The organism is Paenibacillus tritici (assembly GCF_013204885.1).
Taxonomy (GTDB): domain Bacteria; phylum Bacillota; class Bacilli; order Paenibacillales; family Paenibacillaceae; genus Paenibacillus_AQ; species Paenibacillus_AQ tritici.
The window spans coordinates 1-47,435 of the sequence record NZ_JABMKX010000032.1; the positions used below are offsets into that span (position 1 = coordinate 1).

The window sequence follows — 47,435 nt, forward strand, 5'->3', positions numbered from 1 at the left end:
CGACTAAGGCCAACTGTGAACGATGGGGTGAAGAGCCGTATGCGTAAATTGCGCACGTACGGATCTGTGAGGGGTAGGGGCGCAATCCACGATGGAGAGGCCCCGCCTACTCGACCAGTTATCCCGATAAAATAGGCTTTTCGCCAGCTTTTAGTTGTATGAAATACATTTAAATGTTGTTGCTGCTATAGCTCTGTTACTAGCTTCTTACACCCACGCTGGTTGCTCTCAAAGACCGGGAAGCGCGGAGGTGATACGGAGGTGGTCATTTACAAGATTAATCTATACTGTTCATTTCATTCCAAGATGGTTTCCGTTAGTAATTAAGCAAGATAATTCTTATAACAACGTAAATTTAACAAGTATTTAGGGGGAATAGGTTTGGAAACCGTGCAAATTATCGGAATTCTACTTGTATTCATTGTGTTTGTGGGTCTGATGATGACCCGCAAGCTGACCACGCTGCTGGCATTGCCGATGATGGCGATTCTGCTGGCGGCCATTGCGGGCATCCCGCTCTTGTCGGATAACCCGGACACCTTCACCATCACGAAGGGTGTGCTTGCAGGCGGAGCCATGAAGCTGTCTACCGCCATCGCCGGACTGATCTTCGGCGCCTGGTTCGGCCAGATCCTCAGCAAGGTCGGCATCACCAAGACCATTATCCGCAAGGCAGCGGAGCTGGCGGGTGATAAGCCGCTGGCGATTGCCATTATCTTTTTCCTCGCCGCCTCTGTAATCTTCTCGGCCGCGAACGGCCTGGGTATGGTTATTCTGGTCGGGACCATCGCTATCCCTATTATGCTGACAGCCGGGCTTAAGCCCTTTGTAAGCGGTCTGGTAGTACTACTGGCCAATGCAGTTGGCGTGGTGTTCAACGTCTCCACCTGGGCGATTTATACCGATGTGCTTAAGGTGCCGACGAGCACGATTGCTTCTTATTCGCTGGTCTGTGCGGTTCCGCTGATCGTGATTGCCCTGATTATGATCGTCTATTATACCCGCAAAGACGGCAAGGTCCGCCGCGCCTGGGCGATGCCGCTCAAGCCGGAATTCCAGGCTCAGGACAGCAAGAATGTAAGAGCGATTGCGCTCATCAGTCCGCTTGTTCCGGTGCTGCTCGTATTTTTCCTGAAGGTCGATATTGTCTCTGCGGTCTTCATGGGGGCGCTGGTCACCCTGCTGCTCGCCACCCCTAAGCGTCCATTCCATGTGTTGTCGAGTGCGCTGGTGGAAGGCATTCAGGATGTAGCCGGTGCGCTCGGTCTGATGATCGGAATCGGGATGCTGCTCAGTGCGGTAACTGCGCCCCAGGTGGCCTCATTAATCCAGCCGCTGATCGAGGTCATTATTCCGACCAGTCCGCTGATGTACATCCTCGTCTTCACCCTGCTGTCTCCGCTCGCAATCTACCGTGGACCGCTTAATGTATGGGGGCTCGGCAGCGGAATCGCGGCACTGATCGTGGCCGGAGGCATGGCCCCTGTAGCAGCGATGCTCGCCCTGCGTATCGTGAGCAATCTGCAGGCTGTCAGTGATCCGACCAACTCGCACAATGTCTGGATCGCCGATTACACGAAGACCGATATTATTGAAACGCTGCGCAAGACGCTGCCGTGGATGTTCGTTGCGGTGATGATCTCGATGATTATCGCGGGAATGATTGCCTTTTAGCCTGCGGCAAGTGAACCACAGACTGTAGAGACCTAAGCTTCATGGAGAGGAGAACCTGCTATGAATCATAAACAGATCAGAATCGGCATTGATGTCGGTGGAACCTTCACAGATGCCGTTGCCATAGACAATGAGACCTTTGAGGTGCTGTCCAAAGTCAAAATGCCCACCACGCACCACGACAAACGCGGGGTCGCCAGCGGGATTGTCCAGATCATTCAGCGGATTATGAGCGAGAACGGGATTCTTCCTGGTGATATCAAGTTCATCGCCCACGGGACTACGCAGGCGACCAACGCGCTGCTGGAAGGGGATGTTGCCCGTGTAGGCATCGTGGGGATGGGCACGGGGCTGGATGCCCGCAGTGCCCGCTCCGAGACCAATGTGGCGGATATCGAGCTGGCTGCGGGGAAATTCCTGACCACTTATCACAAATTCATTGACTCCAGGGAGCTTACGGCAGAAGCCATTGATGATGCGATTGATCAGCTGCTGTCCCGGGGTGCGGAGGTCATTGTAGCTTCAGAAGCCTACAGTGTCGATGATCCGGCCAATGAGCTGAGGGTGATGGAAGCGGCGCGCAGCCGGGGAGTGTACGCTACCGGCGGACATGAGATCTCCCAGCTCTACGGGCTGAAGACCCGGACCCGCACAGCGGTCGTCAACGCGAGCCTGATCCCCAAGATGATGGAGACGGCCAATATGACCGAGCAGGCGGTCAAAGAAGCGGGAATTACCTCCCAGCTCATGATCATGCGCTGTGACGGCGGGGTCATGAGCATCGACGAGGTGCGTAAGCGTCCGATCCTGACCATGCTGTCGGGGCTGGCGGCCGGAGTGGCCGGCGCCCTTATGTATGAGAAGATCTCGGACGGTATTTTCTTCGAGGTCGGAGGTACGAGTGTAGATATTTCCGTGATCAAGAACGGCAAGGTGATGATTGAGAATGCTCAGGTCGGCGGGCATAAGACCTATCTGCGCTCGCTGGATGTGCGGACGCTGGCCGTGGCCGGGGGGAGCATGATCCAGATCGGCGGGGGGAAGATCACGGATGTCGGACCGCGGAGCGCCCATATCGCCGGTCTGGAATACGAATGCTTCACCGGCAAGGAGAACCTGGAGCAGCCCGTGATCGGTCTTGTCAGCCCGCGCGAAGGAGACCCGGATTATGTCACGGTTCGTAGCAGGGGAGGACATGAATATGCGCTGACCCTGGCAGGAGCAGCGAATCTGCTGAACCATGTGCCGGAGACGGATTATGCCCGCGGGAATATGGAGAGCACGCGGATCGCCTGGCAGACGCTGGGTGCCCATCTGGGGATGTCTGCCGAGGAGGCCGCAAGGGCCGCGATGGATATTGCTATCCGCAAGGTCATGGCTGTGGTGAATCAGATGATCAGCGATTATGAGCTGGACACCGGATTCATTACGCTGGTCGGCGGCGGAGGCAGCGGAGCGGTTCTGGTTCCGGCCATGGCTGCCAAGGAAGGCTTCAAGCACCAGATTGCGAACAATGCGCCGTATATCTCCACGATTGGCGTCGGGATGGCGATGGTCCGCGAGCAGATTGAGAAGACTGTCGTTGGCGCGACGGAGCGGGATATCAAGCTGATCCGGGCAGAGATTATGGACAAAATCGTCCAGTCCGGGGCGAACGAATCCACGGTCGATGTCACGATCGAGATTGACTCCCAGCGCAATATTCTGCGGGCGATTGCCACCGGCTCCACCGAGCTGCGCTCGAAGGATCTGGCCAGCCGCGAGGTGCCGGTGAACGAGCTGATGCGGACGGCGGCGGATGCGCTGGGCCAGCCGGCGGAGCAGACGGAGCTGAAGGCAGCCTCCGGCAGATGGTATCTGTTCGAGTCCAGCGAGATTAAGAAGTCCATGTTCGGGCTGGTCAAGAAGAAGCTCAGCCATGTCGGCGTGCTGGATCGTGAGGGGGTGGTGCGCTTCAAGAAGACGAATGCGTATCATCTGGCTTTTTTGAAGAAAAATATGGCCGACCGGTTCGCCTCGTTCCTGGAAGAGAATACGATCTATTCGGACGCCAATGCCACGATCCCGAAGACCTTCATCTTCTATAAGGAAAAAATGCTCGATCTGACCGGGATGCAGACCAAGGAGCAGCTGTTCTCCATTCTTGAAGTGGAAACACAATTGCTTGAGGACAACAGCGAGATGCTCGCTGTCGTCTATCAGTAGGAGGTGCACCTAAGGATGAAGACCGCAGCGAACACCGTACCGGACGACCGCGTGCTGGGTTATGCCGAGCTGAAGAATGATCTGCTGTTCCACCGGATACCGCAGGGCAAACGGCGTTATTATGTGGAGCGTCCGCTGGCCATCGGGAAGGAGCAGGCTCTGGCGTTCAAAGCCCGCTATGGCACGGATGTCGGAGCCATCTGCAGGGACAGGGGCATCCGGGTGAATCTCAATGAACGGAAGGGCACCATCGGGCAGATCCGCTTCCGCGCCCAGATTGAGCTGTCGGCTAAGGAACGCATCATTACACTGTACCGGTCCTCCATGGAGGAGCTGCGGCAATGTGCCGGGGTGCTGCTTCCCGGCCGTTCCTTCAGCCTGAAGGAAGTCACCGACATTCATCTCGCCCATGAGCTGTTCCACGATCTGGAATTCACGGAGCTGGGATACACCAACAAGCGGCTGGATGATATCAGCAGCCTCTCTCTGGGGCCGCTGCGTATCCGGGCCAGCGTGACCCGGACCTCGGAGATTGCCGCCCATGCGTTCAGCCGTTATCTCCTGGACCTGCCCTGCCTGCCGAATCTGCTGGATTATGCTTATATGATTCACAGCGGCACCCTGACAGCCGCCGAATTCTGGAGGCAGACAGACGTTTGGGCGGAGGAGCTTGAGAACGGCTGAGCCGGATGCTCTGAGCGGCTGCCTCCTGCTGGTAAATACACCTGGCGAACGGCTCTGACTTCATCCTCAAATTATGCTATCTTGGTGTAAGGAATCAGAGTCCGGGAGGCTGCCTGACATGCCGTTCAGAAAAGGAACCAATAAAAAAACACTCTATGTGCCGCTGCGCACCAAATTTATCATATTATTCTGCCTGCTGATCACCATTCCGTTTGTGGTCATCGGCACCATCAGCTATAAGAAATATACCGCCGGAGTAGAACGCAGCACGGTGGAGCTGTCCGATCAGGTCGTAAGCCAGATCAGTATTAACCTGGAGCATTATATTAAGGAGCTGGACCGGCTTACCCTTGCGCCGCTCTACGATGAGGATATGATGCAGATTCTAAGGAAGCACAGGGGCGCGGGACCCGCCAGCACCTATCTGACCACAGATGAGACGCTGAAGATGAATCTGTTTATCTCTTCTCTGGCTTTTGACAGGGGCGAGATCGAGAGCATTCTGGTGTTCACCAATGACGGAGGAATCTTCAGCAACCTGGATCAGAGCGTAAGGAAGCGGTGGGACCGCAGCATGGCAGAATGGATGGAGACCATCGAGCAGGAGGACGGCGGCCTGGCCATTCTTCCTCCGCATACTGCCGCTTATTATACAGAACCGAAGCAGGGGGTGATCTCTGTAGCCAGAGTCATCCGTGAGCCATACACCCATGCCATGCTGGGGATTGTCAAGGTGGATCTGATGCCCCGGGGCTTCGGGTCTATTGTCTCGACGGTCCGCTCCAGCGGGAGCGGCCTGCTGCAGATTACAGGCAAGGACCAGGTGGTCCTGTACTCTGGGGCCGGCCGGCTTCCCGACTCACGCGAATCGTATATTACGGCCTCTGCGGAGTCTTCCTACACGGGACTGAAGGTCACCTCCCTGATTCCGCGTGCGCAGCTCCGGGAGGACGCCCGTGAGTTAACCAACTCTACGCTGGTGGTGTCGATCGTTGCCTTGATGGCGGCTTATGCGGCAGCCATTCTGCTGTCCAGCCGCCTGATTAAGCCGATTGCCCACCTGCAGTCGAAGATGAGACAGGTGAAGCGGGGGCTGTTCCTGGAACGCGCGACGGTCACTACCAGCGATGAGATCGGGCAGCTGACCGAGGGGTTCAATACGATGATCGGCGAGATCGACCGTCTGGTCAAAGAGGTCTATGAGACCCGGCTGAAGGAGCGGGAGGCAGAGCTGCTGGCGCTGCAGAGCCAGATTCATCCGCATTTTCTGTACAACACGCTGGAGATGGTGAACATGCTGGCCTTGCAGGGCAATACCCGCGAGCTCTCCGGTGTAGTGACCAGTCTGGGGAAGCTGCTGCGCTACACAGTAGGCCACCGGGAACAGATGGTGTATGTGCTGGATGAGGTGAGATTTGTGGAAGCCTATCTGCGCATTCAGGGCATGCGCCTCGGTGACAAGCTGCAAGCCGTCATTCACATTGATTCTTCCTTCGACTACTGTGTGGTGCCGAAGCTGATTCTCCAGCCGCTGATCGAGAATGTCATTGAACATGCGATGGGACAAGACAGGCTGCACCTTACCTTGACGGCTTCTGCCAGGGAAGAGGACCTGATTCTGTCGGTGAAGGATGATGGCCTGGGCATCACCGCCGGACGGATGCTGGAGCTTGAAGAACAGCTATATGGCCGTCAGCCCCGGGCCGTAGCCGATGCGGAGCAGGGAGGCTTCGGCCGGATACTCAAGGGGTTCGCACTGCGCAATGTCCATCAGCGGCTGCGGCTGCTCTATGGGGAGCCTTACGGCCTGACACTGGATAACACGGCAGGGCGCGGCGTAACGGTCTCGCTGCGGCTGCCGATGAACTGGGAAGCAATGAACAACACCGGCCCCGCCGGGGACAGACAGGAGGAGGCATAAGGATGCGGACAAGGCTGCTAGGTCTGATGGCTGCGGTGCTGTTGGCTGCAGGCTGCTCCTCAGGTGCAGGAAACGGAGCGCCTGAGGGGACATCAGGGGACAAAGAAGCAGGAACTAAGACGGCTGCGGAGCAGGAGCCTGTGAAGCTGAAGTTCAGCATCTGGGGCAATGATGCGCAGAAAGCAATGGTTGAGGGGCTGGTGGATGAATTCGAGCAGCTTCATTCCGGGATAGAGGTAGAGGTCATGACGATTCCTTTTGCCGACTACCAGCAAAAGCTGTCGATTATGCTGGCCTCCCGTACGGCCCCGGATGCCGGCTGGCTGGCGGAACGGATGATTCCGCAGCTCCTGGAATCGGGCCAGCTGGTGGATATTGCAGCAGAGGTGGAGGAAGACGCCGGGTACAATTACGCTGATATCTATCCGTCTACCCTCGATATCTTCAGGCGGGAGGACCGGCTGTACGGAATACCCTTCTCCACGCCCCCGGTACTTATCTATTACAATAAGGACCTGTTCCTTGCCAAAGGCTTGAAGACGCCAACGGAGCTGTACGAGGAAGGGAAATGGAACTATGAGGAGTTCCTTAAGGCGGCGCGAAGCATCACCGACCCGCAGCGCGGCATCTACGGTGTGAAGCTGGTCCGCGACTGGAACAACTGGTCGGATGCGCTGCTGCCGCTGCTCTGGTCGCACGGGGCAGAGCTGTTCGACAGCGGCGGAGCATCGTTTGCGCTGAATTCCCCCGCAGGGAAGGAAGCGCTGCAGCTCTATAGCGATATGATGTTCAAGAACAAGGTGCATCCGCTGCCCGGGGATGAGCTGACGTTCGACAGCGGCCGGATCGGTATGTATACGGACCGTTACAGCTATACCTCCAAAGCCCGGGCGGTCACCGATTTTGCCTGGGATATCGCCCCGATGCCGGCGGGCATTAAGGGGACAGGGACCTCCCTCGGTTATGCGGGAGTGTCCGTATTCGAGACGGCGCATCCGGCGGAAGCGGCGGAACTCCTCAAGTTCATCACCAGCGCCGGGTCCATGAGTATCTCTGCGCAGTATTTTGTCCCGTCACGTAAGTCTGTGCTGGAATCCGACGTCTTCCTGCGGGCAGCCTCCGAGCCTTCACCGGAGAGTATTCAGCGGGCGGTTCTCGACCAGATCGCCACTGCCCGCATCGCGCCGGGTCATAAGAATTGGCAGCAGATTGATACCAAGATCCAGCTGTTGCTGGACGGGCTCTACACACAAACTTCTACTGTAGAGAAGCTGCTCGCACAAATGGAGCAGGAGGTTAACCCGCTTATGAAATAGGCGGGTTGTTCTTCTGTGCGTGAGCGTGCATGCGTTGAGCCATGCGCTGAGGCACCCCCTGAGCCATCTGCTGAGCTATTCATTGAGCTATCCGCAGGCCATACGCTGAACCGTCCGTTGTGCCGTCCCCCTGCTGATTTGGGAGTAGAGGCGTTTGCACAATTACAATTCCTGCACATAATGCAACATTGCCTCTCCTTAAGGGGCCATAATCAGAAAATGTTGCACAAAAAGCAGGAATACTCCGCATTTAAGTAACTTTACGTTAAGCTTCCTGCATTTCCTGCAACAATTCTCCCGCACACCCCAGTATCTAGATAGCCAAGTTGCAATATCTGACGATTCTGCACATCATCGAAGGAGAAGTGGATAATCCTCCAGCCCAGTCCGTTCAGAAAAGTATCCCGGTTCAGTGAATAGCTGAACTTCTCCTGGTCCATATCCTTCACATGGCTCTGATACCCGTCACACTCCAGTCCGAATCTCCCGTAGGCCGGGAGAAATGCACAATCCAGAAACTGCGATTTACGGTTCCAGTCGTAGACTTCATACTCCGGATGCAGATCATCCAGATTGCCGAACAGCGGCCACCAGACATTCTGAAGCAGCAGCTTTTCCGCATACTGATGCCCCCGTGACAGCCGGCCTCTGCGCTCTCCGGTTCTGACCGACAAATGCCGCTCCAAGAACAGCTGATGCGCTTTGTCAAAATCCATATCCATTCCCTCCATCTCTGATTTGCACAAAAAAAGAACGCCCCTCTGCCAGTTGCAGCTTGGGACGTTCTTCGTCTGAGATAATTATACTCCTGCTTGTTCCATCAGCCGTTGAATGGTTGCCTGTAAAGCTACACCGGGATTCAAGAGGATATTTCCTCCCAGATCGTTTATACTGAGTTTAAATACATAACGTAATTTAGTATCTGCACACGCAAGTGCAGAGTTGGAGGTTGGATAAGTTTGGAGTTATTTGAAATGATTTTGCTGATGCTGGCGGCTATCTCGTTATCTAATCTGGTGAACCGGTTCATTCCCTCGGTCTCCGTGCCGATTATTCAAATTGCATTGGGCGTGGCTATGACCTTGCTTCCCCTGCATTATGAGCTGGAGTTGAACCCGGAGCTGTTCTTGTTATTGTTCATTGCGCCCTTACTGTTCAATGACGGCAGGCTTTCGGATAAAGTGGCCTTGTGGAAGCTGAAAAAGCCGATATTGCTGCTGGCGCTGGGACTGGTTTTTCTGACCGTGGGCATTCTGGGGTATTTTCTGCATTGGCTGCTGCCTATTCTTCCTTTGGCGGCTGCGTTTGCCCTGGCGGCGGCGCTTGCTCCCACCGATGCCATCGCCGTAGGCGCATTGGAGCAAAAGGTTAAAATTCCGCATCAGACGATGCAAATTCTCGAAGGAGAATCTTTAATTAACGACGCATCCGGTCTGGTGTCGTTTCAATTTGCTGTTGCCGCTATGGTCACCGGAGCATTCTCCTTCAAGACGGCCAGTCTGAGCTTTATTTCTATCTCACTCGGCGGTGTCGTGCTTGGCCTTGTACTCACGCTGATTAAATACGGTTTGGTCCGCTGGCTGCGCAGACTCGGGATGGAGAATGTCACCTTACATATGCTGATTGAAATTCTGACGCCGTTTGCTATTTTTATGGCCGCTGAGGAATTGGGGGTCAATGGCATACTGGCGGTTGTCAGTGCCGGGATTGCCCATTCCTTCGGATATAAACAGATGAATCCTGAGGTAGCCAAGCTGAATATTGTGTCCAAAAGCACCTGGTCCGTCATTATCTTTGTCCTGAACGGACTAGTCTTCCTGCTGCTGGGTACCCAACTGCCGGAGATCATACAAACGGTCTGGAACAACCCGGATATCGGGAATTTCCAGGTTATTATGTACACCCTGTTATTAACGGCTGCCGTTCTCGGCCTGCGGCTGATCTGGATGCTGATCATGGATATTCCCGAAGGGGAGGAGCCGCGGGGGCCCTGGAAGCTGGAGTTCAAAAAAGCTCTCATTCTCACACTGTCCGGGGTCCGGGGGACGATCACGCTTGCGAGTACGATGTCGCTGCCGTTTTTCCTCGATGACGGCTCGCGGTTCCCGGCCAGGGACCTGATTATTTTTCTCGCGGCGGGTGTGATTCTGTGGACACTGCTGGCCTCCAACTATCTGCTTCCCTTATTGCTCGGCACGGATGATGAAGCGGAGCATAATGCCGAAGAGGTGGAGGCTAGAATCGAAATCCTGCGCAGCGTAGTTGCCGGACTCAACGAACAGGCTACGGATCAATCCCGGATGGCCCTGAACCACTTGATCAGCACCTATAACGCTAGAATCCGTATGCTCAAAAAGAATGAAGATGCCGAGGAAATGGAACGGCTGCTTGGCATTGCTGCGCTTAAGTGGCAGAGAGAATATACCCTGCTTGCAGTGAAGCGGCGCGAGGTGAACCCTTACACGGCCTACCGTTATCTGATCAGGCTGAACAGGCAGCTATTCATGTATACCCGGGACCCGGAGTACAGGAATGATCTGGTCCCGATCCGAAGCTGGGAGGAGATTGTCGGGGTGATCCAGCAGGTACGCCTAAGCAGGCAGGAGCGGCGTGAGGAATGGAACCGGCTGCAGTCGGGCAATTTTAATTATGTTCTTGAGCAGCTTAGAGAGCTGCAGCATACAGGGGAGACTGAACCGGAAGTCATCAGTGCCCTGATCATGCGCTATGAGCGGGGGCGGTTGAGATTAACCCGTACAGAGTCCATCTCTGCCACGAAACGGGAGTTCGAAGAAGCGCTGCAGGAGCTGTCAAGAGCAGGCATCCAACTGGAGCGTGACAACATTCAGCTAATGTTCGAGAACGGGCGGATTTCCAGAGCTAGCATGAAGGAAATGAAACGTGATATCCTGTTTATGGAACACGAATTGAGGGAAGAAATAGGCTATTGAGCCCTCATTCTATAAGGAACATTACATTCCACAGGGAGATGAATATACGGAGTATGAGAAAACAAATCTTAATAGGTACATGCGCAGCCATTGCAGCGGTTGGAATCTTTTGGTATGCGGGAAACGAGGGTCGTAAGACGGCAGAAGAGGAAGTAACTACGGTCAGCAGCCAGCCGGTCAGCCAGTCCTTCAGCGGAGACATTAAGCAGATGGTGGCTGACTTCAGCTCACGCACCTTGACGGCAGAATCCGCCTCGATTACCTCGACCCAGCTTATCGTGGACAGCGGCGGTCCTAATGAAGCAACCTATGATCTGCCGGAGAAAGAATTTTTCCTGTCCGTGGCTCCCTATGTGCAGAAGACGCATCCCTGCGCAACGCACAGCCTGACCGGCTGCCAGGGAGAGCTGACGGACCAGGAATTTGACGTATACATCGAAGACGCCGAAGGCAAGGAAGTGATGAACAAGTCCGTGAAATCCCAGTCGAACGGCTTCATCGACCTCTGGCTCCCACGCGACCAGAACTACCGGATGACCATCTCACAGGACGGCAGAAAAGCCCAGTCCGAGATTTCCACCTTTGAGAGCGATGATACTTGCCTGACTACTATGCAGTTAACAGCCAATTAATGGGAGGAGATAATAGTAAACAAAACAAAAATCTTATGGGTTGTACTAATCCTATTCGTCATGATTATCTTGTTAAATAGTCTGAAAAGCAGTACTGCTGCAATTGTACAGATTGAAGAAATTGGCAAACACAATATTACTGTGACCATGAAGCTGGGAGAAAAAGTTGATCTAAAGGTGCCATCTGAATTTGATACGAGTGAATTCAATACAACCTTTAACTATTTAGTTATGTACTATTCAACTATTTTCCGGAAAAACATCTTAAATCAAATAGAGGAAATCAAATAAAAAAAGGAAATCCTCTTTCTCAGGGCTGTCGAGATCTTCTCGGCAGTCTTTTTTGTATAATAGTGATTTCTCTCGACTATTCTATGTGCAGAAGGTTTACGCTGTTAACGTTCCATTCACACTACTCTGATAATCTCTATAAGTGTCAGGCGGATGAAGCTTAAAATAGACAGATGATGCGGAGGGTAATCATGTTAAGATTAATGAAAAAAAAGCTGATCGCCGGTATGGCCATGCTGGCTGTGCTGGGGTTAGGCGCAGGCCTAATATTTCCCGGGAAACATGCCCAGGCGGAGACGGGGCAAGCCGCTTCTCCGGGGTCGCGGATTGAAGCACCTGCCAATCTTGAGGATACGGCAGGCCTGACTGCCTTTGTGGATGGGATGATGGAAGAATATATGAACCGGCTGCAAATTCCGGGAGCGGTGATCTCCATCGTGAAGGACGGCAAGATCATTTTGGGCAAAGGGTATGGCAGTTCCAATCTGGAGCAAGCGGCTCCGGTTGACCCTGCCACCAGCATGTTCCGAATCGCTTCAACGACCAAGCTGTTCACCTGGACAGCTGTGATGCAGCTGGTGGAACAGGGGAAGATTGATCTGGATACGGACATTAACACCTACCTGAAATCCGTGAAGATTCCTGCCACTTATCCTGAACCGATCACCATGCGTCATTTGATGACCCATACAGCAGGCTTTGAAGAGGGCGGAGTCGGTTATCAGATCGTCACTGATCCTGCCGGACTGCCCGGTTCCATCTCGGAGACACTCAATAAACATATGCTCGCCCGGATCAGACCGCCCGGTGAGATGAGTGCCTATTCTAACTATGGAGCCACGCTTGCCGGGATGATCGTGGAGGATGTCAGCGGTATTCCTTATAATGATTATATTCAGAAGAATATCTTCGATCCGCTGGACATGAAGCATTCGACGGTCGTGGAGCCATTGCCGGAGTCATTCATCCCTAACCAGGTGGTAGGGTATAACAGCGAGAACGGCAGCTTTATTCCAGGCACACCTACCTTCGAGGGCGGATTTCGTCCTGCCGGCTCGGGTACCGTATCTGCATTAGACATGGCCCATTTCATGATCGCGCATCTGCAGAACGGTGAATATGGCGACGGGCAGATTCTGAAGCCTGAGACTGCTGCACTCATGCATTCAACGGCATTCCAGCTCGATAAGCGCCTGCCGGGAGTCGCTCTCGGATTCGCAGAGAAACGGGTGAACGGGGTAAGGTTAATCTCTCATGGCGGCTCCGATCCCATGTTCAATACGGAATTATATCTCGCGCCAGCCAAGCAGCTGGGGATTTTCTTATCCTATAATGGAGGTCAAGGCAGCGAAGCTGCGACCCATCTGGTCCAGGCCTTGTTCAACCGGTATTATCCCGCTTCCGAAGTGAAGCAGCCGGAGTTCTCCGCTTCCGCAGAATCCGTGCAGAAATATGCCGGCTCCTATCAATTTACACGCCGCAACCTAAGTGATATTGACAAGTTCTTTAACTTTTTTGCCCAGCTGAATGTTACGGTTGTGGATAACAAAATATCCTTGGGAAGCGGCAGTGAACAACAGTTGTACAGAGCAATCGCCCCTAACCTGTTCCAGCTGGAGGAAGGGACCGATCAGATCGCTTTCCTTACGGATGAGTCCGGCACAGTGACACATATGCTCCTGGACATGGCCCCGGAGATGCCGCTGGAGCGTACGCCGCTTTTGGATCAGAGTAAGTTTTGGCTCATCCTGCTTGGAGTAGTGGGATTCATCTTCCTCACGGCATTGCCCGGACCTATCTTCTTCAGACGCAGGTTCAAGGCGATGACGCTCCCGGAAAAGCGGGCCATCCGGTTATCTGCGGGAACTTCCGTTTGGGCGCTGTTGTCTTTTATTACTCTGTTTATGATCATTATGTCTATGGACATTATGCAGAAGCTCAGCGGTATCAGTCCGTTGCTGTCTGTCAGTCTGGTTATGCCAATCATTATGGCGGGCTTGACCTTAGCAATGTTGGTCTCGGCTGTACTGGTTTGGAGGAATAAGTATTGGACCGCCTTGAAGCGGGTGCATTACACGTTAGTGACGCTTTCGGCTGTCGTACTGACGATCTTCTTCTACTATTGGAATCTGCTCGGCTGGCAGTTTGGATAACGCTTAAGAGAGAAGGATGCCCGTGGCTACAATACTTATCGCGGATGATGATGACAATATCCGGAAGCTGATGTCTCTATATCTGCGCAAAGAAGGGTTCCACCTCGAAGAAGCCGGGGACGGCACCAAGGCCTTGTACATCATAGAGAACTCACAGATTGATCTTGTTATTCTGGATATTATGATGCCGGGACTGAACGGCTGGGAGCTGTGTAGGGAAATCAGGCGTTCAGATGCCAATCTCCCTCTCCTCATGGTAACGGCCAAAGCGGAATCCGCCCACAAAATCAAAGGGTTTCAGCTCGGAACGGACGATTACCTGACCAAGCCGTTTGATCCGATGGAGCTGGTGATGCGGGTAAAAGCGCTGCTCAAACGCTCACTGGTAGTTACTTCCCAGTCCGTGCAGCTAGGCAATGTGGTGCTTAACCGCCGGACCTTTCAGGTTACACGCGGCGGGGCACCGGTCACGCTGCCCTTGAAGGAATTTGATCTTCTGTTTCTGCTGGTCAGCCACCCCAGGCAGATCTTCACCAGAGAACAACTGATTCAGCAAGTCTGGGGACTCCATTATGAAGGGGACGGGCGGACGGTAGATGTGCATATCAGCCGGCTTAGAGAGAAGTTCAGCGGCAATGGCGAGGGTTTTCAGATTGAAACCGCCCGCGGCCTGGGATACCGGCTGATCCCTGAGCCATGATCAAGACATTGTATGTCCGGATCATTCTCACGTTTCTTGGCATTATTGTCTTTAGTCTGATCTGTTCCTTTTTCATCGGCTTGTATGTATTTCAGAAGCAGATAAGCTATGAGGGACAGAATGAGATGATCACCGTGGGCAGGGAGATTATTCACCGCTATGATGACGCCAAGCCTACAGATATGGATGAGTTCCTGAATAGTATGGTTAAAATATCGGCGCATCCTATCCACATGTACCATCCCTCGGGGGAACATAGCTTTTACGGTCTCTCGGATAGTCCGGCTGTGACCATCACCCCCGGCGCTGTCCGGCAAGTGTTGCAGGGTAAGGTCTATCGTTCCTCCACGGAAGATAATGATACGTTCATCGGAATGCCCTTCTTGCTCAAGGGGGAGTGGCGTGCGATGTTCCTGCAGTATTCTGCCGAGAACGAACATCTTGTCAACCGGCTGGTACTCTTTGTGCTGCTGCTCGTGCTTGTGCTGGGAAGCGTATGTATTGTTGTGGCTGCCAGATATCTGGTGGAGCCGATCAAGGCTTTGACGAATGCCACCAGAAGATTGGCCAAGGGTGATTTCGAAGTGGATCTCAGAATGAACCGTGTGGACGAGATCGGGGAGCTGACCCAGAGCTATGTGGAGATGGCGGGGGAACTGAAGCAGCTGGAGCAGATGAGGCAGGATTTTGTCTCCAATGTCTCCCATGAAATCCAGACACCGCTTACCTCCATATCCGGTTTTGCCAGGGCGCTGCAGAGCAATGATCTGATTGCCGAAGAGGAACGTAAGGACTATCTGGATATCATCATTGCGGAGAGCGGACGTCTGTCCCGGCTAAGTGATAATCTGCTGAAGCTGGCTTCCCTGGATTCCGAGCATCACCCCTTCACGGCAGTCCCCTTCCGTCTGGACGAGCAGATCCGAACGATCGTGGTGACCTGTGAGCCGCAGTGGTCAGCCCGGAGCCTCATTATTGATCTGGAGCTGCCGGAAGCTGTTCATATCACAGGGGATGAAGATCAGCTGAAGCAGGTATGGATGAATCTGCTCAGCAACAGCATCAAGTTCACGCCGGAAGGCGGGAAGATCAGCATCCGTATAGACCACAGTGCAGCGGAAGTTGCCGTCACTATCAGCGATAATGGCATCGGGATCTCCCCGGAGGAGTGGGGTGCCGTGTTCCAAAGATTCTATACAGTAGACAAGTCGCGGAATGGAAGTAATAGCGGGAACGGTCTGGGACTGGCTATTGTTTCAAAAATCGTCTCCCTGCATCAGGGCAGTATTGACGTAGACGGTGCGGCAGGAGTAGGCACGACGATTATTGTCAGGTTGCCCGTACGCCAGACATAATGAAATCCTTGAATTGCCGGTCTGTTGCCCGGTCTTCTTCCGTAACTGAACCGCCCCGCTGGCGGGTAAGAATAACCGCTTTTTGTAAATACATGAAATACAGGTGGGTGGACTTCTGTAGAAGGTCCAGCCACTTTTTTTGATGCTCCGGAGCCACCGAGGCGCTCTCCAGGCTGATATACCGGGAATACCAGACTTCCATGGCCTTCTTGAAGTCAGGGAGTTCAGCCGGATTTTTGGAGAGAGTACTGTAGTAGACTCCAAAAAGGGCATCATAATAAATCAGTGACTCCTGATGCTCTCTCAGCTCCAGGTATTGATCCAGAATCTTCTCCAGAGACTGTACCGGCTGTGCAAAATCGAAATCAAACAGCAGCTGTCCAAACATCTGCTCCAGATTATCGACATAGAGTTGAGCGGCGAGTTCTTCCTTGTCCTTATAATGATGGTACAGCGTGCGCCGGGAGACACCGGCCTGTCCGGCAATCTGAGCCATATCCGTGCGCTCAATGCCCTGGGCACAGAACAGCTCCAGCGTAGTATCCTTAATAAGGCCCCTCGTTAATTGTTGCTGCTTCTCACGCAAATTCAATGATTTCCTCTCCTGTCCTTATGCTGTTATCCTGGTATTCCGCTGCTTCCCGGACTATTCCTGAGCTGGCTGCGGGGGCTTAAGGAACTTGCTGCCCACCGAATAGAGGTTCTGCTGATTGACCACATCCCCCAGCCACTTCACAAGCTTCACGCCATCCTGCTCCGCCTGATAGAAGGTCTCCCGGGTGGCGAAAGTATGCGGGGTCGTCCCCTTCGCTGCATTCAGCCCATAATCGGTCAGATAGTAATAGTAATTCGGTACAGCAGCAGCCACAGAGGATACAGACTGCCGCATTTCCTGTGACCATTCATTAATAATCCTCCGATCTCTTGGCCCCTTGTAATCGTTGATATTGTTCTGAAAGTGGATCAGAATCTCGTCGTATACCGAGTAGGATTGCAGGAGTACCGTACCCGGAGGCATTAGATGACCGTTCGCCCGAAAAGCAGCCCCGATGATATCCGCTTCCGGGGCGTATCCGAAATTCTTAACGAAGTCTGCGTGCCATTCCTGGTCTATTACATTCGGCCATTTGTCTGATTTCAGAAAGGAGCTGTCCGAATATTGGAAGATCTCCGAGTCTTTGTAGTGAGCCGCGATTTCAGGCGCCCAGAAGGCAGACCCGAACCCGCCCGCGCTTTCACCTGCAATCAGCAGCTTCTCCGGCTTATCGACATTCGCATAGATCCAATCGAGGCTGCTGCGCACATTATTACTCCCGTTATAACGCATCGTGAAGGGGGTGCCATCCTCTTTCCGGTATTCAGCGGTGCGGTTGCCGATATGGAAATCACCGGTCGAGTAGGGGAGATAGACGACATTCCAGCCATGAAAAGGATTCACCGGATTATCCGTATCCATCATTCCCCTTAGCAAGGTCAGCATATAGAAGGGGATGTCCGGGAAGTAGTTGCCGGTATCCCCGCCTTTGATGAAGTTCATAAGCTTAATGGGGTGTGCGGCACTTTGCGCATCCCAACTGGCCCCGCCCCCGGAGAAGAAAACGATCCAGTTGTCCGATTCCCCGGTTTTATTCCATATGAAATACGGCGATCCATCACTTGAAAGGACATTCCCGCCCAGCTTAACCTTGTTCCACTCGTAAGGCTTCACTTCCGCGATCACGGGGGTAATGGTCACCGGCCGCCGGATTACGAAGGCGTAGACCGCAACAATGGCAATGACAACAACGCTCAACAATCCAACACCCGTAAATATCGTAATTTTCTTCATTCTGCTCATCTCATCGCCCCCTACTAGAAGTATACGCCCGGATAACTGGTTGCACAAGGTGTATACTTAAATCTGGAGTGGCAAGCTGGAAATAATCCTTTGGCAGATTGTTAAATCTATGATTTTCAATATAAAAGCTTTAAATTCGATATTCCAAATAAAGTATTTTATGATAGTATTATCTACAGTTCTGTCGGCCGATGGATCAATACTCCAAGAGGGATTTGAAAAAAGTGAAAAAAATGAAATTGAAACCGCTGTCAATTCTGTTTAGTTCGATGATCTCGGCTTCTCTGTTTGCAGGCAGCGTATATGCTGCTTCTGGAGTTACTGTTCATGACGTAACTTCCCAAGTACAACAGGGCAGCTATCTGTGCTGGGCGGCTGTATCCAGCATGGCTGGACAATATCTGGGGAAATCCAGCGCCACCCAGCAAAATATAGTGAAGGCTGCAAAGGGCATATACATGGACACGGCCGGGACGGTCTACGATGCCCAGGCAGGACTTGCCGCCTATGGCGTAAGCTCATCTGCATCACTAAGTGTGCCGTCGTACAATAGTTTAGTCAGCAATATAGATAATTACTCCAATGTTCTTGCGTTTACGAGCAAGGCTGGCTCTAGTATTGGCCATGCCTTTGTAGTTAAAGGGTATTACTACAACACCACTAACAATATTCAGAACTTATATTTTATTGATCCGGCAGATGGTTCGAGCAACGTTCAAGGCTATTCTACGTTTAAGAGCAATTCCACTTATAAGTGGGTTAATACAGTAAACAATATTAATTGAAATTAATGACCTAATACAAACAACAATTGGAGGGCTTTTTTTGAAAATTCGTGCGTTGCTATTAACCGCTGTTATGGCTCTGTCACTGGCTGGAAATGCTGCATATGCCGATTCTGGTCTTGAGAAGGCTGGGGCAGAGATCAAAGGGGCCATTGAGCAGGAATATAAAGAGTATTATGCGGATAGCCTTGAAGCCCAGAAGGATAACTTTCACGGTACGGGCAAAACAAGCTTTCATGAGGCCACTCTGGGGGAAGGAATCCCCTATTACCAGTTGAATGTCCAGGACAACTCCATTTCACATGAAATGGCGGGTTATAAATTTCCTCTTTATCTGGAAGAGGCCCAGGTTGGAGTGATCGAGGCTACTCTGGAGTCAGGGGCATGGACGATCTATAACATCAGCAATCATAATGATTTTGACAACACCGTGAAGCGGCTGGAAGCAGAGTATGCCGGAAAGGGCACTGTAGAGCTGATTGACGACAAACGCTACGAGCTGGATTATCTCTATATAAACAATGAGGTTAACGAGACCTATATTGATTTAACGAATGAGCAGAATATCAGTCCTTCAGAGGTTAGGGAAGCGGTTAGCGAATCGGCAGATGCCTTGAATTCTATGAACCGCAATTCTAATGATGGGGCAATCCTGGTGGGTGGCGGCCATCATGCCGCTTCTTCTGACGGGGGGCATAACTCTTTAATTACAGCTATCGTCCTGTTCGGAATATCTCTTGTCTTTGCTGTCCCGGTTGTAATCTCCGCTGTCCAGAGAAGAAGAGCCTCAGACGTATTGCAATGAGCCTGGGACGAAACGAATGAACCGGCTCATCGGATTATTCCTACTGTTTAGCCTGGCATTGTTGGCTGTAATGGGATGCAGTAATAAGGGAGGCACCGCCGAAGGTGAGACTGACGAGCAAATCGCCGCCGGGTATGTGGAGACTCTTGGTTACAAGATCGTTGACCCTGCAGGAGAAGTTGCCCAATATACATTGGATCAGAGCATGCTTGAGAATCTGGATTACATGCAGCTCTGGTCGGTACAGAAGCAAGAACCTGATGCCTATTTCGGCAAAAAAATCATAACTTACCGATTCATCGTGGAGAATCATCCCCTGGAACAGCAATATCCCCCGGACGAGTACAGGATTGCCGTAAATGTCATGCTAGCAGATCATGAGGTCATAGGCGGAACCTCGGGTCCGCTAAGCATAATCAAGAATCTCGTCGTGGCCGGCGGAGAGTACTCCATCCAAGGGAAGACGCTGAAGGAGATCAAAGGGCTGGATTATTCGCAGTGGCTGGAGCATTGGAAGGAGAGGTATGGGGCTGAGGTGAAGTGAAGAAGTAAAAAGGATGATAGGAGTGTGCGTACACTCTTAGCATCCTTTTTAAGTTAATGGTTATAAATCTTAAAACAGCGAATCCTGTGTCTCCGGTAATAGAAATGTATCCAGATTCATCACACGAATTTGGCCAAATGGATCAATAAAATCCTTAAGATTATAAGTTACAATGATGTCGGCGTTATGTATAATGGCTGCAGCCATTACCGGATAATCATCCATGTCCTTCAGCGGCTTTTTACGTCCCCGTTCCTGCTTTGCTTCCTCCTGTAACATGGCAATTGTCTTCCCTAGATATTGTTCAATCACATCCTGGCCTTTATGTCTCCAGCCATACTCCTCTTGCATAATTTCTTCCACAATTAATTTATAATCGTCTGAAAATTCAGGCCAGTTTATTTGCCCCAATGAATCCAGAAATTCCACATTAAAAATCCCCTTGAACATTTCGAAGAGTGGCATAAGTTTGTCATGTTCGAAAGCAACGGGTCTCATCAGCCCATCCTTTTCTGTACGGATAGCTATGCCTCCCGAGCGCAATAAACCATAGAATTCTGCCTGAACCGCTTTGGGCAGGCAGAACTCTACAAGGCCGTTGATGTGCAAATCATATAACCGGTCGAATTCCTTGCGAACCCTGTGGTTTCGGTAAATAAACCGATCAGCAAGTATGCAGCCATCCCAGATGACAATTTTAGTCTTCATCACGGTATAGATCCTTACGGTTAACGAGTTCCATCTCAGCAGCATTATTAAAAATGGATTTTTCGAGGGTTGAAACTTCCGCTTCTGCGGGAGGATTTTTAAATTGCTTCTTGGGTATTCGAATATCCCTGCTATGCTGGCTGGTACGTTCCCATTCAATTTTATTTTGTTTAATCCATTTATATACTGCTTTATCCGACACATTAAAGCGCTCAGCAACCTCTTGAACGGTATAGAAATCATTTGATTGAAAAGCTTTACTTAAGGACGGAGTGAATTTAATGCGGCGGTTTTTATGACTTCCCTGTCTTCCCTTACGTAGCACACCTTTTGAAGAAATAATTACAGAAGACTCTAAAAGAGTCTGTGCATTGTAAATATCTTGAGCAGTAACATTGCCTGACTCCACTTTCTCCAAAAATTGAAGCAAATTTTCTTTTACCGTTGACACAAGTACCACCTCCTTCGTTCAGTATATCACAATAGAACGTAATTCAACCACAATTCAACTTACTCATTAATTTTTGGTTCCGCATAAATTACGATATAATCATCCCTAAGATTACCAGTGGAATGATAAGAACTTGGAGGGATTGTATGACACTATCCAAATGCCTCAAGCTTTCAATGATATTGTTATTTGTCTTGATCTTATGCACAGCCTGCCAAAGTAATAAGGAGCAAGGAACGAGCGGTTATATTTCGTTAAATGAATTAGAGAGCTTAGCTGACAAGGGGGCCGCACTGAATTGGAGCGATTTTGACAAGTATCCTTATGAGGATATCGGTTCAGGAGTGTATATAAGAAGGTACCCTATCGAAGGGGAGCAACAGCTGTTAGTTAGAGGCCGAAGCCTGGAAAAACCGCCTGAGCAAATTTCTATTGTGGATCAAAAGGGTGAGGAGCAGGACATTCTGCTATGTGTTAATCTAACGTGCAGGTAAGTCGAAACGCCAACGTCAATCTAACGTATGAACCGTATTCAACTTTATCCGATATGGCTCATACGGAGGTGAACTTTGCTGGAGCATTTTTATGACTTGGTTCAATTGGCGTTCTCGATCGCTCTTATCTATTCCTTAGTATCATTTCCATTAGCCCATTTTTCTGTACGAGAGATTCACTGGGATCATGACATTGCTGCAGCGGGTTCCACTTGGTATGTGGCTGTCAGACTGTCGCAACCGAGCAGCATTCAGCGTTGGATCGTACGTACTGCCAGGCGAAGAGAGGCACCGGATGAAGAGGACAATGTCCTTCCCCACATTGATATTCATACTTTCAATTAGGGAGGACAACGATGAAAAAGTTCATGCGGCTTCAACCATGGGCCAAGCCCATTCTCGTATTGTTGACGGCAGTTATTTCGGTTATTGTGCTTAGCGGGTGTTCAACAGCAGCCCAAGCACACTCGATTACTGCCGATTCAACAGGGATATTCAACCACTTTTTTATATATCCGTTATCGTTTCTGATCAAATTCTTCGCCAATGCTTTTCACGGAAACTACGGATTATCTATCGTGCTGATGACGTTCATCATTAGACTTGCGATCATGCCGCTCATGATGAATCAAACCAAGAAACAAATGGACATGAAAGAGAAGATGACCGTGCTTCAGCCGGAGTTAACTGCACTTCAGGAAAAGTACAAGAACGACGTTAGTACGGATGCCAAAAAGCAACAGCAAGCCGAGATGATGCAACTCTACCAAAAGCATCAATTCAACCCCTTAAGTATGGGCTGTTTACCGATGCTTCTCCAGTGGCCGATCACACTTGCCTTTTACTATGCCATTCGCCGTACCCCGGAGATTGCCGCTCACGATTTTCTGTGGTTTAGCTTGGGGCAGACCGATATGATTTTGCCGTTTATTGCTGCTGCGGTGTATTTCGTTCAGTTCCGCTTGTCGCAATCCGCTTCCGCACAGAATCAGCCAAACCCAAATAACCAAGTGGCTTTCATCGGATTGTTGTCACCGGTTATGATGGGTGTATTTTCTTTTGGGATGCCTGCTGCGCTACCCTTATATTGGGTGGTGGGCGGTATATTCATTATCGTGCAGACGATCCTACTAAATAAAATGTATACGAAGCCACATGCAACAGTTAAAAACCTGCCTACAGGTGTAGAAGAATAATAAAATTTGATAAATCAACGGCAGTTTGGGGCTTTAAGTTCAAGACTGCCGTTGGTTTTTATATTGCAGTCAGGAGGGGTTGGAGAAATATGAAGAAGGAAAACTGGATTTTAGTGATTTTAGTAGTCTCTTTATTCGGAAATGCTGCATTATTTATGGATCGTATACGAGTCAATAGAAATGAAGATTTGAAATATGAATTATTGAATGCTTACATTCAACGAGATCTAGTTCAACTTGAAGAAACTATACAGTATCAACAAGATAATCAATGGGAAAATGAAACGCTTGTCACACAGAAGCTAGATGATACTATTGATTCAATTATCTTACACAGTGGAATGGAAACAGATAGGGATAAAGAAGATATTCTTATGAAATTGTACGATTACATGAATGAGTACAAGGTTAGTGACGGTACTTTTGATGTTAGCCTAAACGATAAGCAACGTGCTGATTACATCCAGTTATCTCAAAAGCTGCGTTCTAACGGATGGAATTCTAGTGTTGGATATGATAAAAGCTGGGATTCTTTTGCATCAAAAGTAAATGAGTTCGTAGGAGAGTCTTAGAAGTCATTACATGTATCACTCTTCTCAAGTTGGGGTGTTTTGGAGGGATTACAACATTTCAAAAATCTAGAACACGTAGATCATAACTTTACTTTGGATAAATGCTGCATTTGGCCTTGAATGATTTGATACATTAAAGAAGGGGGATAGAATTCTGCCCTCTTTAGGAGAATGGGCAGAATTCTATATTTGTTAAGACTTAGCTTTTATGTCAATTCGCACTGAGTATCCATGTTCTTTAAAAAGATGCATCAAATTTGATCCGTCTAATAATGTGATGGGTTTATCCTTCACAAATTCTCTGGAATCACTACCAAAATGGCTGGTAGTTACAAGGATACCTTTTACTGCACCTTCGTTAATCATGGTCCCATAAAGATCGCGGACAGCAGATACCCCAACTACATTATTATAGCGCTTGGCCTGGATTACATATTTCCCTCCACGAATAGGATCAGGATCAAAGGCAATAGCATCTACACCGCCATCGCGGCTGGCCCTCGTAACATTTACCTCTCCACCATCTTTTGAGAAGAATTTGGAGAATAGTTCCCTAACTAAATGCTCAAAATCTTCCCAGGGCATTTCAGCCAGATTATCTGTGGAGTTTAAATCAGCTAATACTGTCTTAGATTCAACAAATCGGGTATCTTGCTTATTGATTTGCATTATTGGTTTCACTGGAGCCATCTGAGCTAAGCTTCCAGCAGTCAGTCCTTTTAATTTGCGTACACATTCTTTGGGGGAGACGCGAGATAATGTAAGGTCAGCGAATTCTGCGTGATTTGTCTGTAAGGATATAATGCAGGACGTAAAGTCATTCCCTGTAGACTTGTCTATACCATTTACCCATCCATTAAAAATGATAGATTGGAATTCCTCAATATAAACATTCGTGAAGATTTCGTAGATGCTCCTTAATGCTAATTGATAAATAGTAACTTCGTAAAATTGGTTAAGCTCTTTAACCTTCATATCAATAGGACTGATTACTTTTCGAGTAGCAATATATTTGTATTCGATAACTTTTGGGATTTCATCAATATTCGGTAAGAAATAGTCAATAACTGCTGTACCTGAATGCTGATCATATTGGACTTCAAAAGTTTTGATTAACTCACTTGGTAAGTTTGAATTATCCAAAATAATGCCAAGATATTGAGATACTGCATCAGGCAAATTATTTTCGAAATCCCTTTTGAAGGTATCAATATTTCGGTTATGCTCAATTTTATCTTTTTCGAATTCCTCCTTTTTGAGCAGATAATTACTGTAAGCTTTGTTCTTGCTTGAATTAAAGGAATGCAATGCATTCTCGAAATTTTGTATTGATTTTTGAATGTTGTCTTCATGTTCTTGTAAATCTAAATCAAAGGCGTCTCTGGCAATCTGGTGTTGCTTAATTAACTTATTCTTATAATACGGAAAAAGTTTATGTTTCAGACTTTCTTTAGGTACAGAATACTTTATTAAATAGAATTGAAATTCCGGAGCAGGTTCTTTGAAGCTGTATTTTTCGAGATTCGGTTCGGCATTAGGAAAAGAAAATTCAACGAAATCATCCGTATTATACATTAAGTCCCAGTTAAAAAGAGGCCCTTTTTCAAGAGCAGAATTTAATAGGGACCGAAAACTCTCTATTACTGTAATCGCCTCTGACGTTAGAATCTCCGCTTTCAGTTTCAAGTTCGCCTGACGTTCTCTTGACCGGGCTTTTTTCTCCTGTTCTTTCCATCTACTAAGCTGATTTTCTACTTTAATTCTTACATCAAAAGGACTGCTTCCTTTAATTTCCTTACTGTATCCCAAATAAGAATTCTCTATGTATTTTGAATAATTATAACGAGTCAATTGTCTTCACCTAATCTAGATTCTCCATCGGATGGAGTAGTTGCTGTATAACTTGTGTAAAGAACTTTAGTCCTTATTTGATTAACCATTCTCATTTTAACACATTCCCTCAATCGCCTGAACAGCCAGCCTCAACGCTTTAATCCTCCGCTCCAAAAGTGTTCTTTGTGGACTGCCCGCCTTTGACTTGGCATAACTGTTCTCCACTGAAGGGGTTAAACCAGTGAGGACTTTGCCGGCCTCTGCTAAATCTTCAGGTGTATATGGATGAGGCTTTTGATTCCAGACATTTTCCAGAACCGCTAAGCCGATGGATACAGCATGGAGCCGTTTGGTTACCAGGGTAGTATTGGCGCCACTTTGAGTCATTTGGGACAAAGCGCTCTCAAGTTTTTTGACTGTAGATTGCATAGAGGTTATGGATTCCAATTGATCTGCATTAGTTATATTTTCCATGTACACTGTCCTTTCTTTGCTTCTGAATTTATACTTTCATGCCAGTTTTATTTCATAAGCTCAACAGGATACTCCGGATCAGGAGTATTTTGAAGCTCCGTCTCTGTTCCGACAAAAAACTCTTGTACCGTAGGTCCCTCTATTTTACCGGAACTATTAACAGACTCGCCGTCGCCTATATGGTGACCGTGGATCATTTGATCGACATCTATTTTTTGTTGTGTGTTTTTCTTCCCATTAACCTGCTTGATAGGGTCAAATCCCTCTTGATTATAGATAATCTGCACCCAGCCGACATAATTTTCTGGAATAAGGTAAGTGTTTAGATTGCTTTTATTAGAGCTGCAGGCGACGAGGATCAGCAACCAGGGAATGAATACTGAAAGTACTTTTCTCAAGGCTTAACCTCCGTGAGAGATCATTGTATATGTAGTTAATTATAGCGGAAGGAGCAGTTTCTTGCAGTAGATACGTTGTCGCCGCCGGTGTGAATAGCTTTGCCTGAATCTAATCGTGAATCGAAAGAAAGGCTCTGCTCTTCATTATCATCTCAAATTCCGATAATTACATAAAAAGGGGGCCGAAGATGAAATCATTGAAGGCAGCACTCCAAGCCATTCTTTATGTACTTGTGGTACTTGGACTACATCTGCTCCTGATTTATTTACTAAAAATAAAAATTGAGGGATGGGGAACAGAAGTATCAATAACCTCATTAAAGGTGTATTTTATACCGCTTTTATTCTGTTTGATTAATTCTTTTTTGTTAATAAGGACACAACGGATAAAGTACCATATCATCTGGTTTTTAGTAACTATTGTACCAAGTTTTTTGTCTGTTTTATTTTTCAAAGCAATACAAACGAGTGGAGATTATGAGCAGGCATTCGTTACTATTAATTTCTTTCCGAAATATCAAGCTGAAATGCTCTTTCTGCTTCCTTGGGGTATTTCTATTACTCAATTTATTTTGAGCGTATATTACGTAATCAAATTAAGAAAAGATGTTAAGCTTTTGAAAGCATAGATAGGAAAAAGAAAGGCGTGGGGTAAAGATAAAATGAGCAACAGATTTCTTACTAGGATAAGGGCAATTGCACAAGTTTTTTTCATAGTAGTTTTACATATAGGTGTAATTTATTTTCTGAAATTGAGAGGAGGGAATTGGGACAAAGAGGCTGTACAACAAGCCGTTATCATTTATTCAGTTCTAATAGTTTTATTGTACTTAACTTGTGTGATGTCTTTAGTGACACAAAAAATAAGATATAACTTATTGTGGTTTTTGATAAGCACTATTCCTAGTATTAGCTTCTTGTTTCTTCTAAATAAAAATAAGGGAAATGAGGCTCCTGAATATGGTTTTGTAGATTTAAAATTCGACAGTGATTTTTTTGGATTGGCTCTTATATTTCCTTTAGTTTACTTTGTAATTCAATTAACTCTAATTGTTGCGCTATGGATATTAAAATTTCCGAAAGAATGATTATATACCTATGAATTCTTGCGAGGTGTGAAGATTTGCTTGGGAAATTGGATATCAAGTTGAAAGTTTTAATCCAAGTTGGATTAGTTATATTGTTTCATATGATAATTATTTATTACTCAAATATCAGAATAGAAGGGCCGATAGAAGCTGGAAAAATATTGATTTATTATTGTAGCCCCCTTATTTTATTATGTACAACTTGTATGATGTCGTTAAAAGCAAGAACGTACAAGTATAAGCTTATATGGATCATATGTAGTACTTTTCCGAGTATTGGTATATTGAGTTATTTTAAAAAATTGGATGGAAATAACACTGTCGCAGGTGTGGTTGATATCACTTATCTAAACTTAGATAATAACCGGATTCTAGTTTTATTCTATTTCCCTTTAGTATTTTCGATCATACAAATAATATTAATGTTTGGTTTATGGATAATACAAATTGCCAAAGAAAACGGGAAGAGGTGAATGATTTATAAGTGAGGATAAAATATGGATGTCTAACATGCGATTTGAAGTCTGGTAACAAGCGCCTCTCCAATATAACGGAGAGGCGCTTCTCGTTTACAGAGCACTACTACCCTACTCCTCAACCACCTTCGACGAGCTAGGCGTATTCTTATTCTTATACACCCACATCGCGTACTCCAGCGGGCGCACCAGGTCCTTGCGGTAGGTGGCTGTCGCCGGAGCGGGCGGAAACTTCGCGGGCGGGCTTGGGGTTGACCTCCAGCACGTAGATCTTGCCCTCGCGGTCGATGGCAAGATCCAGGGCCAGCTCGCAGAGGGCACCGAAGCTGTCTTCGAGGTAAGCGGCAGCATCGAGGCCCAGCTTCTCGGCTGCGCGCATGGCTTTGTCTGCCCGTTCTTCGCTCCCGAGCCACTGCTTCAGCAGCGTCTCTGCCTTCATTGCATGTCCGCCGCCATGGAGGTTCGAGGTGACGCTGCGGGCAGCGCCTACCCGGCCGGCCATGCCGGTGAACTCCCAGTCCCCTTTGCCGTTCTTCTGCACAAGCATCCGGTAATCGTGGAACCGGCCGCTGGGCAACCGCAGGGGAATGCCCTGCTGGACGAGGAACTTGCCGCTGATGCACCACTGGCGGACTATGGCCTCCAGGCGGTTCAGCGATACCTTCCGGGGCGCGATAATCTGGCGGGTCTGGCGGCGTCCCTGGATATCGAAGAGGGACTTGCCTTCCCGCTGCCGCTCAATCCGCAGGATGCCGCGTCCGCCAGTGCCGTTGATCGGCTTCACGTAGACAACCGGGCTGGATTTCAGCATCCGGTGCAGGTCGGCGGAGGACTGGTAGAGGAGCGTCTCCGGCATATGGGGCCGGAAGCGGCTCCGCTGGGAGAAGGTCTGGTGCACCGTCCATTTATTGCGCAGCGGACGGTTGAGGAAGGTCACAGGTTGTGAACGAATTATGTTTAACGCTTTTCTATGGATAGATCTAAGTGGTGCTGCCTGGCGCGATCTACCGGAAGAACGCTATGGTCCATGGAAAACGGTCTACAGTCGCTTCTACAAGTAGCGAAATAACGGACTGCTTGAAACGATCTCCAAGCTCTTCAAGTGTAACCTGACTTTGAAAACTTGAGTATTGATTCTACACGAACAATGCACATGAACATAGCGTTGGTGCTAAAAAACGTTGAAGGACACGAAGTGAAGCACATTAACATCAGACGTGGCGGAAAAACAATCAAACTTCAGATTAGGTAATCCGCTCGCTTTTCTTGTGTGGGGTGTTCAAGTCTACGATTCCATTTCAGTAATCGATTTACTTCAGAAGCTGAATATTACAGGGAGTCATATTCTTAGCGACAAAGCCTATGGCTCCGAAGCTATTCGGAATTGGATTACAACTCTATCAAGAACGACACTTAAATGAAGAGTTTTCAGACACGATCTAATGGAATCCTGACAGCCTATAAATATTTCATGGTTCGCAATGTGATGAAATTATGTAAGAAATTTAAAAAAATACTAAAAAATTACCTGGGATTATTCTCATATTATGGTACTGATGGTAGAATGGTGGTGACTGAGAGCGGTAATTGGAGAAAATTTTAATTAAGAAGAAAGGAGGTTTTACTTTCAGTTAGGTAAACTAAACTAAAAAAGAGATTAGGAGCTTGATAAAAAATGACGAAATATCTAAAGAGAGTTACCTTTGTACTAATGTGTCTTGTAATGGTATTACCTACACTTGCTTCAGCAAGCCCCAATAATGAAAATGTTATTGTAAACGCTTTAGAACAGAGTTCATTCTATGATGCAGCAGGTAATCTAACTGAGGTAGTAGGAGAACCAGATGGTACAATTGTAGTCTATGTTAATGGCGTATTGAACCATAGTGCAAAAACAGACTTAACTACGGGTACAGTTGAGTCGACGGAATATATCGATCCCACTGGGGAAAAAGACAAGCAAAGCACGGAAGCCTATGGCAAGATAGAGAAGAATATTAATAAAGATAAACTAGGCATGCAAGAAAAAAAGACTATTTATATACTAGATGATCTTATTGAAGAAAATGTTGTCCTTGATACAAAAGAAGCAGAGAAATTAGAAACTTCAAATTTATTCTCGCCAGCAACCTATGACCCAGTCTCCACCCCTCCAACATGGCCCTATGCCTCGGGATATAACTATAGAAATTCTTATAATAATACTAATATGCAAGTGTTAGCCCATGGTTATTATAAGAATGATACACCGACCTACTCTAGTGCCCAAAGAGTAAGTTTTTTAAGAAGTACTACAATCGGAGTTGGGGTTTCAATAATTGTCGCTTTATTTGGCGGTCCGGTAACCATTTCTATAGTTACAGGTGCACTTGTTGCTTGCGTAGGTGCTTGGATAATAGATGGAGTTTTCACCAAGAATGTAGATGTTAATGTGTATATACAAACAGAGTGGGAGAATTGGTTAGCTATTGTTAATGCGAAAACCTCTTATACAAAACAAGGTACCGAATATCTTAGAGTATTGAATGCGTCCGGTCCAGGAGAATCACTTAAACCACTCAATAATGGGAAGGTGGGCTTTACATTTGATTTTTTTGAGTTCTTAAGACTAGCTTCATGGGGACAAATTTAACCACATGAAATCGAAAGGTAGAACCTACAATTTTGTAATTTAGCCGATGCTAACTCAGGGGTTTGTACCTGTTCATGCGTTTAGATTATGGACAATTATTTGCGAATGAGTTATTTGGCATTAAATCAGAATACACTAGCAATTATAATAATCGAAAAGAGGCATGCTGTCGTAGTCTAAAGACCCGGACAAGCATGCCTCTTTTTCTTTAAATTAGCAATGGTTGTTGCAGCAGTTACGTGCGTGTGCTTGTATTAAACAAGGAATTCCACTAAATTTATGTGCTTCTCAGCAATATAACATTCAGTGTTCACCTTATTCCGTGGGATCGTGAGGTTAGTAGTGGTCACGAAGTAAAGTTCTTTAAGAAATCTGAAGGTGTTTGATCCTTGTTAGCGCCGTGATCAAGTTGGTTAGAAATCGTCGGTCCATAAAAACTAGTATTCGACTGACATAAATAAAATGAAACAGCGTCAGCCCCGGTCTGAAAAACAATGTAGACTACAGCCGTTATATTGAACTAACGTTTCCTTTTTCTGAATAATCCTAACGTTCATATCTAAAGAAATCTTCTTTAAGTTGAAATGAGTGCTTATCAATAGGACTTACTACATAAAATAATTTTTCTCCTGACACTTCAACTTCATAATGATAATAATAATCATCAATAAACCAGGACTTACGAGGAGTAGTGGGAATTAGTTTGTAGTTCGTAGAAATAAAAGCAACCTCATCATTACTTATCTCATTTTGGACAAAAGCCTTCCCACCTTCGTAAGTAGTAGATGGTAAAATAAAAATAAATAAAAATATAATTAAAATATTTAACACAATTAAACCTATAAATTTAACTTTTCCAAACTCTTTTATAAACGAAAAACAAAGCAATAGAAGAATAATTGCAATATCAAAAAACCACGTTTTTATCACTCCAGAGTATAACAAATTGTCAATTAAGTGAAGTGCTAACAACTCAACGAAAAAAATAACAGGTATTAGTTTTACTAATTTTATATTTCTCATTAATTCCCCCCCATTTAAAAAGCCTTTCATAAAGTGTTACTAAAGTGTTATCAATTACCCGCTAGCAGTAGAGTTGATTTTATCTATACTCTATATACCATAAATATGCTGTAAAATCCAAAAAATCACATTATTTTTTAGCTATCCTGCTCTTTAAATGAAAAAGTAGGCGATCGTATTGTGCTTCCTTTAATCCCCATCCAGGCGCCTTTGTAGCAACGGTCTGCCTGGTGAGTCGGCGAAGACGTGAGCAAGGAACTGGATGAAGCGGGCTTTAAGCTACTCTCCCAGTCGGATTCGAAGTTAACTAAACTCTTCTACAAAGGGCTACTGGAGCAGCTCAACTGTAAGTCGGAATTTTACCGGGGTGACAATAAACAGCAGTTTCGCCAGGAGAGTTGAACTCATGCGTGGGTATTCGCCGATTGCAGCCGGTGGTCGTGGTCGATGAGGCACATCTATTGGACCGGGAGATGCTGGAGGAACTGCGTTTTCTATTAAATCTGAGAATGGATTCACAGAACCCGCTGGCCCTCATTTTTTTGTGGCGTAAAGCGAATTATTGTGAGACCGGTTAGGCTGTAAGCGTACGTAGCGATTCGCCAGCGAATTGCTATGCATTGTTATCTTCCGCTATTGACCAGCGGATCCCCTTGGCTGGTGAACAAATTATGCACCCACGCTTTGATCTACAGAGCGCAGAACAAGACCGGATTGTGGATGACCACAACAACAAGCGCCTCTCCAATATAACGGAGAGGCGCTTCTCGTTTACAGAGCACTACTACCCTACTCCTCAACCACCTTCGACGAGCTAGGCGTATTCTTGTTCTTATACACCCACATGGCATATTCCAGCGGGCGGACCAGCGCTTTGCGGTAGGTGCCGCTGTCGCCGGAGCGGGCGAAAACTTCGCGGGCGGGCTTGGGGTTGACCTCCAGCACGTAGATCTTGCCCTCGCGGTCGATGGCAAGATCCAGGGCCAGCTCGCAGAGGGCACCGAAGCTGTCTTCGAGGTAAGCGGCAGCATCGAGGCCCAGCTTCTCGGCTGCGCGCATGGCTTTGTCTGCCCGTTCTTCGCTCCCGAGCCACTGTTTCAGCAGCGTCTCTGCCTTCATTGCATGTCCGCCGCCATGGAGGTTCGAGGTGACGCTGCGGGCAGCGCCTACCCGGCCGGCCATGCCGGTGAACTCCCAGTCCCCTTTGCCGTTCTTCTGCACAAGCATCCGGTAATCGTGGAACCGGCCGCTGGGCAGCCGCAGGGGAATGCCCTGCTGGACGAGGAACTTGCCGCTGATGCACCACTGGCGGACTATGGTCTCCAGGCGGTTCAGCGATACCTTCCGGGGCGCGATAATCTGGCGGGTCTGGCGGCGTCCCTGGATATCGAAGAGGGACTTGCCTTCCCGCTGCCGCTCAATCCGCAGGATGCCGCGTCCGCCAGTGCCGTTGATCGGCTTCACATAGACAACCGGGCTGGATTTCAGCATCCGGTGCAGGTCGGCGGAGGACTGGTAGAGGAGCGTCTCCGGCATATGGGGCCGGAAGCGGCTCCGCTGGGAGAAGGTCTGGTGCACCGTCCATTTATTGCGCAGCGGACGGTTAAGGAAGGTCAGATGGTCATACCGCGCGCGGAAGCGCAGCAGCTGCTGGAAGCGCTGGCTGCGCTGAATCCGGCAGCGGTCATAGATCATATTCGGGAAGGAGCGCCATCTGCGCGACCATATTCCGCTTTTGACATCATAGACCATCGCATGGATCTGGTCCTTGCTGACATGTACATCTGCTGGGGTAAATACAAAGACATCCAGGCCAATCCGGTTGCCTTCAATAATCATCCTCCGGTATACGCTCTTCTCTTCAAGCTGTTTGGCGTCGTTCAGATACAGCGTGAGGATGCCTAAGACGGGCTCTGGCACAGGAGTTCACCTTCTTGTGGAAGAATTGGGGGAGCTGCTGAAGCCGCGTGGGACCGCAGCAGCAGGGTGGGCTTGCCGGTAGGACCGGTGAGCAGGTCGACGGCGGCAAGCCCGCTGTTGAAGCACATTTTCAGGCTGGCTGTATTGTCGCAGGCGACCTGGCATTCCAGATGCCCCAGCTGCTCCAGCTGCGCGGTAAGCAGGACTGTGCCGGTATGCCTGTTCCGGTACAAGGGATGGACGGCGACGATACACGCCTCCTTCCCGAAGCCGGATACGAAGCTGACACCTGCAAGCTGGCGGCCGTTCTCACCCCGAACGGTGGCAACGAGGAGAGAGGCTCCCGGCAGTGCGAGCTGATCCGGTGTCAACCGGGCCAGCTGTCTGCATCCGCGAAGAGTGATCCGCTGTTCCCCATAGTCCCTCAGGAACTCAAGCAGTCCGGCGAGCCTCGATTTCCACTGTACGGGATCGCTGTCATAGAGCGAGGATATCTGCATGGTGTCACTTCCTTTGACGGGTTTGTGGATCATTTGGTCAGCCGGGACAGATGAGTGCCATATTGGAATATCCGTTCCAGGGACAGCTTGCGGATCGCCGGCTCATCGAATTTCATCGGGCGGGAATTGGCTTCAAAAAACCACAGTCCGCCCTCTTCATCGACGCCGAGGTCCATGGACATCTCGCCCAGCATCATGCTGGAAGCCCGTTCAATCTGCCGGGCGATCAGCAGCGCGGTAGTGGGCACATTCTTCAGGATGAGCGCGCCCTGCTCTGCACCGAAGGTTCCCTCCAGCATGCTGGAGGGGTCTTCAATGCTGCCGCCGCGCGGCACATGGGTCGTAATACTGCGGGCTCCGGCCAGGCGGGCGCCAATGCCGGTTACTGCCCAGGCTCCCCGGCCGTTCTTCTGCAGCAGGACACGGAGGTCGAAGGGCCGCCCGCGGTGTGTGGCAAGTACGATCGCCTGCTGCACGATATAACGGGAGGTTCCTTTTTCCCGGCCGATTCTGGCCCACAGACGATCAACAGACGCGGCTTTATATGTGGTGTTTTTCTTGCCGCCCTGGATCTGCAGCCGGTAGGGGAGCAGGGTGTCCGGCCGGTATCTCAGCCGCATAATACCTTTGCCCGCTTTGCCTTTCTCCGGTTTGAGATAGAGGCTGTCATGATTCTTCAGCATAGCTGTAAGGGTGGCTGCACTGCGCAGGCGCCGGGTTTTGGGCACATGCCTGGAGGTGGCCTTGGATTCCTTGAGCCATTCAAACAGATTCCATTTATTGAAGAAACTCGGGTTGTACAGCTGAATTTCCGGGTGCGCCAGACACTCCGCAATTTTGCGGATGACTGGCGCTTTTTCCTCCTCCTCACGGTTGGGAATCCGGTTGTAAATGACCTGCGGCAGCGGAACGGGAATGGCATACCAGAGCTTGCCGCTGGCTGAAGGCACGTAGCCGGTCACGACTCGTTCCTCGAGCTTCAAGTCGCGGACCGTGACGACATATACGAGATAACCCAATTCTTTGCCGGTACGGATAATGTCACGGAAGTTCGTGCGGTTGCCGCGGAACTGCTGCAGCCGGTCACTGGTCGTCAGGATAGCGATAACTGGCTTGCTGGGGTCTGGAATCCGGCTGTTCACAAGTCATCCCTCCTGCGGAATTTGCTGAGATACAGACAATGCTCCAGGATGTGCTCAATGGAAGCTTTGCCCTCAGCGCGCAGGGAGGGGTGGCGGAAGATAGAGCGTCCCGGTTTGGCATTGGCCTCGAACATCCAGATATCCTCATCCTGGTCAATGCCAAGATCGAATCCGATCTCACCAAGCAGATGGCGGTGCTGGATCTCCAGGGATTCCGCAAGCTTGACGGCTGTAGTCTTGGCGCGCTGCAGCACTTCATCCGATCTTGCGCCAAAGACGCGGCCGAGCGCCTGCTGTGGAGTCAGCAAGGCACCGCCGTTCTTCAGGTGGGTGGTCACGCTGCCCCGTCCGGCTTTTTTGGCTCCGATGCCGACGACAATCCATTGGTTGCTGCCGTTCTTATGCATATGGAAGCGGAAGTCGATCGGGCAGCCGTCGATCTCAATGAGCCGGATGCCCTGCTGCACCACATAGTTCTGCATGCTCTGCCCATGACGGCCCCGCAGCATGCGCATCAGGCTGTCGAAGCTGGTGAAGCGCAGCAGCACGTTCTTACCATTTCTCCGGTAACGGGCGAAGTATCCTTTCTTCGGCAGATAGGTCAGACGGTAGATTCCATGTCCGAGGCTGCCGGCGGAGGGTTTGTAATAGACGAAGTGGTGACGGTCCAGCATTTCCCGCATTTGTTCGGAGCTGGGATTGCTGTGCGTTTCGGGTACGAAGCGGTTCGCCGCACCGTCGTTCTCCAGCAGCCGGTAAATATCCGATTTATTGAAGAAACTCCAGTTGAAATAAGGGATCTTCTTGCGTCCGAAGCGTTCGCGCAGCTGGTTGATATAAGGTGAGGTCTCAGCTCTGCGGCTGGGCAGACGATTGTAGACTACATCCGGCAAAGGCACCAGCTTGCGCTCGAACCTGCCGGTTGCCGTCAGGAAGTAGCCGTTGATCTGCTCCTGCTGCCAGTCGATATCGCGCGGCATGAAGGCGAAGATGTAGCATTTGTTGCTGCCTTCGCGCAGCAGCTGCTTGATGAAGCCGGTACGGGCGCCGAAGGGCTGGGCCACAGAAGCGGGGCCGTCTGATAATACACCGACCAGCGGGCCTAGCTGGACTTCATCATTCTGCAGATTACGCAGGTAGATGCCGCCTGTCTTCGGAACCTTGATGGCACTTTTGACTCCCGAAGCCAGGAATAGATGTTTGCCGGCACGGTTGATCGGCTTGATCGTGGCCGGGATAGCATCTCTTCCGAGGCGCAGGCGGATGTTTTTCTTACCGGATAATTTCAGGCTTTTCATCAGTTCACCCGAGACATATACGACTCGATCAGGCTGCTTGGTGAAATGTACATTGCAAAAAGTGAGACCCATTTATGAATCCTCCTTTGGAACCATAGATATCGTTCTCCCGTGTGAACGGAGCTGCCCTCGAGGCAGCTTGTGATGGCTGCTTGATGTAAGCAGCAGATGGCGCGCATAGCGCAGCGGGTTCTCGGCAGCGAGTGTAGCAGCCCGGCGGTCGCCCGTCAGCCGGAACACCGTGCGCCCTGGTTTGGAATTGGCTTCCAGCAGATAGATTCTTCCTCCGGCATCAATACCGTAATCAAGGCCGAGTTCGCCGAGTCTGCCGCAGGATTCTTCCAGGAGCGGGGGCAGGAGAGCCGACGCTGAGGTCAGCTCCTCCAGCAGCACCTGCCCTGCCCCGCCGTATTCGTGCAGCAGGAAGGGCAGGGCAGGAACCGCGGTTCCCCCGCCGTGCAGATTGGAGGTCAGTGATCCCCGGTTGCCCAGACGGACGGCCATGCCGGTCAGGGTCCAGGCGCCGGTGCCGTTCTTCTGCATCAGCACACGTACATCGAACGGCTGTCCTCCGCTGCCGGTGAGATGCAGATAAGGCTGTATGATATAGCGGTGCTGGCCGATGAAGCGGTCAATCCAGTCAAGACTTTCGTCCAGCGTACCGAAAACATAATGAAAAGGTTCGTTCTTCCGGTCTCTTCCCCGCACCTTCACGCCGCCGCCTTCACGTTGGCCCAGCAGAACAGCGTGCAGGGTGCGTTTGCCGTGGGAGCCGGTTCGGGGCTTCAAAAAAACGCCGAATTCCCTCCCGGCAAGCATATTGCCGAGCGCTTCACGCCCGCTGTACAACACGGTTTCCGGCAGCAGTCCAGCCGCAGTACGGCTGCGCCGCAGAATCTCGTAGACCCCCCACTTATCTGGAAGTCCGCGTGACCAGGGAAGACAGCGGGTTAATACAGAGAGGGCCGATGCCGCTGCTCTTTTCTCTTCCGGTGTCCGGTAGAAGCAGCGGTTGTAGAGAATGTCGGGCGGGGGAGCCTGGATAGGCTCCCATTGTCCGTTCTGCCATTGGTAGCCCTTGACATAGGAGCCGTCTGCCGCCACACCTTCCGGATGAAACACAAGGACCTTCAGATCATACAGCGGGGCCGCCCGGCATAGCTGACTGCAGAACTCCGGTTCTGCGATGGGAGGAATCCCGTGGCGACGGCCTGTCATAATGCCAAGGAACCCCATTGCTGTTGTGGTCATGATGTCCTCCTTATAACCCGGCCAGATAACGGCAGTATAGAATCATTTGTTTGACTGAGGGTCTGATTTTCTGGTCATTCAGTGGTGTATTGTCATTCTTGGACGGCTTGGAGTTAACCTCCAGCAGCCAGATTCTGCCGGACTGGTCTAGCGCGAGGTCGATGCCCAGTTCCCCGAAATGAGCGGGAATGTAGGTCTCAACCCCTCTGGCGATGGCCAGCGCCGCCCTGGGAAGCTGAATCTGGGTGCTTTCCTTGACGCCGGCCGGGAGACTGCTCTTGGCGATGGCTTCACGGACGGTACTGAGAGTGCCGCCGCGGGCGAGATTGGAGACGAAATGATTGCTTCCGGCGGTCCGGGCCACTATGGAGGTGACGCCCCATTTGCCGGTGCCGTTCTTCTGCACAAGGGCCCGGAAATCGACCGGCCGCCGGCCCAGCTCCATCAGGGACAGACCCTGCTGAATCTGGAAGCGTGTAGTCTTCATCTTGGGACCAATGGAGCTAAAAAGCTTTGCCAGAGTGGGATAGCTTTGCTTGCGTGTACCCATCGGAGTCGTGGACAGCAGCCGGTAGCTGCCGCCCTCTTCCCTGGAGATGCGCAGAATACCTTTGCCGAGGCTTCCGCGTACCGGCTTCAGGAACACGCTGGGGTAACTGCTGCACATCCTTTTCAATATGGCAAAGCCATTCAGGGCATGGGATTCAGGCAAATACCGCTGCAGGGCGGGGTCTTGGGCCAGTGCTTCGAATACCTCTGTCTTGTCTAGGAACTTTTCGTTGAAGAAGTGGGTTCCGTAGCGGGATTTTACATCCGCCAAAAAATGCTGTACGCTAGGTTTATTCTCTACCTTTCGCGTGGTCAGCCGATTGTTGATCACATCGGCAACAGGAAGGCTCAGCTTCCGCCAGCCCTCATCATATACCCAGCCCTGGATTGTAGTGCTGCGCGATTCCAGCGCTTCCGGGGTGAAGAAATAGACATAGGCGCCTTGTGCGTGGCAGGCATTGGTCAGCTCCCGGCAGAACATTGTGATCTGGCCGAAGACCCGCTCCGGCTGCTCGGGATGGTCCCGGCTGACCAGGACGCCGATGATCGGCCCCAGCCGCAGGATGCGGCTGCCGGAGCTATAGGAGACGTTAAGCATCAGGCGTTGCCTTAAGCCAAGCCGCCGTCCCAGTGCCTCACTTACGCGCAGGCTGTCGGATTTGGGGACCGGAATAACGGTAACCTCCTGCCGGAAAGAACCGAAGGTTAGCTGAATTGTTCCGTTCGCCGGTATTTTGAGCCTCTTCATGGATTTGTCGCCTAGCATTACAGCATTTTCCTGCAGGATGCCCGAGTGAACCGTTTGGACTGGGATCTTAAGCTTAGACATCGTGGATCTCCTTCCGGTAGGCAAGCATGATGCCGGCAATATGAATCTTGAGGGTTACATATCATTCATCATATGGAGACATCTGACCCTTGGTGATTGACCTATTCCTGAAAAAGCCGTGCCGGGCGGATTAAATATCGCTCGCGGCAGCGAAGCAGGCGGGTGTCCCCAGTCCCAGGGCGTGAGCACAGAAGGAAGCAGGCGTGCCTGAGAGGAATTGCGCGGCTCCGAAATTTGGGCGCGGATTGCCCCGGAGACGGCCGGGTGGCCGGGCATAGGCCCGGCTGAATGGGGTTGGAGCTTCCGAAATGGAACAGAGACGAACATCACTTGGAGGAGGAAATAGAATGAACGTTATTGATAAAGCGCATGAATTGGCGAGGGCCATTAAGGACAGCAGTGAGGTATCGGATATTACCAGCGCGATGAAGGTTATCGAAGCAGACCCGGAGAGCAAGGCTATGCTCGACAACTTCCGTCAGAGCCAGATAGAGCTGCAGCAGCGGATGATGAGCGGAGATATGCCTCCGCAGGACGAAATGGAGAAGATGGAGAAGCTGTTTGAGGTGCTTAACCTCAATCTGGGCATCCGCCGTCTGTTCGACGCCGAGCGCCGGCTCAGTGTTGTCATTGAAGATGTGAACAAAATCATCACGGACAGCCTGTCCCAAATGTACGGCGGACAATAGGAAGCGGGAGACGGGATGCTCTCGGACACGGCAAAAGGGTGATTTCAAGGCCAATTGGCTCTGAAATCACCCTTTTCTGTGCGCTTTTGTGAATGATACCTATGAAGTGTGCTAATCCTGCTTCCCTTCAATCACACAGAGCAGAACGGCAGCGGCAATTCCCATGCGCCGGTCCAGCACACCCTGGCGGTCCTCGGAGAAGTCGGCGATGATCTTGGTGACGAACGGGTTGAAGTTCTGGCGGTAGGCCGGAATCACGAGGTTGCCAATCTCCACATTATATTGCTGCGGAATCAGCGTGATAAAGCGCCGCAGCAGGGCCGAGAATAAGCTGCCCTCCTTAATGAATCCGAGCTCGTTATCCCGCTTGTCGAGAATGGCCCATTCATCCTTGACGATGGATTTCAGGCCCTTGCGGCGGAGTGCGCCCAGAGATTCCCCGGTCTCTGAATCGTATACATCATAGGTAGCGCTGAAGTCGATCATATTGCGGGCTTTGATGCGCAGCAGCTCCTTGTCCATCGTCTCGTCGGTATATAGCGCGATGTCCTCTTTCAGCTTGAAGGCCTTCATTTGCGAGAACAGCAGCAGCTCCTCCGAGTTGTTATAGATGTGTACTTTGGCTCCCACCACAGAGAATACTTTTTTACGGATTATGTATTCGGATTGGTTCCAAATGCTATTCAAGGTAAATCCCTCCTCTTTCTGCCTCTATCATCTCACACCCTTGGCCTACAGGCTAGACCATAAACGGACTTGGACGAAGGCGCAATCAGTCTGCCGGAAAAATTACTGTGCTTGTCTCATAATTCAGGCCGCAGGTTCATAGAGTAGAGATATAGATTCAATCCCATCATCTTTTAGAGCGAAGGAGCGGTCCTGCAATGAGAAAAAAAAGTAAATTCAAACACTCCGTGTATCTGCTGGCAGCCCTGGCCATGCTGTTATACGCGCTGCCGAAGCTGTCTTTTCAGAATGGCCCCGGCTGGGTGCTGGGCTTCGGCGTTGTCTGGTGTATCTTCGCGTTCATGGTGATTGCCTCTCATCTGCATTTCATTATCGGAGTGGATGAAGAGAAGCAGAAGCGCCTGGATGCCGTCCGCAAGGCTAAGCTTGCGCAGTGGCAGGGCAAATGGAATGAAGAGGGCCGGGTGTCTCAGAGATCATAGAATTTGTATACTGTCATCCATTCTACAAGCACCCCCTGTCTGGCCATTGAGCCGGACCGGGGGTTAGCTGCGTGGACCGCTGTAAGTCAGGAATAAGCTGATGTGTGTTATATATATTCCCGGCTGTATTCATTGATGCATTTCCCGGGCAGGTTCATTCGGATGGCGTTCATCCGGCGTGTGGATAATGGCTTGTCATAGAGCTGTCATATCTTTGAAAAGATACAGATGAACCTGCTGTACTCCGGTGTTGCCAGCATGTATAATGGGTACAGAATAGTACAGATCGGGGTATGGGGGTGTAACAGTTGGAAGGTCAGGGCGATAACATCACAAAGCACGAACAACTGCTGCAGCACATTGAAAGCCTGAAGGTTGGAACCAAGATATCCGTCCGCAAGCTGGCCAAGGAAATGGGCGTCAGCGAAGGTACGGCTTACCGAGCAGTGAAGGAAGCGGAGAACCTCGGGATCGTCATCACCAAGGAGCGGATCGGTACGGTCCGCGTGGAGAAGAAGCCGCGCAATATTTCCGATCAGCTTACCTTCGGGGATGTCGTGGATATCGTTGAGGGGCATGTGCTCGGCGGAGCCGAAGGCCTGAACAAGCATCTTCACAAATATGTGATCGGCGCGATGAAGGTCGATGCCATGATCCGTTATATCGACGCGGACAGCCTGCTGATCGTGGGTAACCGCGATGATGTGCACTCGCTTGCGCTGGAGCAGGGGGCAGGGGTGCTGGTGACGGGGGGCTTCGGCACAAGCCGGGAGGTTAAGGCGCTGGCGGACGAGCTGGACCTGCCGGTCATCTCCTCCAGGCATGATACGTTTACTGTGGCTTCGATGATTAACCGGGCGATATTTGACCGGCTGATTAAGAAGAAGATTATGCTGGTCGAGGATATCGTTGAGGGCAAGCCGCGGCTGAATACACTCAAGATCTCCAGCACAGCCGGAGAACTGCGTGAATTATCGCTGGCAAGCGGCGAGCAGCGCTTCCCGGTAACAGATGAGTGGAACCGGGTCATCGGAATCGTGGGCCGGCGCGATGTGGAGGAGCTTAGCGAAGGCCAGAGCATCGAGAAAGCGATGGTCCGCAGTCCGGTCACCGCGGCACTCCAGACCTCGCTGGCTTCGGCGGCGCAGATTATGATGTGGGAAGGGATTGACTTTCTGCCGATCGTGGACCGGAACCGCAAGCTGGTGGGGTCAGTAACCCGGAGAGAGGTGCTGCAGAGCCTGCGCGATGCCAGCAATCAGCCGCAGCTTGGAGAGACCTTTGACCATTTGATCTGGAACGGCTTCGCAGATGAACGGGATGAGGAGGGCAGGCTGTTCTTCCACGGCTTCATTACCCCGCAGATGGCAACGGACCTTGGGACGATCTCGGAAGGGATATTGTCCACACTGATGACCCTGGCCGCCTTCAAAGCGGCCAAGGATATTACCGGGAACGACTATGTGCTGGACAACATGTCCACCTATTTCATCCGTCCGGTGCAGATTGAGCATTCCATCATCGTCATGCCGAAGCTGCTGGAGATCAGCCGCCGTACCTGTAAGCTGGAGATTGAGATCAGCTATATGGACACCATTGTGGCGAAGGCCGTGCTGATGCTCCAGTCCATTGACCACGGGTAGCTCGGGAGTCTGCGCACGGTAAGTGACAAGTGCCAACTCCTATCTCCTATCTCCTATCTATAACTGATTATCGTTGAACGGAAATTGAAGAGTTTCAGCCAAAAATAGACCAGACTCTCCTGGAGACCGGGAGGAGTAACTGGTCTGTTTGCGTCTATTTGCGTCTATTTTCGTTCGGCGGCAGGCTGCAGGTCTAAGGGCCAGGGGCCAGCGCTGCTGTGGAACCCCCTAGTTGGCTTAAGTACTAAGTGAACAAAACAGCAAGTGGAAAAAGAGCATTTGTTGGTTCTGAATTCACCGGTTTTGGAACAGCAAGTGGAAAAAGGACATCTAATTCGCCTCCATCTGCCCCAGGCCGGTGAAATGGACGCAAGTAAATGCCTTTTTTCCAACTACTTCCTTGAAATGAACGGTTGGGCCGAATTTAAGTGTACAATTTCCACTTCTCATTGAGGCTATCAGAGAGCGGGGCAGGGAAATCTTCAGCTTCCGCTCCGAATCCGGCTGTAGTAGCTGTAGCTGCGCAGTCCCGAGAAGATATTGAAGATACCCAGCAGCAGAAAAGCTGCTTCAATCACAACATTAAGCGTTGAGCCGCGGAAAATGAACATCGACATCAGGGAGAGCGTGACCAGCATTCCCCCCAGCAGCATATTCATGACCGAGCGCTTACTTCCTTTTACAAGCGGGTCGGCGGCCCGGCGCGAAGCGATGCTGTAGACGGCGGCGCACACCATGAAGATCACGAGCAGAGCAAACAGCAGATACTTAATGAGCATAATCATGAACAGCAGCCCCTTTGCGGAAGACCGGCCAGCGGTGATTCAGCCGATATTCTGTATTCTGTGATTTGTCCACTATTGTATCATGATTCCTGGCTCAGCTGCGCTTATACGGGCTGATTTCCACCCAAATCTGCAGCACTCCCTCCATTACCAGCATCGTGCGGATTTTGACGGTGTATTCCTTCTCGCGGACCAGATAGATTTTGCTGTCCAGCAGCAGGCGCGCCAGCTTCCCGTCGGAGTCGATATCGAACATGCTGCGTCCGCGCATCGGCTCCAGATCGCCCGCCAGCTTGCTGAGGACTTCCTTGGCGGTTACAGGGTCCAGTGCAGCCGTGCCCTCCTTAACCTTGCTGTCCTCGCTGCGCACCTTAATCTCCCGGATGACGGTGGAGGTCTTATTGTATTTTTTGAGCGTGAGAATGTCATTCCGGTACTGTTCAATTTCCAGCCGCAGATCCTGATTGTTGACCCAGAGCATGTTGTAGCCCATGTGATAAATCGCGTTATACAAGGCGGCTCCCACAATCATCCCGAGGACAAATACAGCAGCAATCTGCGAGAAACGGCGGTAGCGGTCAAACGGAGGAAGTCGCATTTATCTGTTCACCCCTTGAATTATAGGCAGTATGGAATGGCTGGTGTAACGGTTCTACTTGCCGCATACCCACTTGACCAGCTCGCTGCCCATATGAGCGCCCAGGAAGGCGAACACCAGATAGAGAATCTGCTTGATCGCCGGGGAGAGATTGCCTCCCAGCATGTTGCTCTCAATGACGCGCATCGGATCGATCGTTCCGCCTACGGCGGCGGCCAGCGCCCAGATTTTGATCCGGTCGGCAATTTCCAGCATGGTGTCTGTCGGAGGCTGCAGAGAGACTGCCGCACCGATTCCGCCCAGCATCGCTCCGCCCAATACAATCCCGAAGGCGATGAAGAAATCGAGGACGGCTTTGCTTAAGAAAATATTCATGACAAGCTCCTTCCTTGGATCAGGCGATAGCGTGTCGCTGCCTGTCCAGATGCTCTTAATCCATTCTATGGGCGGCTCCCCCTCTAATATGATAAAATAGTTTCATCTTATGTTTTGATTTGGAGCTGAAGGGAAGTGGGGAATATGAGCCCATTCGTGCATTTGCATGTGCACAGCGAATACAGTTTACTGGACGGGGCGGCGCGCATTACGGATCTCGTGCGCCGGGCCGGCGAATACGGCATGAAATCGCTGGCGCTGACGGATCATGGTGTGATGTACGGGGCCATCCCTTTCTATAAAGCCTGCCGGGAGCAGGGCATCAAGCCGATTATCGGCTGTGAAGCCTATTTGACCGCAGGCTCCCGCCGTGAGCGGGGAAGCCGCAAGGATCAGCCGATCTACCATCTGATTCTGCTGGTGAAGAATATGACCGGCTACAGGAACCTGATGAAGCTGATCTCCATCGGCCATCTGGAAGGCCAGCATTACAAGCCGCGGATCGACATGGAGGCGCTGGCAGCACACGCTGAAGGCATTATCTGCCTCAGCGCCTGTCTGGGCGGAGAGGTGCCGCAGCATCTGCTGCACGGGCGGGAGGACGAAGCGCGCAAGGCGGCGCTGCGGTATAAGGAGATTTTTGGCGGAGACTTCTATCTGGAGCTGCAGGATCACGGGATGCCGGAGCAGAGGCGGGTGAATCCGAAGCTGATCGCGCTGGCTGCCGAGTGCGGGATTCCGCTGGTGGCGACCAATGATGTCCACTATATGGACAAGGAGGATGCCGAGGTTCAGGATGTGCTGATCTGCATCGGCACAGGCAAATCTGTAGACGATGAGGACCGTCTGAAGATTGGCACGGATCAGCTGTTCTTCAAAAGCGGCGAGCAGATGGCTTCGCTGTTTCCGCATGTGCCGCAGGCGATAGAGAACACGCAGCGGATCGCCGAAGCGTGTAATCTGGAGCTGACCTTCGGCCAGCATATTCTCCCGGAATATTCGCCGCTGCCGGAAGGGCTGGATGCCGCCGCTTATTTGCGTGAGCTGTGCCGCAGCGGGCTGGAGCAGCGCTACGCGGACACGCCGCTCTGGGAGTCACCGGAGCAGAAGGAGACCGCTGAGAAGCGGCTTGACTATGAGCTGGGGGTCATCGAGAGCATGGGGTTCAGCGATTACTTCCTGATAGTCTGGGATTTCATCGCTTTTTGCCACCGGAATGGCATTGTTACCGGTCCGGGCCGTGGTTCCTCGGCAGGGAGTCTTACCGCTTACACGCTGAAGATTACCGATGTAGACCCGCTGAAATATAACCTGCTGTTCGAGCGTTTCCTTAATCCCGAGCGGATTACGATGCCCGATATTGATATTGACTTCAGCGACGAACGCCGCGATGAGGTCATTGCTTATGTGGTTGACAAGTACGGCAAGGAGCATGTGGCCCAGATCATCACCTTCGGTACGATGGCGGCAAGAGCTGCTGTCCGGGATGTGGGCCGGGCGCTGAATCTGCCCTATAACGAGGTGGACAAAGCTGCGAAGCTGATTCCGGGCCAGCTCGGCATCAGTATTACCCGGGCGCTGGAGAGTACACCTGAGCTGAAGGCGCTGTATGAGAGTAATCCGAAGACCAGAGGCCTGCTTGACATGGCGATGAAGGTGGAGGGGATGCCGCGCCATGCCTCTACACATGCTGCCGGTGTGATCATCTCCAAGGGCCCGCTGACCGATGCCGTTCCGCTTCAGGCGGGCAATGAGAGCACGGCACTGACCCAGTATTCCATGGAGCATCTGGAGAGCGTCGGGCTGCTTAAGATGGACTTCCTGGGACTGCGGACTTTGTCGATTATTGAACGCTGCATGAACTGGGTGAAGGAGATGACCGGCAGTGTTCCGGACTTCCGCTTCATCCCGGATCATGATCCGCTGACGTATGAAATGCTGGGGGCGGGTGAGACCACCGGCGTGTTCCAGCTGGAATCAGCGGGTGTCCGGCGGGTGCTGAAGGATCTGAAGCCAAGCGGATTCGAGGATATTGTCTCGGTGGTCGCTCTGTACCGTCCGGGCCCGATGGAATTCATTCCGAAGTTCATCGGGGGCAAGCACGGGGAATTCGAGGTGGTCTATCCTCACGCGGATCTGAAGCCGATTCTGGCGGATACGTACGGGATTATCGTCTATCAGGAGCAGATCATGCAGATTGCTTCCCTGATGGCCGGATTCTCGCTGGGCGAAGCGGACCTGCTGCGCCGTGCGGTATCCAAGAAGAAACGGGAGACGCTCGATCAGGAGCGCAGCCATTTCGTGGAGGGCAGTCTGAAGCAGGGCTATCAGGAGACAGATGCCCATGCGGTCTATGACATGATTGTACGGTTCGCCAACTACGGCTTCCCGCGCGCTCACGCTGCCGCCTATGGGGTCCTCGCTTTCCAGACCGCGTATCTTAAGGCGCATTATCCGGTGCAGTTCATGGCTGCTATGCTTACCGCCGTGATGGGTAACCACCGGAAGGTGGCGGAGTACGTACTGGAATGCCGCCGCTCCGGGATTGGCGTGCTGCCGCCTGATGTCAACGAGAGCGGTGTGCTGTTCACGCCGGTGCCGGGCCAGGGGAGCGGGCATATCCGCTTCGGGCTGGGAGCGGTCAAGAATGTGGGGACGCAGGCTGTAGAGAATATTATAACCATCCGCAAGGAGCGGCCGTTCGACAGCCTGCTCGATTTCTGCCGCCGGGTCGACTTACGCGTCTGCAACAAGCGCGTGATCGAATCACTGCTGCAGGCCGGGGCTTTCGACGGGCTGCCCGGACACCGGGCCCAGCTGCTGGCCATGCTGGATGAGACCGTGGATGCTGCGGTGAAATGGCGCAAGGAGCGCGATGAGCTGCAGATCCAGCTGTTCGATGATTTGATTGAGACGCCGAACTGGGAGATCCGTTACCCGGATATCCCGAAGTTCAGCGGGACTCAGCAGCTTGAATTGGAGCGCGAGCTGCTGGGCCTCTATCTCTCCGGCCATCCGCTGGATGACAGTGCGGCGCTGCTCGAGGAGCCGGGGATGCAGAAGCTGATGGATCTTGGCGAAGCGGCGGACGAGAGTATGACGGTGACCGCCGGTATGGTCGTATCGCTGAAGGAGATTACGACAAAAGCCGGCAAGGCGATGGCCTTTGTCGAATGGGAAGATCAGATCGAGCGCTGCGAGGTTGTCCTCTTCCCGGAGGTGTGGAAACGCAGCCGCGCCCTGATCGAGAAGGGCGCGCTGCTGGCCCTGCGCGCCAAGGTGCAGCAGGAGGATGAGGGCTTCAAGCTGCTGGCCGAGGAGGTGGCGCCGCTCACCTCGGACAGCGTGCGCGCGCTGCTGCAGCGCCGCAGCGCCGCGGGCCGGCCCGCCTACGGCGCGGGCCGCAGTTCCCCCGCAGGAGCGCCTGCGGCCGCTCCTGCAGCCCGTGCGGGCGCCGGTGGCCCCGGCGCCCGGCCCGGCGGTGCAGCT

The 47,435-nt window shown here is 50.9% G+C and carries 43 protein-coding genes and 2 pseudogenes; 25 read left to right on the top strand and 20 right to left on the bottom strand.

The features are described 5' to 3' along the window. Positions 1 to 390: 390 nt before the first annotated feature. The 5 genes from HQN87_RS31260 to HQN87_RS31280 all read left to right on the top strand — a co-directional run bounded on the left by HQN87_RS31260 (position 391) and on the right by HQN87_RS31280 (position 7,800). Entirely contained in the window at positions 391 to 1,674 is a 1,284-nt protein-coding gene (locus HQN87_RS31260; RefSeq protein WP_367272849.1) for a citrate transporter, read from the top strand. A gap of 60 nt (positions 1,675 to 1,734) precedes the next feature. After that, positions 1,735 to 3,879 (top strand): hydantoinase/oxoprolinase family protein, encoded by a 2,145-nt coding sequence (locus HQN87_RS31265; RefSeq protein WP_173141139.1) that lies wholly within the window; start codon positions 1,735 to 1,737, stop codon positions 3,877 to 3,879. A 15-nt stretch (positions 3,880 to 3,894) separates the two neighbouring features. Next, positions 3,895 to 4,563 carry a hypothetical protein gene (locus HQN87_RS31270; RefSeq protein ID WP_173141140.1) on the top strand — a complete coding sequence of 223 codons (669 nt, stop codon included), beginning with the start codon at positions 3,895 to 3,897 and terminating at the stop codon, positions 4,561 to 4,563. Positions 4,564 to 4,681: 118 nt separating this feature from the next. Then, positions 4,682 to 6,484 carry a sensor histidine kinase gene (locus HQN87_RS31275; RefSeq protein WP_173141142.1) on the top strand — a complete coding sequence of 601 codons (1,803 nt, stop codon included), beginning with the start codon at positions 4,682 to 4,684 and terminating at the stop codon, positions 6,482 to 6,484. 2 nt (positions 6,485 to 6,486) lie between these two features. Then, positions 6,487 to 7,800, top strand: a complete 1,314-nt coding sequence (locus tag HQN87_RS31280; RefSeq protein WP_173141144.1) for an ABC transporter substrate-binding protein — start codon at positions 6,487 to 6,489, stop codon at positions 7,798 to 7,800. Between the two features lie 338 nt (positions 7,801 to 8,138). Here the strand turns inward: HQN87_RS31280 and HQN87_RS31285 are convergent. Beyond that, positions 8,139 to 8,516: pseudogene (locus tag HQN87_RS31285) on the bottom strand (PDDEXK family nuclease); the annotation flags it as partial. A gap of 243 nt (positions 8,517 to 8,759) precedes the next feature. On the opposite strand from HQN87_RS31285, the gene HQN87_RS31290 reads away from it, so the two are divergent. The 5 genes from HQN87_RS31290 (at position 8,760) to HQN87_RS31310 (ending at position 15,882) form a co-directional block, all read left to right on the top strand. Beyond that, on the top strand, positions 8,760 to 10,751 hold the full coding sequence (locus HQN87_RS31290) for a Na+/H+ antiporter (protein ID WP_173141146.1): 1,992 nt from the start codon (positions 8,760 to 8,762) through the stop codon (positions 10,749 to 10,751). A 53-nt stretch (positions 10,752 to 10,804) separates the two neighbouring features. Continuing rightward, complete coding sequence (locus HQN87_RS31295) at positions 10,805 to 11,383, top strand: CueP family metal-binding protein (protein WP_173141148.1); 579 nt, start codon at positions 10,805 to 10,807, stop codon at positions 11,381 to 11,383. Between the two features lie 482 nt (positions 11,384 to 11,865). Continuing rightward, on the top strand, positions 11,866 to 13,827 hold the full coding sequence (locus HQN87_RS31300) for a serine hydrolase domain-containing protein (protein ID WP_173141150.1): 1,962 nt from the start codon (positions 11,866 to 11,868) through the stop codon (positions 13,825 to 13,827). A gap of 22 nt (positions 13,828 to 13,849) precedes the next feature. Further along, positions 13,850 to 14,527 carry a response regulator transcription factor gene (locus HQN87_RS31305; protein ID WP_173141152.1) on the top strand — a complete coding sequence of 226 codons (678 nt, stop codon included), beginning with the start codon at positions 13,850 to 13,852 and terminating at the stop codon, positions 14,525 to 14,527. Continuing rightward, positions 14,524 to 15,882, top strand: coding sequence for a sensor histidine kinase (locus tag HQN87_RS31310; protein ID WP_173141154.1), 1,359 nt, complete (start codon positions 14,524 to 14,526; stop codon positions 15,880 to 15,882). Before HQN87_RS31305 ends, HQN87_RS31310 begins: the two co-directional genes overlap by 4 nt. Here the strand turns inward: HQN87_RS31310 and HQN87_RS31315 are convergent. Together HQN87_RS31315 and HQN87_RS31320 are read right to left on the bottom strand one after the other, a co-directional pair. Further along, positions 15,857 to 16,474: a TetR/AcrR family transcriptional regulator gene (locus HQN87_RS31315; RefSeq protein ID WP_173141156.1), complete on the bottom strand. Its 618-nt coding sequence runs from the start codon at positions 16,472 to 16,474 to the stop codon at positions 15,857 to 15,859. The two genes, HQN87_RS31310 and HQN87_RS31315, sit on opposite strands and share 26 nt — an antisense overlap. Positions 16,475 to 16,528: 54 nt before the next feature. Beyond that, the gene (locus HQN87_RS31320) at positions 16,529 to 17,719 is read right to left on the bottom strand and encodes a pectin acetylesterase-family hydrolase (RefSeq protein ID WP_173141158.1); all 1,191 of its coding nucleotides are present in this window, start codon (positions 17,717 to 17,719) and stop codon (positions 16,529 to 16,531) included. Between the two features lie 233 nt (positions 17,720 to 17,952). Here HQN87_RS31320 and HQN87_RS31325 point away from each other — a divergent pair, with 233 nt between their 5' ends. The 3 genes from HQN87_RS31325 to HQN87_RS31335 are packed head-to-tail and all read left to right on the top strand — an operon-like array spanning position 17,953 to position 19,853. Next, positions 17,953 to 18,504, top strand: coding sequence for a papain-like cysteine protease family protein (locus HQN87_RS31325; protein WP_173141160.1), 552 nt, complete (start codon positions 17,953 to 17,955; stop codon positions 18,502 to 18,504). 40 nt (positions 18,505 to 18,544) lie between these two features. Next, on the top strand, positions 18,545 to 19,309 hold the full coding sequence (locus HQN87_RS31330; RefSeq protein WP_173141162.1) for a hypothetical protein: 765 nt from the start codon (positions 18,545 to 18,547) through the stop codon (positions 19,307 to 19,309). Between the two features lie 16 nt (positions 19,310 to 19,325). Continuing rightward, positions 19,326 to 19,853 carry a hypothetical protein gene (locus HQN87_RS31335; protein ID WP_216857532.1) on the top strand — a complete coding sequence of 176 codons (528 nt, stop codon included), beginning with the start codon at positions 19,326 to 19,328 and terminating at the stop codon, positions 19,851 to 19,853. Positions 19,854 to 19,922: 69 nt separating this feature from the next. On the opposite strand, the gene HQN87_RS31340 is transcribed toward HQN87_RS31335, so the two are convergent. Continuing rightward, positions 19,923 to 20,561, bottom strand: coding sequence for a hypothetical protein (locus tag HQN87_RS31340; protein ID WP_173141166.1), 639 nt, complete (start codon positions 20,559 to 20,561; stop codon positions 19,923 to 19,925). Continuing rightward, positions 20,551 to 21,012 (bottom strand): helix-turn-helix domain-containing protein, encoded by a 462-nt coding sequence (locus HQN87_RS31345; protein WP_173141168.1) that lies wholly within the window; start codon positions 21,010 to 21,012, stop codon positions 20,551 to 20,553. Before HQN87_RS31345 ends, HQN87_RS31340 begins: the two co-directional genes overlap by 11 nt. 146 nt (positions 21,013 to 21,158) lie before the next feature. On the opposite strand from HQN87_RS31345, the gene HQN87_RS31350 reads away from it, so the two are divergent. The 3 genes from HQN87_RS31350 to HQN87_RS31360 all read left to right on the top strand — a co-directional run bounded on the left by HQN87_RS31350 (position 21,159) and on the right by HQN87_RS31360 (position 23,274). Further along, a complete protein-coding gene (locus HQN87_RS31350; RefSeq protein ID WP_173141170.1) occupies positions 21,159 to 21,506 on the top strand; it encodes a hypothetical protein in 348 nt (115 codons plus the stop codon). Between the two features lie 356 nt (positions 21,507 to 21,862). Beyond that, positions 21,863 to 22,702, top strand: coding sequence for a membrane protein insertase YidC (yidC, locus tag HQN87_RS31355; protein ID WP_254075746.1), 840 nt, complete (start codon positions 21,863 to 21,865; stop codon positions 22,700 to 22,702). An 89-nt stretch (positions 22,703 to 22,791) separates the two neighbouring features. After that, positions 22,792 to 23,274: a hypothetical protein gene (locus HQN87_RS31360; RefSeq protein ID WP_173141172.1), complete on the top strand. Its 483-nt coding sequence runs from the start codon at positions 22,792 to 22,794 to the stop codon at positions 23,272 to 23,274. A 192-nt stretch (positions 23,275 to 23,466) separates the two neighbouring features. Here the strand turns inward: HQN87_RS31360 and HQN87_RS31365 are convergent, their stop codons facing one another. The 3 genes from HQN87_RS31365 to HQN87_RS31375 form a co-directional block, all read right to left on the bottom strand. Then, positions 23,467 to 25,125: a restriction endonuclease gene (locus HQN87_RS31365; protein ID WP_173141174.1), complete on the bottom strand. Its 1,659-nt coding sequence runs from the start codon at positions 25,123 to 25,125 to the stop codon at positions 23,467 to 23,469. 96 nt (positions 25,126 to 25,221) lie between these two features. Further along, the gene (locus HQN87_RS31370) at positions 25,222 to 25,581 is read right to left on the bottom strand and encodes a hypothetical protein (protein ID WP_173141176.1); all 360 of its coding nucleotides are present in this window, start codon (positions 25,579 to 25,581) and stop codon (positions 25,222 to 25,224) included. A gap of 47 nt (positions 25,582 to 25,628) precedes the next feature. Next, on the bottom strand, positions 25,629 to 25,979 hold the full coding sequence (locus HQN87_RS31375) for a DUF6843 domain-containing protein (RefSeq protein ID WP_173141178.1): 351 nt from the start codon (positions 25,977 to 25,979) through the stop codon (positions 25,629 to 25,631). Positions 25,980 to 26,167: 188 nt separating this feature from the next. Between HQN87_RS31375 and HQN87_RS31380 the strand changes: the two genes are divergently transcribed. Both HQN87_RS31380 and HQN87_RS31385 read left to right on the top strand, forming a co-directional pair. Further along, entirely contained in the window at positions 26,168 to 26,608 is a 441-nt protein-coding gene (locus HQN87_RS31380; RefSeq protein WP_173141180.1) for a hypothetical protein, read from the top strand. A gap of 33 nt (positions 26,609 to 26,641) precedes the next feature. Continuing rightward, the gene (locus HQN87_RS31385) at positions 26,642 to 27,067 is read left to right on the top strand and encodes a hypothetical protein (protein ID WP_173141181.1); all 426 of its coding nucleotides are present in this window, start codon (positions 26,642 to 26,644) and stop codon (positions 27,065 to 27,067) included. A 630-nt stretch (positions 27,068 to 27,697) separates the two neighbouring features. On the opposite strand, the gene HQN87_RS31390 is transcribed toward HQN87_RS31385, so the two are convergent. Next, a complete protein-coding gene (locus tag HQN87_RS31390) occupies positions 27,698 to 28,480 on the bottom strand; it encodes a YheC/YheD family protein (RefSeq protein ID WP_367272847.1) in 783 nt (260 codons plus the stop codon). A 28-nt stretch (positions 28,481 to 28,508) separates the two neighbouring features. On the opposite strand from HQN87_RS31390, the pseudogene HQN87_RS31395 reads away from it, so the two are divergent. Both HQN87_RS31395 and HQN87_RS31400 read left to right on the top strand, forming a co-directional pair. Beyond that, a pseudogene (locus HQN87_RS31395) lies at positions 28,509 to 28,595 on the top strand (transposase); the annotation flags it as partial. A gap of 623 nt (positions 28,596 to 29,218) precedes the next feature. Continuing rightward, positions 29,219 to 30,175, top strand: a complete 957-nt coding sequence (locus tag HQN87_RS31400; protein WP_173141183.1) for a hypothetical protein — start codon at positions 29,219 to 29,221, stop codon at positions 30,173 to 30,175. Between the two features lie 546 nt (positions 30,176 to 30,721). On the opposite strand, the gene HQN87_RS31405 is transcribed toward HQN87_RS31400, so the two are convergent. Then, positions 30,722 to 31,198 carry a hypothetical protein gene (locus HQN87_RS31405; RefSeq protein ID WP_173141186.1) on the bottom strand — a complete coding sequence of 159 codons (477 nt, stop codon included), beginning with the start codon at positions 31,196 to 31,198 and terminating at the stop codon, positions 30,722 to 30,724. Positions 31,199 to 31,608: 410 nt separating this feature from the next. Here HQN87_RS31405 and HQN87_RS33165 point away from each other — a divergent pair, with 410 nt between their 5' ends. Continuing rightward, positions 31,609 to 31,776 (top strand): AAA family ATPase, encoded by a 168-nt coding sequence (locus tag HQN87_RS33165; protein WP_367272848.1) that lies wholly within the window; start codon positions 31,609 to 31,611, stop codon positions 31,774 to 31,776. A gap of 211 nt (positions 31,777 to 31,987) precedes the next feature. On the opposite strand, the gene HQN87_RS31415 is transcribed toward HQN87_RS33165, so the two are convergent. Genes HQN87_RS31415 through HQN87_RS31440 form a run of 6 tightly spaced genes read right to left on the bottom strand, consistent with a single transcriptional unit; the run spans position 31,988 to position 38,687 of the window. Next, entirely contained in the window at positions 31,988 to 33,118 is a 1,131-nt protein-coding gene (locus HQN87_RS31415; protein ID WP_173141188.1) for a YheC/YheD family endospore coat-associated protein, read from the bottom strand. Further along, positions 33,100 to 33,651: an N-acetyltransferase gene (locus HQN87_RS31420; RefSeq protein WP_216857534.1), complete on the bottom strand. Its 552-nt coding sequence runs from the start codon at positions 33,649 to 33,651 to the stop codon at positions 33,100 to 33,102. Before HQN87_RS31420 ends, HQN87_RS31415 begins: the two co-directional genes overlap by 19 nt. Beyond that, the gene (locus HQN87_RS31425) at positions 33,648 to 34,760 is read right to left on the bottom strand and encodes a YheC/YheD family endospore coat-associated protein (RefSeq protein WP_173141192.1); all 1,113 of its coding nucleotides are present in this window, start codon (positions 34,758 to 34,760) and stop codon (positions 33,648 to 33,650) included. Before HQN87_RS31425 ends, HQN87_RS31420 begins: the two co-directional genes overlap by 4 nt. Further along, a complete protein-coding gene (locus HQN87_RS31430; RefSeq protein WP_173141194.1) occupies positions 34,757 to 36,130 on the bottom strand; it encodes a YheC/YheD family endospore coat-associated protein in 1,374 nt (457 codons plus the stop codon). Before HQN87_RS31430 ends, HQN87_RS31425 begins: the two co-directional genes overlap by 4 nt. Next, on the bottom strand, positions 36,131 to 37,309 hold the full coding sequence (locus HQN87_RS31435) for a YheC/YheD family endospore coat-associated protein (protein WP_173141196.1): 1,179 nt from the start codon (positions 37,307 to 37,309) through the stop codon (positions 36,131 to 36,133). Between the two features lie 10 nt (positions 37,310 to 37,319). Beyond that, a complete protein-coding gene (locus tag HQN87_RS31440; protein WP_173141198.1) occupies positions 37,320 to 38,687 on the bottom strand; it encodes a YheC/YheD family endospore coat-associated protein in 1,368 nt (455 codons plus the stop codon). 347 nt (positions 38,688 to 39,034) lie between these two features. Here HQN87_RS31440 and HQN87_RS31445 point away from each other — a divergent pair, with 347 nt between their 5' ends. Further along, on the top strand, positions 39,035 to 39,376 hold the full coding sequence (locus HQN87_RS31445; RefSeq protein ID WP_173141200.1) for a YlbF/YmcA family competence regulator: 342 nt from the start codon (positions 39,035 to 39,037) through the stop codon (positions 39,374 to 39,376). Between the two features lie 111 nt (positions 39,377 to 39,487). On the opposite strand, the gene HQN87_RS31450 is transcribed toward HQN87_RS31445, so the two are convergent. Continuing rightward, positions 39,488 to 40,063, bottom strand: coding sequence for an LURP-one-related family protein (locus HQN87_RS31450; RefSeq protein ID WP_173141202.1), 576 nt, complete (start codon positions 40,061 to 40,063; stop codon positions 39,488 to 39,490). Positions 40,064 to 40,260: 197 nt separating this feature from the next. Between HQN87_RS31450 and HQN87_RS31455 the strand changes: the two genes are divergently transcribed. Then, positions 40,261 to 40,545 (top strand): hypothetical protein, encoded by a 285-nt coding sequence (locus tag HQN87_RS31455; protein ID WP_173141204.1) that lies wholly within the window; start codon positions 40,261 to 40,263, stop codon positions 40,543 to 40,545. Positions 40,546 to 40,853: 308 nt separating this feature from the next. Further along, on the top strand, positions 40,854 to 42,188 hold the full coding sequence (locus HQN87_RS31460) for a DRTGG domain-containing protein (protein WP_173141206.1): 1,335 nt from the start codon (positions 40,854 to 40,856) through the stop codon (positions 42,186 to 42,188). A gap of 482 nt (positions 42,189 to 42,670) precedes the next feature. Here the strand turns inward: HQN87_RS31460 and HQN87_RS31465 are convergent, their stop codons facing one another. The 3 genes from HQN87_RS31465 to HQN87_RS31475 form a co-directional block, all read right to left on the bottom strand. Continuing rightward, positions 42,671 to 42,973 carry a YtpI family protein gene (locus tag HQN87_RS31465; protein ID WP_173141208.1) on the bottom strand — a complete coding sequence of 101 codons (303 nt, stop codon included), beginning with the start codon at positions 42,971 to 42,973 and terminating at the stop codon, positions 42,671 to 42,673. Between the two features lie 94 nt (positions 42,974 to 43,067). Further along, entirely contained in the window at positions 43,068 to 43,571 is a 504-nt protein-coding gene (locus HQN87_RS31470; protein WP_173141210.1) for a sporulation membrane protein YtrI, read from the bottom strand. A gap of 54 nt (positions 43,572 to 43,625) precedes the next feature. Further along, positions 43,626 to 43,946: a YtrH family sporulation protein gene (locus tag HQN87_RS31475; RefSeq protein WP_173141212.1), complete on the bottom strand. Its 321-nt coding sequence runs from the start codon at positions 43,944 to 43,946 to the stop codon at positions 43,626 to 43,628. A 144-nt stretch (positions 43,947 to 44,090) separates the two neighbouring features. Between HQN87_RS31475 and HQN87_RS31480 the strand changes: the two genes are divergently transcribed. After that, positions 44,091 to 47,435 (top strand): DNA polymerase III subunit alpha (locus HQN87_RS31480; RefSeq protein WP_173141214.1); only part of this gene is annotated, 3,345 nt, incomplete at its 3' end.

Excerpts from the sequence above, each read along its gene's own strand:
- HQN87_RS31430 (WP_173141194.1), bottom strand. The coding sequence starts at position 36,130 with ATGGGTCTCACTTTTTGCAATGTACATTTCACCAAGCAGCCTGATCGA.
- yidC (WP_254075746.1), top strand. The coding sequence starts at position 21,863 with ATGAAAAAGTTCATGCGGCTTCAACCATGGGCCAAGCCCATTCTCGTA.
- HQN87_RS31320 (WP_173141158.1), bottom strand. The coding sequence starts at position 17,719 with ATGAGCAGAATGAAGAAAATTACGATATTTACGGGTGTTGGATTGTTG.
- HQN87_RS31420 (WP_216857534.1), bottom strand. The coding sequence starts at position 33,651 with ATGATCCACAAACCCGTCAAAGGAAGTGACACCATGCAGATATCCTCG.
- HQN87_RS31265 (WP_173141139.1), top strand. The coding sequence starts at position 1,735 with ATGAATCATAAACAGATCAGAATCGGCATTGATGTCGGTGGAACCTTC.
- HQN87_RS31280 (WP_173141144.1), top strand. The coding sequence starts at position 6,487 with ATGCGGACAAGGCTGCTAGGTCTGATGGCTGCGGTGCTGTTGGCTGCA.
- HQN87_RS31310 (WP_173141154.1), top strand. The coding sequence starts at position 14,524 with ATGATCAAGACATTGTATGTCCGGATCATTCTCACGTTTCTTGGCATT.
- HQN87_RS31270 (WP_173141140.1), top strand. The coding sequence starts at position 3,895 with ATGAAGACCGCAGCGAACACCGTACCGGACGACCGCGTGCTGGGTTAT.
- HQN87_RS31370 (WP_173141176.1), bottom strand. The coding sequence starts at position 25,581 with ATGGAAAATATAACTAATGCAGATCAATTGGAATCCATAACCTCTATG.
- HQN87_RS31475 (WP_173141212.1), bottom strand. The coding sequence starts at position 43,946 with ATGAATATTTTCTTAAGCAAAGCCGTCCTCGATTTCTTCATCGCCTTC.
- HQN87_RS31400 (WP_173141183.1), top strand. The coding sequence starts at position 29,219 with ATGACGAAATATCTAAAGAGAGTTACCTTTGTACTAATGTGTCTTGTA.
- HQN87_RS31470 (WP_173141210.1), bottom strand. The coding sequence starts at position 43,571 with ATGCGACTTCCTCCGTTTGACCGCTACCGCCGTTTCTCGCAGATTGCT.
- HQN87_RS31350 (WP_173141170.1), top strand. The coding sequence starts at position 21,159 with ATGACACTATCCAAATGCCTCAAGCTTTCAATGATATTGTTATTTGTC.
- HQN87_RS31295 (WP_173141148.1), top strand. The coding sequence starts at position 10,805 with ATGAGAAAACAAATCTTAATAGGTACATGCGCAGCCATTGCAGCGGTT.
- HQN87_RS31405 (WP_173141186.1), bottom strand. The coding sequence starts at position 31,198 with ATGAGAAATATAAAATTAGTAAAACTAATACCTGTTATTTTTTTCGTT.
- HQN87_RS31300 (WP_173141150.1), top strand. The coding sequence starts at position 11,866 with ATGTTAAGATTAATGAAAAAAAAGCTGATCGCCGGTATGGCCATGCTG.
- HQN87_RS31435 (WP_173141196.1), bottom strand. The coding sequence starts at position 37,309 with ATGACCACAACAGCAATGGGGTTCCTTGGCATTATGACAGGCCGTCGC.
- HQN87_RS31385 (WP_173141181.1), top strand. The coding sequence starts at position 26,642 with ATGAGCAACAGATTTCTTACTAGGATAAGGGCAATTGCACAAGTTTTT.
- HQN87_RS31440 (WP_173141198.1), bottom strand. The coding sequence starts at position 38,687 with ATGTCTAAGCTTAAGATCCCAGTCCAAACGGTTCACTCGGGCATCCTG.
- HQN87_RS31275 (WP_173141142.1), top strand. The coding sequence starts at position 4,682 with ATGCCGTTCAGAAAAGGAACCAATAAAAAAACACTCTATGTGCCGCTG.
- HQN87_RS31360 (WP_173141172.1), top strand. The coding sequence starts at position 22,792 with ATGAAGAAGGAAAACTGGATTTTAGTGATTTTAGTAGTCTCTTTATTC.
- HQN87_RS31380 (WP_173141180.1), top strand. The coding sequence starts at position 26,168 with ATGAAATCATTGAAGGCAGCACTCCAAGCCATTCTTTATGTACTTGTG.
- HQN87_RS31465 (WP_173141208.1), bottom strand. The coding sequence starts at position 42,973 with ATGATTATGCTCATTAAGTATCTGCTGTTTGCTCTGCTCGTGATCTTC.
- HQN87_RS31445 (WP_173141200.1), top strand. The coding sequence starts at position 39,035 with ATGAACGTTATTGATAAAGCGCATGAATTGGCGAGGGCCATTAAGGAC.
- HQN87_RS31325 (WP_173141160.1), top strand. The coding sequence starts at position 17,953 with ATGAAATTGAAACCGCTGTCAATTCTGTTTAGTTCGATGATCTCGGCT.
- HQN87_RS31335 (WP_216857532.1), top strand. The coding sequence starts at position 19,326 with ATGAACCGGCTCATCGGATTATTCCTACTGTTTAGCCTGGCATTGTTG.
- HQN87_RS31340 (WP_173141166.1), bottom strand. The coding sequence starts at position 20,561 with ATGAAGACTAAAATTGTCATCTGGGATGGCTGCATACTTGCTGATCGG.
- HQN87_RS31455 (WP_173141204.1), top strand. The coding sequence starts at position 40,261 with ATGAGAAAAAAAAGTAAATTCAAACACTCCGTGTATCTGCTGGCAGCC.